General features: G+C 45.3%; 41 protein-coding genes (1 of these 41 cut by a window edge). 32 read left to right on the forward strand and 9 right to left on the reverse strand.

The window, feature by feature from the left end:
* The 10 genes from B4G81_RS01750 to B4G81_RS01795 all read left to right on the forward strand — a co-directional run.
* Window positions 1-808 carry the end of a carboxypeptidase-like regulatory domain-containing protein gene (locus tag B4G81_RS01750; protein WP_294079449.1) on the forward strand. The gene continues 2,009 nt to the left of window position 1, outside the view, so the window shows 808 of its 2,817 coding nt (coding positions 2,010-2,817); its start codon lies off the left edge, out of view; it ends in the stop codon at window positions 806-808.
* 114 nt (window positions 809-922) lie between these two features.
* A complete protein-coding gene (locus tag B4G81_RS01755; protein ID WP_294079451.1) occupies window positions 923-1,477 on the forward strand; it encodes a helix-turn-helix transcriptional regulator in 555 nt (184 codons plus the stop codon).
* A gap of 45 nt (window positions 1,478-1,522) precedes the next feature.
* Complete coding sequence (locus B4G81_RS01760) at window positions 1,523-2,125, forward strand: nucleotidyl transferase AbiEii/AbiGii toxin family protein (protein ID WP_294079454.1); 603 nt, start codon at window positions 1,523-1,525, stop codon at window positions 2,123-2,125.
* A gap of 200 nt (window positions 2,126-2,325) precedes the next feature.
* Window positions 2,326-5,796: a TonB-dependent receptor gene (locus tag B4G81_RS01765; protein ID WP_294079456.1), complete on the forward strand. Its 3,471-nt coding sequence runs from the start codon at window positions 2,326-2,328 to the stop codon at window positions 5,794-5,796.
* Window positions 5,797-5,817: 21 nt separating this feature from the next.
* Window positions 5,818-7,347, forward strand: coding sequence for a RagB/SusD family nutrient uptake outer membrane protein (locus B4G81_RS01770; protein ID WP_294079458.1), 1,530 nt, complete (start codon window positions 5,818-5,820; stop codon window positions 7,345-7,347).
* A 28-nt stretch (window positions 7,348-7,375) separates the two neighbouring features.
* A complete protein-coding gene (locus B4G81_RS01775) occupies window positions 7,376-8,755 on the forward strand; it encodes a hypothetical protein (protein WP_294079460.1) in 1,380 nt (459 codons plus the stop codon).
* Between the two features lie 66 nt (window positions 8,756-8,821).
* On the forward strand, window positions 8,822-9,946 hold the full coding sequence (locus B4G81_RS01780; RefSeq protein WP_294079462.1) for a family 16 glycosylhydrolase: 1,125 nt from the start codon (window positions 8,822-8,824) through the stop codon (window positions 9,944-9,946).
* Window positions 9,947-10,041: 95 nt separating this feature from the next.
* Entirely contained in the window at window positions 10,042-12,387 is a 2,346-nt protein-coding gene (locus B4G81_RS01785; RefSeq protein WP_294079464.1) for a glycoside hydrolase family 3 N-terminal domain-containing protein, read from the forward strand.
* Window positions 12,388-12,538: 151 nt separating this feature from the next.
* Complete coding sequence (locus tag B4G81_RS01790; RefSeq protein WP_294079562.1) at window positions 12,539-12,616, forward strand: hypothetical protein; 78 nt, start codon at window positions 12,539-12,541, stop codon at window positions 12,614-12,616.
* Between the two features lie 329 nt (window positions 12,617-12,945).
* Window positions 12,946-15,219, forward strand: a complete 2,274-nt coding sequence (locus B4G81_RS01795; RefSeq protein ID WP_294079466.1) for an alpha/beta hydrolase family protein — start codon at window positions 12,946-12,948, stop codon at window positions 15,217-15,219.
* Window positions 15,220-15,233: 14 nt separating this feature from the next.
* Here B4G81_RS01795 and B4G81_RS01800 read toward each other — a convergent pair whose 3' ends face one another.
* The 5 genes from B4G81_RS01800 to B4G81_RS01820 all read right to left on the reverse strand — a co-directional run bounded on the left by B4G81_RS01800 (window position 15,234) and on the right by B4G81_RS01820 (window position 23,433).
* A complete protein-coding gene (locus tag B4G81_RS01800; protein ID WP_294079468.1) occupies window positions 15,234-16,406 on the reverse strand; it encodes an acyloxyacyl hydrolase in 1,173 nt (390 codons plus the stop codon).
* A gap of 113 nt (window positions 16,407-16,519) precedes the next feature.
* On the reverse strand, window positions 16,520-18,313 hold the full coding sequence (gene argS / locus B4G81_RS01805; RefSeq protein WP_294079470.1) for an arginine--tRNA ligase: 1,794 nt from the start codon (window positions 18,311-18,313) through the stop codon (window positions 16,520-16,522).
* Between the two features lie 325 nt (window positions 18,314-18,638).
* Complete coding sequence (locus B4G81_RS01810) at window positions 18,639-19,382, reverse strand: tRNA threonylcarbamoyladenosine dehydratase (RefSeq protein WP_294079471.1); 744 nt, start codon at window positions 19,380-19,382, stop codon at window positions 18,639-18,641.
* 73 nt (window positions 19,383-19,455) lie between these two features.
* A complete protein-coding gene (locus tag B4G81_RS01815) occupies window positions 19,456-21,333 on the reverse strand; it encodes an ABC-F family ATP-binding cassette domain-containing protein (RefSeq protein ID WP_294079473.1) in 1,878 nt (625 codons plus the stop codon).
* A gap of 45 nt (window positions 21,334-21,378) precedes the next feature.
* Complete coding sequence (locus tag B4G81_RS01820) at window positions 21,379-23,433, reverse strand: ComEA family DNA-binding protein (RefSeq protein ID WP_294079475.1); 2,055 nt, start codon at window positions 23,431-23,433, stop codon at window positions 21,379-21,381.
* 434 nt (window positions 23,434-23,867) lie between these two features.
* On the opposite strand from B4G81_RS01820, the gene B4G81_RS01825 reads away from it, so the two are divergent.
* From B4G81_RS01825 to B4G81_RS01900, 16 genes are all read left to right on the forward strand, one after another.
* Window positions 23,868-24,539, forward strand: a complete 672-nt coding sequence (locus B4G81_RS01825; RefSeq protein WP_294079477.1) for a hypothetical protein — start codon at window positions 23,868-23,870, stop codon at window positions 24,537-24,539.
* Window positions 24,540-24,586: 47 nt separating this feature from the next.
* Window positions 24,587-24,937, forward strand: a complete 351-nt coding sequence (locus B4G81_RS01830; RefSeq protein WP_294079481.1) for a P-II family nitrogen regulator — start codon at window positions 24,587-24,589, stop codon at window positions 24,935-24,937.
* A gap of 112 nt (window positions 24,938-25,049) precedes the next feature.
* Complete coding sequence (locus B4G81_RS01835; protein WP_294079483.1) at window positions 25,050-26,378, forward strand: ammonium transporter; 1,329 nt, start codon at window positions 25,050-25,052, stop codon at window positions 26,376-26,378.
* 133 nt (window positions 26,379-26,511) lie between these two features.
* Window positions 26,512-27,921 (forward strand): transglycosylase SLT domain-containing protein, encoded by a 1,410-nt coding sequence (locus B4G81_RS01840; protein ID WP_294079485.1) that lies wholly within the window; start codon window positions 26,512-26,514, stop codon window positions 27,919-27,921.
* Between the two features lie 139 nt (window positions 27,922-28,060).
* Window positions 28,061-29,191, forward strand: coding sequence for a hypothetical protein (locus B4G81_RS01845; protein WP_294079487.1), 1,131 nt, complete (start codon window positions 28,061-28,063; stop codon window positions 29,189-29,191).
* Window positions 29,192-29,206: 15 nt separating this feature from the next.
* On the forward strand, window positions 29,207-31,075 hold the full coding sequence (locus tag B4G81_RS01850; protein ID WP_294079489.1) for a DNA topoisomerase IV subunit B: 1,869 nt from the start codon (window positions 29,207-29,209) through the stop codon (window positions 31,073-31,075).
* Between the two features lie 20 nt (window positions 31,076-31,095).
* On the forward strand, window positions 31,096-31,581 hold the full coding sequence (coaD, locus tag B4G81_RS01855) for a pantetheine-phosphate adenylyltransferase (protein WP_294079491.1): 486 nt from the start codon (window positions 31,096-31,098) through the stop codon (window positions 31,579-31,581).
* A 2-nt stretch (window positions 31,582-31,583) separates the two neighbouring features.
* Complete coding sequence (locus tag B4G81_RS01860; RefSeq protein ID WP_294079493.1) at window positions 31,584-33,212, forward strand: S41 family peptidase; 1,629 nt, start codon at window positions 31,584-31,586, stop codon at window positions 33,210-33,212.
* Between the two features lie 6 nt (window positions 33,213-33,218).
* Entirely contained in the window at window positions 33,219-34,091 is an 873-nt protein-coding gene (locus B4G81_RS01865) for a PPK2 family polyphosphate kinase (protein WP_414703147.1), read from the forward strand.
* Window positions 34,092-34,700: 609 nt separating this feature from the next.
* Window positions 34,701-35,963, forward strand: a complete 1,263-nt coding sequence (locus B4G81_RS01870) for a putative DNA modification/repair radical SAM protein (RefSeq protein ID WP_294079497.1) — start codon at window positions 34,701-34,703, stop codon at window positions 35,961-35,963.
* 59 nt (window positions 35,964-36,022) lie between these two features.
* Window positions 36,023-36,790, forward strand: a complete 768-nt coding sequence (locus B4G81_RS01875) for a TIGR03915 family putative DNA repair protein (RefSeq protein ID WP_294079499.1) — start codon at window positions 36,023-36,025, stop codon at window positions 36,788-36,790.
* Window positions 36,791-37,425: 635 nt separating this feature from the next.
* Complete coding sequence (locus tag B4G81_RS01880; RefSeq protein ID WP_294079501.1) at window positions 37,426-40,743, forward strand: SusC/RagA family TonB-linked outer membrane protein; 3,318 nt, start codon at window positions 37,426-37,428, stop codon at window positions 40,741-40,743.
* Window positions 40,744-40,785: 42 nt separating this feature from the next.
* Window positions 40,786-42,390: a RagB/SusD family nutrient uptake outer membrane protein gene (locus tag B4G81_RS01885; protein WP_294079502.1), complete on the forward strand. Its 1,605-nt coding sequence runs from the start codon at window positions 40,786-40,788 to the stop codon at window positions 42,388-42,390.
* 25 nt (window positions 42,391-42,415) lie between these two features.
* Window positions 42,416-43,312: a zinc-binding metallopeptidase gene (locus B4G81_RS01890; RefSeq protein WP_294079504.1), complete on the forward strand. Its 897-nt coding sequence runs from the start codon at window positions 42,416-42,418 to the stop codon at window positions 43,310-43,312.
* An 8-nt stretch (window positions 43,313-43,320) separates the two neighbouring features.
* Window positions 43,321-44,607: a DUF4302 domain-containing protein gene (locus B4G81_RS01895; protein WP_294079506.1), complete on the forward strand. Its 1,287-nt coding sequence runs from the start codon at window positions 43,321-43,323 to the stop codon at window positions 44,605-44,607.
* A gap of 12 nt (window positions 44,608-44,619) precedes the next feature.
* Window positions 44,620-45,963, forward strand: coding sequence for a BACON domain-containing protein (locus tag B4G81_RS01900; RefSeq protein WP_294079508.1), 1,344 nt, complete (start codon window positions 44,620-44,622; stop codon window positions 45,961-45,963).
* A gap of 150 nt (window positions 45,964-46,113) precedes the next feature.
* On the opposite strand, the gene mscL is transcribed toward B4G81_RS01900, so the two are convergent.
* From mscL to B4G81_RS01920, 4 genes are all read right to left on the reverse strand, one after another.
* A complete protein-coding gene (gene mscL / locus B4G81_RS01905; RefSeq protein WP_294079510.1) occupies window positions 46,114-46,530 on the reverse strand; it encodes a large-conductance mechanosensitive channel protein MscL in 417 nt (138 codons plus the stop codon).
* Window positions 46,531-46,614: 84 nt separating this feature from the next.
* On the reverse strand, window positions 46,615-47,517 hold the full coding sequence (gene ctlX / locus B4G81_RS01910; RefSeq protein ID WP_294079512.1) for a citrulline utilization hydrolase CtlX: 903 nt from the start codon (window positions 47,515-47,517) through the stop codon (window positions 46,615-46,617).
* Window positions 47,518-47,537: 20 nt separating this feature from the next.
* On the reverse strand, window positions 47,538-48,776 hold the full coding sequence (gene rocD, locus B4G81_RS01915) for an ornithine--oxo-acid transaminase (RefSeq protein WP_294079514.1): 1,239 nt from the start codon (window positions 48,774-48,776) through the stop codon (window positions 47,538-47,540).
* Window positions 48,777-48,854: 78 nt separating this feature from the next.
* Window positions 48,855-49,487 carry a 3-keto-disaccharide hydrolase gene (locus tag B4G81_RS01920; protein WP_294079516.1) on the reverse strand — a complete coding sequence of 211 codons (633 nt, stop codon included), beginning with the start codon at window positions 49,485-49,487 and terminating at the stop codon, window positions 48,855-48,857.
* A gap of 350 nt (window positions 49,488-49,837) precedes the next feature.
* Here B4G81_RS01920 and B4G81_RS01925 point away from each other — a divergent pair, with 350 nt between their 5' ends.
* The 6 genes from B4G81_RS01925 to B4G81_RS01950 all read left to right on the forward strand — a co-directional run bounded on the left by B4G81_RS01925 (window position 49,838) and on the right by B4G81_RS01950 (window position 57,634).
* Window positions 49,838-51,433: a bifunctional response regulator/alkaline phosphatase family protein gene (locus tag B4G81_RS01925; protein ID WP_294079518.1), complete on the forward strand. Its 1,596-nt coding sequence runs from the start codon at window positions 49,838-49,840 to the stop codon at window positions 51,431-51,433.
* Between the two features lie 113 nt (window positions 51,434-51,546).
* Window positions 51,547-51,963: a tRNA (adenosine(37)-N6)-threonylcarbamoyltransferase complex ATPase subunit type 1 TsaE gene (gene tsaE, locus B4G81_RS01930; RefSeq protein ID WP_294079563.1), complete on the forward strand. Its 417-nt coding sequence runs from the start codon at window positions 51,547-51,549 to the stop codon at window positions 51,961-51,963.
* A 76-nt stretch (window positions 51,964-52,039) separates the two neighbouring features.
* Window positions 52,040-54,088, forward strand: coding sequence for a tetratricopeptide repeat protein (locus B4G81_RS01935; RefSeq protein ID WP_294079520.1), 2,049 nt, complete (start codon window positions 52,040-52,042; stop codon window positions 54,086-54,088).
* Between the two features lie 93 nt (window positions 54,089-54,181).
* Window positions 54,182-56,125, forward strand: coding sequence for a threonine--tRNA ligase (thrS, locus tag B4G81_RS01940; RefSeq protein WP_294079564.1), 1,944 nt, complete (start codon window positions 54,182-54,184; stop codon window positions 56,123-56,125).
* A gap of 39 nt (window positions 56,126-56,164) precedes the next feature.
* On the forward strand, window positions 56,165-56,707 hold the full coding sequence (infC, locus tag B4G81_RS01945) for a translation initiation factor IF-3 (protein ID WP_294079522.1): 543 nt from the start codon (window positions 56,165-56,167) through the stop codon (window positions 56,705-56,707).
* 402 nt (window positions 56,708-57,109) lie between these two features.
* Window positions 57,110-57,634, forward strand: a complete 525-nt coding sequence (locus tag B4G81_RS01950) for a UpxY family transcription antiterminator (RefSeq protein WP_294079524.1) — start codon at window positions 57,110-57,112, stop codon at window positions 57,632-57,634.
* Window positions 57,635-57,671 lie beyond the last annotated feature (37 nt).

Raw genomic sequence — 57,671 nt, forward strand, 5'->3', positions numbered from 1 at the left:
TTTTTCCTCGGGCTTTAATTTCAGCCATGATGTATACCAGGGTAGCGTGCCGTCGGCAAACCTTACTGCGAATTTCATGGCGAAAGATAACATCTCTTTTTTCGCGAATGCTTACTGGTACCGCTATCATTTTGTCAATCCTACCAATATATTCAATGTGCAGGTGGGAATAACCTGGAATTTCAGTAAGGCGCAACCCATGAAAGGACGGAAGAGTAGGGTGACCGCGCAGGTCTATTACGACCACAATGCCAATAATCGCTATGATGAAGGAGATGAACCGGCCATCGGTTATCTGCTGAATATTGATAATAAAGCATTTATCTCGGATAAAAATGGTAAAGTACATTATTCACAGGTACCTTATGGAGAGTATAGTGTGAAGCCGATGCAGTCGGGCCGTTGGTTTTTCGGTCGGAAAGACATCACCGTCAGCAGTGGTAGGACATCTGTTTCTATTCCCCTTACACAGAGCGGTACATTACGGGGGAGGATAACCTACATCATCAATGAGAATAGCGTGGAAATCATGCCGAGATATGAAGGTGTCCGGTTTATGATAATGAATGCTGATGAGGTAATCATACAAACCACTGTTACAGGGGCGGACGGGAAATTCATCACTTTCCTGCCCATGGGAACGTATACCGTCACACTCGATAAAAAGACATTACCCGAACATGCCGATTGTGAAGATTTTAGCCGGGCTGTAAAAATAGAAGCCGGTAAAACGATGAAGCTCGATCCTTTCAAAATCGAAGTAAAGGAGAGAAAAGTGAATATGAAACGTTTTTTTACTGCAGAGTAATCCTTATATATTTTCCTTTATACCACCTCACTTCCATATAATCTCCGTTGAATTAGTGGCTGAAAATATTTATATTGTAAACAAATATGTTGACAAAAATGTTGTCTTTGTATTATGAACAGGATAGGACAATATATTGAATCTCTCATTAAAAAGAACGGATGTCGTCAATCCGATGTGGCAAGAGAAATAGGAGTATCGCGCCAGTCGCTTAACCACATTATCGTGGGAAAGCGGGAATTGTCCATGCCATTAGCGCTAAAGTTGGAATCCTTTTTTAATCTCCCGGAAGGAGAGCTCCTGAAAATGCAGGTGGAAGAGAGTGTGGATGATTACAAAAAGCAGCTTAAACGGAAATTGGTAGACGCGTTGTCTAAGGTCAATGCCTTCTGGTCTTATGCCGATGTAACTTCAGAAAATATTCCTGATGAAGAACTAATCGAGAAAACTTTTACTTTTCTCGACCTGAAGGATATCGCCTTGCTGTTTGAATTATATCATAGGGATTATATCCGTAAGGTATGGAGGAAAAATATGGCTGTGCAAGGTGATTCTCTTTTTAATTTGAATGTGATGATTGCCATGTATTATTTCAATATCAAGCAGCCTGAGGAATATTTGAAGAGAGCGGAACAGGCACATGTAAAACATTTATTGGATTATGCGTAAAGGATTGACAAAAAAATAGAGAGCATTATTGAGCCGATTGCGGGAATGGAGAACATCAAACCTTATATTCTTGCAGGAGGAACCGCGCTCTCTATCCAATTAGGGCATCGCAAGAGTGATGACTTGGATTTTATGATGTGGCGCATATCAAAAAAAGAGAAACCCGAAGTGCGTTGGACTTCAATAGAGAAAGAGTTGAAAGAAAAAGTCGGAGAAATTGAAAATTTCAATATGCTCGGCTTTGATCAGGTTGAATTCGTGGTAAAAGGGGTTAAATTCTCGTTTTATGTGAATGATAATTATAATCCTGTCTCAGAACCCGTTTCTTATTTAGGGAATATCCGGCTTGCCGATGTATATTCGATTCTGGCAATGAAATTGGAAGTAATGCTGAGACGGGCAAAAATGAGGGACTACTATGACATCTATGCTATTCTCAAAGAGGGTTGGGATATATCCATAGGAATTGAAAAGGCCCTGAAATATTCGAGGTATAAGCTGAGTACCAAGAATATTGTGATGATGTTGTTGTCTGACAGGCTTATGCCGGATGAGCATTTTCAACAGCTTGAACCTAAATACGATGTAACCAAAGAAGAAATGCGTATCTATATATTACAGAGATTGAAAAATGCAGATTTGATCTGATTTTGTTAAATTTTACCTTTTCACTCATCCTTTTTCTTTTTCCCCGTGTCTACTATGAAGAAGCGATAATAAGCTTTCAAAAGTGTTAAATCAGTATCTGTAAAAAGAAGAGATGAAGGCAGCTATTGTATTGTGAAAGAGGCTATTTTTAGAGAGATCAAATTCTTTTAATGTCTAATTTTTAATATGTAGAACAAACCATGGGAAAAATTCCAATGAAAAGGCGATGGATAATTCTGATGTCGCTCTTTGTGCTGGGGACTGTAATCAGCCCGGCTCAAAAAGTGAACTTGAATTTCAGCCAAACAAATCTGAGAACTGTACTGGAAAGTATAACCCGGCAGACAGATTACACCCTGGCATTTAGCAAGGAAGCAGTGGATCTGAATGATCTTGTAACTATCAGAGTGACTGATACCGATCTTATACAGGTATTAGACCAGCTGTTTACATCCCGTAATATCGGTTACGAGCTGAGGGATAATAAGATTTATATTTTTGACAAACCCACTGTTGCAATAACGCAAACGCAGCAGCCCCAGCCACAGGAAATACGCCTGAACGGGCGGGTGACCGATGAGAACGGCGATCCCGTCATCGGTGCCAATATTTCCATTCCGGGTACCGCTATTGGCACGATTACTGATGTGGATGGAAATTTCTCCTTGTCGGTGCCGAGAGGTGCTGTACTTCGCGTGTCGTATATCGGTTATCTGGAACAACAATTCACAATTACCAATCAGACCATGCTCGACGTGCAACTGCAGGAAGATGCTGAACAGCTCGATGAATTGGTGGTAATCGGTTATGGCGTGCAGCGCAAGAGCGTAGTGACGGCAGCCATCAGCCGTGTGACGGCCGAGGAGTTGAATATCAATCGGCCCTCACGCGTGGAAGATGCATTGAAAGGAAAAGTGTCGGGTGTGCAGATCACCCAAAGTTCGGGGCAACCCGGTTCCGACTCCAAAGTACGTATCCGCGGTATCGGTACGGTGAATAACAGCAACCCACTTTATATTGTGGACGGAATGCAGGTGGGAGGAGGTATCGACTACCTCAACCCGATTGATATACAATCGGTTGAAATCCTGAAGGACGCCGCTTCAGCAGCCATTTATGGAACCCGCGCTGCCAACGGTGTGATATTGGTTACCACAAAAAGTGGCAGTGGTGCCGGAAAGCCGGTAGTGAACTATGACATGACGTACGGATGGCAAAGACCATGGAAGTTGAAAGATGTGTTGAATGCTACTGATTATATGGTGCTGATGAACGAGAACAAGATAAATGACGGCAATGCCCCGATTTATTCCAATGAGGCCATCAGGAATGCAGGAAAGGGTACCAACTGGCAGAAAGAAACCTTCAATTATGACGCTCCGGTACAGAATCACCAGGTGAGCGTGAACGGAGGCAACCAGCATGGATCCTATTTCCTTTCGTTTGGTTATTTCAGCCAGGACGGTATTGTCGGCGGTAACTACGGCGTGTCGAATTTCGAACGGTACAGTGTCCGTACCAATTCCAACTATCAGATATTTGAAACCAAAGAGCGTTCTTTCCTCAATAAGGTGAGGGTGGGTGTAAATGTGGGGTACTCAAGGACCAAAAGTTCGGGTATCGAGCCCAACACCGAGTATGGTTCCGTGCTGGGTAGTGCGCTGGGATTTGATCCGACAGTGCCGGTGTTTGCCGACGACGCCACGGCTGAGAAGATACTGGCAGACTATCCTACTGCCATTGTCGATAAAAACGGAAGGGTATACTCAATTCCGCCCGCTAAATTCCAGGAACTGGCTAACCCTGTCGCTTTCTTAAACCGCCCCCGGTCGGAAAGGGGTAACGCAGATAAAATTGTAGGTACTTTCTTCGGGGAAATAGACATCCTTCCCTCACTGAAATTCAGGAGCAGCTATGGTGTCGATTTGGCTTTCTGGGGAAATGACGGCCATGAGTTCCCTTATTTTCTTGCCTCACAGGGTAAGCATATTACCCAAAGTTCCGTATGGAGCGAAATGAACCGCGGTTATCAATGGCAAGTGGAAAACTATTTCACCTGGACGCAAAAGTTGGGCGATCTGCACAACGTGACGGCTGTACTCGGACAGTCGGCCATGAAATATACCAAGCGGCATTTGCGCGGGAGTGATTATGACCTGCTCGAACTGGATCCCAACAAGGCGAATATAGATTCTGCCATTGGTGACAGGGATAAAGAACGTATTTACGGAAATACCGGCGGGATTGATTTCGAGTCGTTGGCGTCCTATTTCGGACGTGTCGATTATAACTATGCCGAACGTTATATGGTGCAATTCACGCTGCGCCGCGATGGCTCGTCCAGATTCGGACCGCAAAACAAATGGGCACTTTTCCCCGCTGTCTCCGTAGGGTACAATCTGATGAACGAACCATTTATGGAGGATGTACGGCCTGATTGGTTCGACATGTTCAAACTACGTTTCTCCTATGGGCGTAACGGAAACGAAAATATCGGAAACCTGCGCTATGCGGCTTTTATTGATAGCGGTCAGAACTACTATTTCGGTGGCGGATACAATGTGGCCACCGATTCGAAATCGGGCACCATGCAGGACGGTCAATCACCCGCAGCACTTCCCAATGCCTACCTGGGGTGGGAAAAATCGGAACAGACCGATATCGGCTTCGATGCTTACTTCCTGCGTAACAGGCTCAATGTCGGCTTCGATTATTTCAAGAAAAAAACGATCGGCATGTTGATGGATGTGCCCATCCCTGCATATGTGGGACAAGGCGCGCCGGTAGGTAATGTGGGAACCATGGAAAACAACGGGATTGAAATAGAACTCGGCTGGAAACATCGGGTCGGTGATTTCAACTATTTCATCGGTGCCAATGCATCCTATATGAAAAACAAACTGGTGAAGCTGGGGAATGAATCCGGTGAACAGGTCTATGAGAATGCCGCCGCTTCGGGCGTAGGTGATTTCATTAAAGGCCAGAATGGTGAAGTGTGGCCCTTCTTCTACGGATTTAAGACGGATGGGCTTTTCCAGAACCGACAGGAGATAGATGCCTACGTCAATGAGGAGGGAGAAAAAATGCAACCCAGTGCCCTTCCCGGCGATGTGCGTTTTGTGGATTACAACCAGGATGGCATCATCGATGACAATGACCGCACAAAAATTGGAAAGGGTGCACCCGATTGGACTTTTGGAATGACGTTGGGTGCCGAATACAAGAATTTCGATTTGAACCTCTTCTTCCAGGGAGTGACCGGAAACGACATCTTTGATTTTGCCGTGCGTGGTGACATCGCTCCAATGAACCGTCCCACATGGGCGCTCGAACGCTGGCATGGCGAGGGAACTTCCAATAAGATTCCGCGTATGACGGAAACGAATGCCAACGCCAATTGGCGCTCGTCGGACCTCTATATCAAAGACGGTTCTTATCTCCGCCTGAAAACAGCCCAATTGGGTTATACCCTGCCGGTGGAGTGGACAAAAAAAGTCTCTATCCAGAAGTTGAGGATGTTTGTGTCCGGTGATAACTTGCTCACCTTTACCAAATACCAGGGTTACGACCCGGAAATTGCTACCGGTGAAAATTATAACCGTATCGGTGTGGACCGTGGCGGTTATCCGCAGGCAAGAACCTTCTCTTTAGGGGTGAATGTTTCTTTTTAACGAATTATAAATCAGAGTAAAATGAAAAAATATATATTTTTAATGCCGTTTATAATCCTTATGGGGTTTATCTTGATGACCTCATGCGGCGATGATTTTTTGACGGCCGGTTCCACCGAAAAGAAATTGGCCGGTGATGAGGCTACCGAAGAGGTAATCCTTGCCAACCTGGCGTCGGCTTACCAGATCTTACTGTTCGACAGTTATGCCAACCAGAATTATAACAGCGTGTTGCTGATGTCCGACCTGCGTTCGGATGATATCTATAAAGGCGGGGAAAATCCCGGTGATCAGCGCCCATTGTATCTTCTGGCTACGTTCAATTCTAACAGCAGGGAAACATTGGGTGGGCTTTGGAGTATTTATTTCACCGGGTTGGCCCGTACCAACAATGTGTTGTTGGCCTGTGAAAACGTGACAGGTGTGGCTGAGAGCCAACTGAACCAATACAGGGCGGAGGCACATTTCCTGCGTGCCTATTATGTGCACCTGCTTTGGAAATTCTGGGGCAATATTCCCTATTTTGAAGAACCATTGAACAAATCTCCGTTTATGGCAGCACAGCTCGATGCCGACGAGATTTATCAGAAGATCATGGCGGATATCGATTTTGCTGCTACCGAAGGATATCTCCCGATGAAAAGCACGGTGATCGGCAGGGTAAACAGGGCAGCCGTACTGATGCTGAAAGCACGGGTGGTACTTTACCAGAAAGATACCGCCAGGTATCCGGAAATAACCAAGGATATGGCGGCGATCATAAAAAGTGGGCAGTACGACCTGTTTGAGGATTTCGACGCGATGTGGCTCGATGAAAATGAATTTTGTAAAGAATCCATTTTCGAAAGCAACCAGTTGCCCGAAGGCAAGAGATGGGACAGCGGATGGCAAGGGTATGGGACCAACCTCCCGGCCTTTATCTCGCCGAACGGATTAAAAGACCCCGACAAAATATTCAAGGAGGGATGGAGTTTTGGTCCGGTACGCCCGGAAGCCTATGCCATGTACGAACCGGGAGATACCCGGCGCGACGGTTCCATCAACGATTGGAGTGGTGTTGTGTATACTTCCCGCTTTCAGGATACCGGCCTGTTCATGCGCAAATATGCAGCGCGCGAAGGGTACAATCCTCCTCCGGGAGACCAGGACCTGAACTACGCCAACAACCTGCGTCTTTTCCGGTATGCCGAAACATTACTGAACTATGCCGAACTGGTTACCCTAAGCGGGCAGTCGCCGGTGGACGGCATAACAGCACAGGATTGCCTGGACAAAATCCGTTATCGGGCTTTCGGAAAAGCAGCTTCAATCCCCGCCACTGCCCAAAACATAAAGTTGGAGCGCAGGCGCGAATTTCTGGGTGAAGGCATGCGTTTCTGGGATCTGGTGCGCTGGGGTGATGCCACACAGGTGCTCACCGAAGTGAATGAGGAATATAACGCTACGCGTACTTTTTCCGAATGGATGAAGCATATTCCTATTCCCCAGTCGGAAATCGATAAAACCAAAAATACCGATTTTGAATTGAAACAAGTGGGTCAATGGAATTAAAAAAATTGAAAATAAATATTTTAATCGTATGAAAAAAATATATGTAATACTTCCCCTGTTGCTCCTGTTTGTGCTGGGAGCATGCTCACCTGAAGAGTACGACCGGTTGGATCCTGACGCGATTCCTCTTGTTTCGGGATTGGAAGATGCCATCGTGATCACGGTGGACGAGGAAACCAATACAGTTACATTCAAATTGGATAAGCCCGGGTACAGTCCGGTCTGGATTTTTGAAGATGATAAGTATGCTGCCGAAAATGACTTTCAAAGGATATTCCCCAAAGCGGGTGATTATACTGTCGAAATGAAAGTATCCAACCGTAACGGGATAAGCGACGGATCGGTTACCAAGACATTCCATATCGAGAAATCGTTGATAACCGGTTTCGGTGGATTTGTGTACGATTCGGAATACAACCTTTGGAAAAGCGCCACGGTAGATGATCCTACATTCTATTATGCGCCGGGTTGGGAACCAATTGATGATCCCGCCTACTCGTTGAGCGGTACCGCCTATACTGTCACTTTGCCGACTGCCACAAGCGATACCTGGCAAGCACAAATGATGATGAAGACAAACATAAGCGCCAATGCCGCCACGAACTATGACTTCTCGGTGATCCTGACCTCCACGAAGGATCATCCGGGTGTGACGGTTAAACTGACGGATGCCGCCAGTGACGATTCTTTCTTCTTTCAAGAGAAAATCGAACTGGAAGCAAACCAGCCCAAGTGTTTTTGGATGAGTGATATGCCGGGTATCGACATGGCGGCTATAAAACTGGTATTCGACTTTGGAAACAATGTGGCTGATACCGAGGTGAGAATAGAAGATATCGTATTGAAAGATCATGCCAACGACGACGGCACCGTAGTGCCCGATCGGGATGCTTTCGATGAAGGACGTACCCTGGATGCCGGTGAATACACTACAGGTATCGTGGGAAAATGGACATGGGAACCCACTACCCAGGGACACTTTGGTTGTGGTGAAACTTCGGACAATCCTACAGGCTGGTGGAGTGCCGCACCCAATGAGAAAAAAGACTGGGGCTTGTATGATGACATGATGACTTTTGGAGCAGATGGCTCGTATCTGTTTGATCCGGGTGAAGGTGGTGAAATATATGTGAATATGAATTGTTCGTTCCACCACGAGCTTTATCTGGATGATGAAGAGGACTATTTAGTCCCGGTAGAACCGCAGACGGCAACTTATGAACTTGTGGAAGAAGCAGGAGTTCATTACTTGAAACTCCCACCCAAAACCCTATTCTCTTATATGCCTTCGGATGATGTCTACGATAATCCGAAGTATAAGATCACAAAGATGACGACTACCATGATGGAACTCTCATCGACGGGTGAAGGGATTTCGTGGAAATACCGTCTGAAAAAAGTAGACTAATGGATAAACCAATACCCGGGTAGTTATTGATAAAACCCGCTATCCGGGTATTTTATTAAAAAAACAATGAATAGAATGACTGGTATACTATTGATTCCGCTATTGGTTTTGCTCGGTTGTGGAGACAGCGGCAACGAGCCGGAGCCAACACCATCCAATGTAACCATTACGGTTTCACCCGAGATGTTAGATTTGTCCGCTTCGGCAGGTACTGAAAATATTACTGTAAATGCAAACGCCGAATGGGGTATTTCATCGGGTCAGGGTTGGTGCAAAGTTTCTCCCTCAGGGGGAGTTGCCGGAAATACCGTGGTGAAGGTTTCGGTCGAAAAGAATTCATCGGGACAGCCGCGAATTGCCACGCTGACTTTTACATCGGGCAAATTTTCACAACCATACATAGTTACCCAAGAAGGGCTTGTGCAGCCGGTTGATATACCTACACCTCCCGGTTATAGCTTGGTCTGGCAGGAAGAATTTAACGAATCCCGGTTGTCGGACGGAAGAGCACCGTTGTTGAATACCGAGGAATGGTGGTATGAAAACTTGGCGCAGGGTGCAGTGAACAATGAATTGCAGACTTACGTCGGTGGATTTTCGGGTACCGATACGGTGGCCTCTGTCTACGATGGTACGCTTAAGATTGTGGCACGGAAGCAGGGGGACAAGGTTATTTCAGCACGCGTCAATACCAATGAAAGTTGGACCTATGGCTATTTCGAAGCCCGCCTGAAAGTACCGGGTGGTAAAGGTACCTGGCCTGCCTTTTGGATGATGCCCAAAAATTTCAATAATTGGCCCGATGATGGCGAGATCGATATCATGGAATATGTAGGGTTTGACCCTAACGTAGTGCACTCTTCCATCCATTGCAAGGCATATTATCACTCTATCGGCACACAAAAGACCGGTACAAAAAAAATAACCAATGCCGAAACCGAATTCCATGTCTATGCGGTGGAATGGACATCTGACTATATAAAGGGATTTGTGGACGGTGAGGAATATTTTCGTTTCGATAATGATAAAAAAGGAAATAAAGATACCTGGCCTTTCAATGCGCCGTTCTACCTGAAACTCAACCTCGCCTGGGGAGGCGACTGGGGTGGAAATGGAACACAGGATGTGGATGAAACCAAATTGCCGGCAACGTATGAGATTGATTACGTGAGGGTGTTTCAGAAGAATTAAATGAATGTGCCAATGGTTCAATATGCCAATTAAATTAATTATTAAATCATTGTGCCATTCAATCTCAGTAGTCTCACATTAATCATAATAATCGAATGAAAAGAATCAGTTTTGTACTCGTGTCAGTACTCCTGTTGGTTGCCTGTAACGGGGGAAATAAGAAAGGATCCGGCTTGGGGCTGGATGCCGGTATCGAGAAAAAGATCGACAGTATCATGGCGAAAATGACGCTGGAGGAGAAGGTGGGGCAGATGGCGCAATTCACTCTCGATGTGATCGGGAAAGGAGGGAATCTTTATTTCAGCGATGAGCCTTTTGAAATCGATCCTGCTATGCTCGATACGGTAATTGGCAAATATAAGGTGGGATCGATCCTGAATACTGCCAATAATAGAGCCCGTACTACCGAAGTATGGGAAAACATAATTCGTGCCATACAGGGAAGGGCATTGGCGGAGACCGGTATTCCGGTGTTGTATGGTATAGATGCGATTCATGGGACTACCTATACCGCAGGTTCCACTCTCTTTCCCCAGGGTGTTGGGATGGCCGCTTCATTTAATACTGACTTGATGAAGGAGGGCTCACGTATTACAGCGTATGAAGCCCGGGCCAGCAATATCCCCTGGACTTTTGCACCTACGATGGACCTGGGAAGGGATGCCCGCTGGTCGCGCCAGTGGGAGAGTTACGGAGAGGATGCCTATCTCAATGCCCGGATGGGTCTAGCCTCTACACTGGGATTTCAGGGTGAGGATCGTAATAATGTAGGAAGTCATCATATTGCCGCCTGTACTAAGCATTATATGGGTTATGGTGTTCCTGTATCCGGCAAGGACCGTACTCCGGCGCTTATCTCCGAAAGTGAGTTACGCGAGAAATATTTTGAACCTTTCCGTACTTCTATCGTAGAAGGGGGAGCACTGTCGCTGATGGTCAACTCGGGTATTATCAACGGTGTATCTACCCATGCTGATTATAGGTTGTTGACCGAATGGGTGAAAGAGGATCTCGCTTTTGACGGTGTGATTGTGACCGACTGGGCCGATGTGCAGAATCTGCTCTCCCGCGACCGGATCGCCGTCGACTATAAAGGGGCGGTGAAAGCGGCGATCAATGCCGGCATCGACTTGGTAATGGAACCCTATAACCTTACATTTTGTCCTGTTTTAGTGGAATTGGTGAATGAAGGTGAAGTCCCGATGGCGCGGATCGATGATGCAGTACGGAGGGTATTGCGGTTAAAATTCCGTTTGGGGCTTTTTGAACGTCCCTACTGGTCGCGTTCCGAATATCCTGACTTTGGTAGCAATGAGAGTGAAGCTATGGCGAAAGCAGCTGCGGATGAGGCGATCACCTTGTTGAAAAATGAGAATAATATCCTTCCGCTGCCGGTCAACGCCCGTATCCTGGTGACAGGGCCGAATGCGCACTCAATGCGTACCCTCAACGGTGGATGGAGTTACTCGTGGCAGGGGGAAAAGACCGAAGAGTTCGCACAGGACTACAACACCATCTACGAAGCGTTGCAGAATAAATTCGGTGCAACGAATGTGAGATATGAACCGGGTATTACTTATAAGATGGATGGGCAGTACTATGAGGAAAATACCCCTGAGATCGGGAAAGCTGTAACTGCCGCTGCCGGTGTCGATTATATTGTGTTGTGCGTGGGCGAGAACTCCTATTGCGAAACGCCGGGTAACCTAGATGAACTCTCCCTGTCGGAAAACCAGACCGCCCTTGCGTTGGCATTGCAGAAAATAGGGAAACCGGTGATACTGGTCCTGAATGAAGGACGACCGCGCCTGATCCGCAAAATAGAACCGGGATCTAAAGCTGTGCTCCAACTCTACCTGCCGGGCAATTTCGGGGGAGATGCGCTGGCCGATATCCTCGCCGGAGATGTCAACCCGAGTGGGAAATTGCCGTATACCTACCCGAAATTCGAGCAGGGGTTAATCACCTACGACCATAAACCGGGACAGAATATCGATGGTAAAATGGAAGGTGCTTATGATTATGGGGCACAGACATCGGTACAGTATCCCTTCGGATTTGGATTGAGTTACACCACCTTTGAGTACGGCAATTTGACGGTTGATAAGCCCGATTTTGTGTCGGGCGATCTGCTAACCGTTACCGTGGATGTGAAAAATGGTGGAGCCGTAGCCGGTAAGGAATCAGTATTACTTTTCAGCAGTGATATGGTGGCTTCACTTTCACCTGATGTACGCCGTCTGTGCGCATTTGAAAAGATATCGCTCGAGCCGGGTGAAACTAAGACAGTGACATTACAGCTGGCAGCCGACGATCTTGCCTTTGTCAATGAGAATGGCATATGGACACTTGAGGCGGGCGAGTTTAAACTGCAGGCGGGCGATCAGATTGCGATGGTTAATTGTATGAAGACCCGTATTTGGGATACTCCCAATAAATGAAATAATTGATGTTCTAAACCAGAAATCATAGACATACAATAAAAATTTTCCTGCGGCGGTTGAATAAAGATCCGGATACCTGTCCATATAAAATGGCAGAGAGTGCGTTTTTGCACAGCGCTATATCGCTTCGCCTGAAACCTGTGAAGATATTGTGCAGGATACTTTTTTCAATGTGTGGAAAAATCGAAAAAAATCAAGGTCACCCCTTCTTTTAGGAATTTGCTGATTATCAGTGTAAAAAGCACTTGTATATATTATCTCCGGAAGCAATGCTCAATACTGTGTTGAAGCAGATATCCGAAAATGTCAGGAAAGCGTTCGAATTAAGCCGGTTTGAAAATAAAATTTTAAATACATTTTGTTATATTTGTTTCGGATTATTGATCCACAGAATAAAAATTGATTCTAAACAGTTTTGGGTCTCTGAAGAAACAAAATTAAGTCCAACTGTTTCATCCCATTTTTTGAACGGAGGAAACGTTCCGGGATACTCAATTTTAAAAACCCTGATTTCTGGCTTTTTGCTCTGATTTTTATATCTAAATATATAATCGCATGAACATAATAAAAAAAACGGGTGTTTTGATTGCCGCAATTGTAACAATTATGAATTTGAATGCACAAACTATTGCAGGGGATTGGAAAGGCACTTTATCGGTGCAAGGAATAAATCTGGAGTTGATCTTCCATTTTGCTGGAGAAGACGGGAATTTATCAGGGACGTTGGATGTGCCAACGCAGGGGGCTGGCGGCATACCGGTGGATGTGATTAAACTATCGGGTAATGAGGTGAAGCTGGGGGTGACAGCACTACAAATCGTTTATAATGGGGAGCTGGGGGATGACACTATTACGGGAAATTACGAACAGGCGGGGACGTCTCTTCCATTGATCCTGCAGCGTTTTGAAAGCAAATTGCCGGGTAATCCTGATCTGGTGACGAGCGAAGAGGAGTTGGGTAGACTAGCCGGCCTTGACAAGGGAAATTATAAATATAGTGTAGCCGATTATTTTGTACGTCCGAATGCGTCCGCTTTCCAGCTCTCACCCAATGGCAAATATCTGTCATACAAGGAAAAAGATGGTCTTAAGAATCATGTCTATATCAAAAATATTGCCTCCGGGGAGGTGATCCGTGCCATTGAGGAAAAAGAAGAACCCATCAAAGGGTACGGATGGATCAACGACGAGCGGTTGTTTTATGTGATGGATAACGGTGGAAATGAGAATTATCATATTTATGCAGCAAATATCGATGGCGCAAATCCACGTGACCTCACTCCCTTTGAAAATGTGAGGGCAGGTATTATTTCTATCCTGAAAGATCAGAAAGATTATATCATCATATCGATGAACAAAGATAATCCACAGATATTCGAACCGTATAAACTGAACGTGGTAACGGGAGAACTGGAGAAACTCTATGAAAACACTGACGTGGCCAACCCTATCCAGGGGTATGATTTTGATAAAGAAGGGAATTTGCGCGGATACACCAGGATGGTAAACGGAGTGGAGATGGAGTTCTATTATAAAAATAGGGAAACGGGGGAATTCGAATTGAAGAAAAAGACCAACTGGGACGACAGTTTCGGAATCGTGGCTTTTAATTACAATACACCCGATCCCGACGATGCCTATGTAGTGACTAATCTCGATGGAGATAAAGTCCGCATCGTTCTCTATGATTTGAAGAATAACCGTGAAATCAAAGAGATTTTTTCGAATCCCCAGTATGATGTGTCCGGTATGAGCCTTTCCCGTAAACGGAATTGGGAGATCGATTATTTCAGTTATGAAGGTGAAAAATCGGAGATTATCCCGGTGAGCGACCTCTACAAGGAGATCGATACCGGAGTGAAAAAGAACTTCCCCGGAAAGATTTATGGTATTGCCGATTATGATGATGACGAAAATACCTTCCTGATCATCCTCCAGAGCGATAAGCTTTATGGGACTTATTACGAGTATGATGTAAAAACAAAACAGTTTAGCCTGCTGTACGACCTGATGCCGCAACTGAAGGAAGAGGATATGGCGGAAATGCGTCCTATCACCTTTACGAGCCGTGACGGGTTGACGATCCATGGCTATATCACCCTCCCGAAAGAAGCGCTACAAGGCAAAAAAGTGCCTATGGTGGTGAATCCTCATGGCGGTCCTCAGGGAATCCGTGATTCATGGGGTTTTAATCCTGAAACACAGTTGTTCGCCAGTCGTGGCTATGCCACCCTGCAGGTGAACTTCCGTATCTCCGGCGGATATGGCAAGGAATTCCTGCGTGCCGGATTCAAACAGATCGGCCGGAAAGTGATGGACGACGTGGAAGACGGTGTGCGCTACGCTATCGCCCAGGGGTGGGCAGACGAAGGCAAAATTGCGATTTATGGCGGTAGCCATGGCGGTTATGCTACCCTGATGGGGCTTGTGAAAACCCCCGACCTGTATACCTGCGGAGTAGATTATGTGGGTGTATCCAATATCGAGACTTTCTTTTCATCATTTCCCGAGTACTGGAAACCACTCACTGAGATGGTGAAACAGATATGGTACGACCTGGATAATCCCGAAGAGAAGGTTATAGCCCGTGAGGCTTCACCGGTCTACCAGATCGATAAGATCACCAAACCGGTCTATGTGGTGCAGGGAGCCAACGATCCGCGTGTGAATATCAACGAGTCGGACCAGATTGTGACGGCACTGCGTGCGAAAGGACTCGAAATTCCCTATATGGTGAAATATAACGAAGGGCATGGCTTCTATCGGGAAGAGAACCGTATGGACTTTTATAGTACTATGCTGGGATTTCTGGCGAAATATTTGAAATAGAAAAAGCAGCTAATTCAATGCTGTGGAGATTTGTTATTCAACCGTATGCCGAAACCTAACATCAGGTAATTCGGCGTATCGAAATTCTGCAGGTTGTATCCTATATGTATAAATGAGTGGCGTGAAACTTTTATTTTTAGCGCCAGTATTTGGTATAACCCTTTCAGGTCGCCCCCACGATGAATGACATTGGCGCCGATACCCACCCCTAAGTCAAAAAAGGGCATTACGTATTCGGCCCGTGCAGAGAGTCCCAATGCCAACTGTTTATTCAGTGCGGGTTTATAGAATGTATAGCCGGGGTTATCTTCTCCCATCCCGATGATATAATCTTCGGTATATACATTGGCACTGCTGTCATACACACCGTCGAGCGATGCTCCCACCCGCAGCCTGTACCCCAGGTTGTACATAGGGTTGAAGTTAAATCCCAGTACGGTGTACTTATCGGGTGAAGCCATTTGCTCATTGTTGAAGAAAACTCCTTTGCGCCGCCAGGAACCGAACAAAACTATATCATAATTGACGTGGTGGGGAAAATCACGTGTATAAGTGACATTGCGCAGGCCGTTTGTAAGGGAGTTCTGTTGCCGGTTGATATTATAGCTGATCCCCACTTTCGCATCTGCAGTATTCAACCCTGCATTCGGGAATTTGGTGTTTCCGTTGGAGAAATGGGTAAGGGTAATCCCATAAATCAGGTCGAAATGACGGGAAAGGTACTGTCTGAAATAAAAATTCATATTCATATAGGCATTGACTTTCGATCCGACCATCCCGTTATAGGAATTATTATAATAATCGTAGGGATGCCAGCCCGTAGAAATACCGAAGTTCCATTCGTAGTCGAACGACAATTGACGGCCTATATTGAAAAGGGTGGAGCCTTGAAACAGATAAATCGCTTTGGGATCGCCTATCTCGCGGGAATTACCGAAACTATAATAGGCAAGGCCGATCCCCTGGTACGCCCCCCGGTATATTTGGCCGGTACGGCTATCGGGATGAAACTGGAAGGAGTATTTGAGATGGGTGGAACGGGTATATTTGATTGGTCGGGATTGTTCGTTTACCCCCCTCAGAAAGTCATTGGTACGAATAATATAGCCCGGTCGTTCCTCTATCTCCAGCCTATGGATAAGTGTTCTCCGGTTTTTGGTGACCGAATCGATACGAATCTGTGACATCACATTGTGTATCGTCGCAAAGAACAAAAAGAAGAATAACAACGTACCTCTGCTAATTACTATTTTGTACATGCCCCCTAATATGGTAAATTTTATATCCTGCATCCTGCATCTCACATCCTTTCGGGTACCTCTATACCGAATAGTCCCATTCCTTTTTTTATGGTAAGAGCGATATTTTTTGATAATAACAAACGGAAATCACGTAAGGAGGTGTTCTCCTCACGAAGGATAGGAAAATCATGGTAGAACTGGTTGAACTCTTTTGCAAGGTCATAGACATAGTTCCCGATAAGGGAGACATTGTATTCGGCACCTGCCTGTTTTACAACAGCATCGAATTCGGCAAGGAGTTGTACCAATCCCTCTTCTTTTTCAGCAAGGAGAAGGGTATAATCCGGTTTTTCCGGAATGGCAATGCCCTGCTCGGCGGCCTTACGCAGGACTGATTGGATACGGGCGTGTGTATATTGTATAAATGGTCCCGTATTCCCGTTGAAATCGATAGATTCCTTTGGGTTGAAAGTCATATTCTTCTTCGGATCCACCTTCAGGATAAAGTATTTGAGGGCACCCATGCCAACCATTTCCGCAATCTTATCGGCTTCGTCAGTAGGGATACCCTCCAGCTTACCGAGTTCCCTTGATGTTTCACGGGCGGTTTCCACCATCTCCGTCATCAGGTCATCGGCATCCACTACAGTTCCTTCGCGTGATTTCATTTTCCCTTCAGGAAGTTCTACCATGCCATAGGAAAAGTGTACCAGCCCTTTTCCGAACCCAAAACCCAGCATATCAAGCAGGATTGAAAGCACTTGGAAATGATAATTCTGTTCATTTCCTACCACGTAGATCATGGTGTTGATCGGATAATCGTCGAAACGTAGCTTAGCAGTGCCGATGTCCTGGGTCATATAGACCGAGGTGCCGTCGGCACGTAATAGTAACTTATGATCCAGCCCGTAGGGAGTGAGGTCGGCCCATACCGATCCATCTTCTTTCCGGTAGAAAAGTCCTTCGTCGAGGCCACGCAGCACCTCCTCTTTCCCTGCTAGGTAGGTTTGCGATTCGTAATATATCTTATCGAAAGAAACCCCCATACGGTGATATGTCTCGTCGAACCCGGCATATACCCATTCGTTCATCCGCTTCCATAAGGCGACGGTCTCTTTGTCGCCGGCCTCCCATTTCCGTAGCATCTCACGCGCTTCAGCCATCAATCGGGACTGCTCTTCCGCTTCCTCTTTCGACAGACCTTTGCCCTGTAAAGCCGCCAATTCTTCTTTGTATTTTTTGTCGAATAGCACATAATAATCGCCGATCAGGTGATCCCCTTTTTTCTCCGAGGACTCGGGTGTTTCACCGTTCCCCCACTTCTGCCATGCCAGCATCGACTTACATATATGGATACCCCGGTCGTTGACGATATTAGTTTTTACTACCCGGTTACCATTGGCTACAAGTACTTCACACAATGAATGTCCCAACAGGTTATTCCGCACATGTCCCAGATGAAGAGGCTTATTGGTATTGGGAGAGGAGTATTCTACCATATAAAGGGGGGCATCATCAGTAGCAGGAGTAAAACCATAGTCGGGCTGTGTATCTATCTCTTCGAGTAACCCGATCCATGCTCCCGATGTGATCTCCAGGTTCAGAAAACCTTTGATTACATTGTATCCGGAGACAATGCCGGCGTTTTCCGCAAGCCAGGCACCTATCTCTTCTGCCGTTTCTTCCGGCTTTTTCCGGGAGATTTTTAATAGGGGGAAGGTCACCAGTGTATAGTGTCCCTTAAATTCCTTTTTTGTTTTTTGAAGCGTGATCTGCGACGTGTCCATGTCGCTATGGTAAAGCTCTCTTATTGCACGGATAATGATTTCCTGAAGATGATTCTCGATCTGCATATCTTAATTGCTGTTTTAGAGACACAAAAGTATGAAAATTTTTGCAAATTGTGGAAAATGGAGTGTAAACTTAAACAGGGATAGCATCAAAAGTGTCTCTATAATTGCATTTATTGCAAAATTCAGATGTTTTATCTCTGATTCTATTACAAATAATATTGTGGATTCCTTTTTGAATCACTTGTATACCACGATTGAAAGATGTATGCAAGAGCCAATGATGCTGAAGTGTCCCATTATCGGGATTCTACAAGGTTGGAAATAAACGCTATACTATGACAACATAGTGGCGCTTGGACCGCCTTTAAAGGAAGATAGTGCGCGCTTATGCGTTTTTTACAATATCCTGAATAACCAGCCCCGACAGGGTGAAGCCGAATACAGCAGTTACCTGTACCATGGTGCCGTTGGTTTGTGCCTTGTGGAAACTGCCATTCTCGTTGGCATCGGGTAGAGCTTCCTCTCCTTTGTTGGAGAGCCGTTCCTCGCTATAGACGCACAGGATAGGCTTATGCAACCCGCTTCCTTTACGTATGCGTTCACGCAAAGCAGATGCCAGTTTGCAACCACGTACTTTCCAGAATTCAGCGACTTTTATCTGTTGCGGGTTTATTTTGAGGGCTGCTCCCATGGAGGAAAAGACAATGGCATTGCTTTGTGCGGCGGTAGTTAGCAGATGTGCTTTATGTCCGAGTGAGTCGATGGCATCAATCACATAATCGTATTGTTCCAAATGAAACGAAGCGGACGATTCTTCACTGTAAATCTCCGGGATGGCGTGGATGGTGGCATGGGGATTGATTTCCTGTACCCGTTTTTTCAACACTTCCACTTTCAATTCGCCGATGGTTTGGGTAGTGGCGGGTAGTTGCCGGTTGATGTTGGCAACGGCCACCCTGTCGGAATCGACCATTGTCAGGTGCATGATCCCACTGCGGATTAACCCCTCGGCGCACCAACTGCCGACGCCGCCGACACCGAAAAGAATCACCTTTTTCCCGGCGAGCGACTGCATTGCTTCCTTGCCGAGCAACAGTTCCGTACGGGCAAATAACTCGTTGTACTCCATTCTTTTTTCAAATAGCGCACAAAAGTAATATAATTACTCAAACAAAGAATGCATCTATATTGTAATATTGCAGTTATTCGCGTTCGCTCAATTCCAGCCAACGCATTGTTTTTTCGTCTATTTGTTCCATGAGTGTGGGCAGCCGGTTAGATTTGGTCATCAGCTCCTCTGTGGAGAGGTTGCCGGAGGAGAGTTCATTGATAATTCGTTCTTTTTCCGTTTCCATCTGCTCAATTTCCTGCTCCAGCGAGGCAAACTCCTGCTTTTCCTTGAAGGTGAGTTTTTTATTCTCTTCCGATTTTTTTCGGTAGGAGGTTGATTCTTGTGGCGGTACGTATGCCTTTGCCTCTTCAGTCTCCTTTTTCTCCTTCACCGATTTCCAATCGCGGTATTGGGTATAATTACCCGGAAAATCCTGGATTTGGGCGTTGCCGTGGAAGACCAGCAGGTGGTCCACCACCTTGTCCATAAAATAGCGGTCGTGCGACACCACGATCAGGCATCCCTTGAAGCCTGCAAGATACTCTTCCAATATATTCAACGTGAGGATGTCAAGGTCGTTGGTCGGCTCATCCAGCACCAGAAAATTGGGATTTTTGATCAGCACGGTGCAGAGATAGAGTCTTCGTTTTTCACCTCCACTCAGCTTGTATACATAATTATGCTGCTTCTCCGGCGGGAAGAGAAAGTGCTGCAGGAACTGGGATGCGGTCAGGTGGTGCCCGTCTCCCAGGTCGATTACCTCGGCAATCGCCTGTACCACATCAATTACTTTTGTTTGTTCGTTGAATTGCAATCCATCCTGGCTGTAATAGCCGAAATTGACCGTCTCTCCAATATCGAAATACCCACTGTCGGGGGCCTCCATTCCCAGTAGCATCTTCACGAAGGTGGATTTTCCGGTACCGTTATTTCCCACGATACCCATCTTTTCATACCGGCTGAAAGTGTAATTGAATTTCTCGGTGATCCTGATGTCGCTGAACCGCTTGCTCACTTCTTTTGCTTCGAATATCTTTTTCCCGATGTAACTCCCCTTGGCAGATAAACGGATACTCTGCTCCTGCTGCTTTTGTTGTGCCTTCTCTTCGAGCGAATAAAACGCATCGATGCGTGACTTGGCTTTCGTACCCCTTGCCTGTGGTTGCCGACGCATCCAGTCCAGTTCCTTCCTCAGCAGGTTCCTGGCTTTGTCGGTCTCGGCATTTTGTGCCATCACCCGTTCATCCCTTTTTTCCAGGTAGTAGGAGTAATTGCCCTTATAAGAAAAAAGTTGTTTTTCATCGATTTCCAGAATCTGGTTACAGACCCGGTCGAGGAAATAACGGTCGTGTGTGACCATCAACAGGCTGATGTTGTTGCGGGTGAGATGACCTTCGAGCCACTCCACCATTTCCATGTCGAGATGGTTGGTAGGCTCGTCCATGATCAGCAGCTCCGGCTCACTGATCAATACATTGGCCAGCGCCACCCGCTTTGCCTGCCCACCCGAGAGTTCCCCCATCTTCTGTTGAAAATCGGTAATCTTTAGCTGGGTCAATATCTGCTTGATCCGCTGTTCATAGTCCCATGCATTGTGGAGGTCCATCTGTCCAAGCAATTCGTCTAGCCGGGCGTGGTTGCCTGAAGCAATCACCTCTTCGTAACGGGCAATCAGCTTCACCGTTTCGCTGTCGGTACTGAAACAGGCGTCCAATACTGTCACCTGGGGAGTGAAAGCTGGCGACTGTTCCAGATAGGCCAGCCGGATATCGTTGCGGAACACTACCCTTCCGCTGTCATACGGTTCCTTACCGGTCAGGATATTCAACAGGGTAGTTTTGCCCGAGCCGTTCGCGGCGATCAATCCTATTTTCTCACCTTCGGCGATGCCGAAAGAAAGTTCACTGAAAAGCAGGAGGTCTCCGAAACTTTTGGTCAGCTTATCGATCTGAAGTAGTGGGCTGGGCATGTCTTATTTGATTTTGCGATCAAAAGTACAAAAAAAATCGCAGCCTTAAAATACCCACCTGAGATAACTGAAAAGATCGGTCCTGTGGTTTCCCTCTATTAGTTCAGTGCCGCTGCCGATAATGTCCCGGTTGAAATAGCGCGTATGTCCCAATTTGACGGAGAAAGAGAGGTGAGCCGTGATCGCGTATTTTACGGAAAGTGCCAGCCGGTAACCCTTACCGTAAAACGAAGGCATATAGAAAGTATTGAGCAGGTTGCGTTCGTAAGAATAAAGCCGTGCAGCGTAAGTATCGGCATGAAACCATGCCAGATAGGCATCTCCCGTGAATGTTCCTTTACCGCGGTAGCCGATATTTTGCGAGAACATCCACCCGTTTTCGGCAGAGAAGTGCGTCTCTTTGTAGTGCGCTACATCTGCAGTGGTACGGAAATTCCATCCAGTACGCAGATCCCGCGAGTACCGTAGACGGAACTTGTGGGTGGCATAGGGGAGCACTGACCGGCTGTTCTTGTCGGGCCATGCGGCATTTTTTTCTTTTTGATTGTATTTATAACGCCCCTCCAGCGACGACTGGCGCGAGAAAGCATAGGTTCCCAGAAAATAGAGATCCACCGCATTCGACGGAGTGCTCACATTCGATTTAGGCCATGGAAACCGGACAAAATCGACATAGGCCGTCACCGAGAATTTTGCTAAAGGACGGAAGGTAGAACCCAAATACAGCCCATTTTCGTTCTGCACTCTGCTCCCCTCGGAGAAAACCCTGGCATACAGTGCGTTATAGGATATGGGATAGTATCGGTGTAACAGGGAAAACGACAAATTACCGGAATAACGGTATTGTAAGGTGTTCAATGTAGCGACCGCTCCGTTTCCGGCGATAGCCGTTTCTCCTGCAAAGACCAATCCGGGAAACTGGTACGAGTAATCTACGCCCACATTGAAATGGGAAGAGCCTCTTAGCGAATAAAGGTTATAATCCTGTAGGGTAGGGTTATACATTCTGTTATAAGCATAATATACCCCGCTGATACCCACTTGCAGGCGATCTTTTCGGAAGTTGACATTGGCACCCGTAACCTGTTCACGGGTATTTTTTTTCTTTTCAATTTCCAACGGGGTACGATGCAGCCCGTCTTCCTTGAAAGAGGTGATATGCCCTTCGTTGGAAAGGTTGGCATCGATCTTTTTATTAGAATAAAAGGCGGTGATGGAGAAAAAATCCCCCAGTTCAGCTACTGTTGCGATTCCCCTGAAAAAGCCATTTTCAGCGGTAGAAAAATGTCGCTTTGGCTGCTGGGTCCGACGGGCAAGGTTGTCCGTACTCCACGATTTACTGATCATGAAATCGTTATTCAATACCAGTCCCTGTCCAAAAGAGAGACGGTAATCTCCTATGGATACCGTTTTTAGTTTCCATATATCATTGATAATGAGGTGTATGCCATAATGGTCAAACCCCTTTAGCGAATCCGGCCTGAACAGTGGTTCCCCTGCATCTTTTTCTGCTGTGAACCCCATTTGTATCTTGTTTCGGTAACGGAGTGAATAACGGAGTGAAGTATAAAAATCTTCTCCGGCATATTTCTTGTTGGGTTTCTGTGCGAGGACGCTATCGGGAAACTTTCCATATCCGGCGCGGGGTGTCATTGTTTTGTCGAGGCGGAATTGCAGTTCATGACGCCCCTTTTTCAGGATATCGGCCGCCTGTGGATGAAGCTTCTTTCCTTCTACTTCGCCCACGTAAAAAAAGGGCAGGATCGTTTCCACCGTTTTGATGTTGATAAAAGGAACATTCCTTAATTCAAACAAAGTATACAGGGGTCGGTTTTTTTCTAGGAAACGGTAGATGGCATCTGCTTCCTTAAGGGAAAGCAATGGGAAGTTTTCCAGCTGTTCTCGTGTGACCATATTCAGGTTCAGTGGGTTATCCTCCAATTGTAATAACTCTTCATATATGTTTTCAATGGTTGCTTCATTCATCCCCTCCTCTGCCAATTGCTCCACCAGTTTCCGCCAGTCTTCATGCTGTGCCCGAAGGGTGGCGGTATAGATGAAAAAGAAAATAAAGAGAAGGAGGCAGAGATAGTTTTTCATTTGTCCCGATTTTTAGTTGCAACATTCTCATTTGATTTAATTTTAACGTTTCCGATAATTTTTACTTCCCGATCCCGGTGGTGTCTTTATCATCTGTTTTGTAACCACCTACACTCCTCAATGCACATTTTCATCATTCCTACAAAAATAACCAATTTGTTTTCAAATTCCTAAATATTTGATTATTAATTGGTAATATGACAATTTGTTGTAGAAAAGCATAAATCGGTATCTTAATGGCGGGTCTTTTCTTAATTTTAGATCAAAATGTTTTAAATTTGTTTGTTTTATAATCTTTTTGATTATCTTTGTGCCGTCAACGTATCAAAAAGATTTTATTTATCCATTTTTCATTTCAAAAAGATTGATTGTTTTCAGGTTTGGATATCAAATAGATTAAAGATTGTGGGTTATTCATTTAGAATTTAAAAAGTATGAAAAAAATTGGATTATTGATTGTGTTGTATGTAGTGGCGGATGGCATAAGTGTGTCCAGAGCACAAGAAGTAAGTGTATCGGCAGGGGCCGACATTGTGAGTTCATATATCTGGCGTGGGCAGTATTGCGGTCCGGCTGCCGTTCAGCCCGGAATCTCACTTTCAGCAGGTAATTTCTCCGTCGGTGCATGGGGATCTACAAGCTTCGAGAGTAGCTGGCGGGAGTTTGATCTGTATGCCCGCTATTCGATTGGTAATTTCTCAATGCTGGCGACGGATTATTTCTTTCCCCGCAATCTTCCGGACGGCGAAGACCGTGGTTATTTCCAATATGCCGACCATGTTTTCGAGGGGACACTGGGTTATTCATTGGGAGAATCATTCCCCCTGTCGTTGGTATGGAACACCAATTTTGCCGGAGACGATGATTATTCCACTTATATTGAGGCTAGTTATTCCGTGCCCGTGAAAGGTGTGAATATTGACCTGATAGTGGGAGCGACTCCCTGGGAGGGTGCTTATTCTGACGGGTTCGCATTGATCAACGCATCCATAAAAGCCAGTAAAGAAATAGCTGTTACCGGTTCGTTCTCACTTCCCGTCTTTACTCAGGCGATAGTGAATCCCGATACAAGGGATGTTTTTCTGGTTTTCGGTATGAGTTTTTAAATAGCAGGCTCAAGGTATCTTGGTTCTTGTATCTAAATTTTAATTATATGAAAAAAATTGAAGCTATTATTCGCAAATCGAAGTTCGACGAAGTTCGGATTGCATTGCATGAGGCTGACATCGATTTCCTCTCATGGTGGGGGGTGAAAGGTCAGGGAACGGCAAAACAGGGTCTTATTTTTAGGGGAATCGCCTACGATGTCAATGCCATTGAACGTATTTACCTCTCTTTTGTGGTCAGGGAAGTAAACGTGCAGAAATCAATAGATGCCATTCTGAAGTCCGCCTATACGGGTGAAAGTGGTGATGGCCGGATTTTCGTGTCGGCCATCGAACAATCCATCCGGATACGTACAGGTGATCGTGGCGATGAGTCGTTGTACGACAAGGAACAATAGGATGTGGGAATTTTCCCAAAAAATAAAATATTATATTGACTAATGAATAAGATGACTGATAATCAAGTATCTAAATCTTATTCGAAATAAACTCTAATAATTTTTACAGATTATGAAACATACAGTAAAATATATCCTGATATTTTTAGCAATCTTTGTCACGCCTGCCATTGCTTTTGCACAGGACAATGCGGTTCCTGTCCTGAACGGTGGAGATACCGCATGGATCATAGTAGCCACTATACTTGTAATGATGATGACTATCCCGGGACTGGCTTTATTTTATGGGGGATTAGTCCGTCGCAAGAACGTGTTGAGTGTGTTGATGCAGTGTCTGATACTGACGGCCGCGATTATTGTCGAATGGGTTGCGGTCGGCTACAGCCTGGCCTTTACTTCGGTAGAAGGAGGGTTGAATCCTTTTATCGGTGGTTTTGATAAAATATTCCTGCAAGGGATAGGAATCAATGGCCTGCTTGACGGTTATGGGATACCCGAACTCTTATTTGTCTCTTTTCAAGGGATGTTTGCGGTGATTACGCCTGCGTTGATCGTCGGTGCTTTTGCCGAGCGCATCAAATTTAGCGGATTTCTGCTCTTTTCACTCTTATGGGCACTTGTGGTTTATAACCCTCTGGCCCACTGGGTATGGGGAGGCGGTTGGATAGGCGAAATGGGGGCCATCGATTTTGCCGGTGGTACCGTGGTGCATATCAATGCCGGTATATCGGCGTTGGTGATGGCCATCCTCATAGGAAAAAGAAAGGGTTGGAATGTGAAAGGAGCAGCCCCGATCACTCCGCATAACGTGCCGTTCGTGATGATTGGCACGGCATTACTGTGGCTGGGATGGTTAGGTTTTAATGGCGGGAGCGGTCTGGCGGCGGACGGCTTGTCCGCAAGCGCTTTGCTGGTTACCAACATAGCCGCGGCCGCGGCGGCATTGACATGGGCCATGCTCGATTGGATTATCAATAAAAAACCGACGGTAGTAGGCTTTTGTACGGGTGTAATAGCCGGTCTGGTCGCCATCACACCTGCTGCCGGCTCTTCCGGTGTGCTAGGGGCTTTTGTGATCGGGATAGCAGCCGGTTTGGTGTGCTACTTCATGGTAGCTTATCTGAAACCTAAATTCGGTTATGATGATTCATTGGATGCTTTCGGTGTGCATGGTATGGGGGGTATTGTAGGTTCTGTCCTGATAGGGATCTTTGCCACCCGGGCGATCACCGGCGATGGAGGGGCGCAGGGAGCTCTGTATGGTGATTGGCACCAGTTATGGATCCAGGTGGTGGCAACTGCTGCTACCATTGCATTCAGTACGGTGATGACGTGGATACTATTCAAGATTGTAGACGCTATCGTCGGTATCAGGGCGAGTGCGGAAAACGAGTCTATAGGACTTGATATCTCCGAGCATGGAGAAATTGCATATGAGTAGACAGGCTGTGTCCCGACATCTTTTTACTGCAAGCTGCCTCCATCGGGGTGGCTTGTTTTTACTCAAGCAAGCTTGTTTTTTCTTCCGGCTTTCACTATATTTGCCCCCGATTTTAACTTAATGAAAAGAAGCGATGATCATGAGAATTGTCCACTCGGGTTGCATGATATTGTTTTCGCTGTTTCTCGCTATCCTGTGTCTGTCATGTGGAAAATGGAGTAACCGGGAGAATGTATACGATTTCCCACAGATGCTCGAGTCGGATACATTACGTGTCCTTACCCTGAACACGTCTACTTCCTATTTCATTTATCGCGATCAACCCATGGGTTATCATTATGATGTGATACGCGATTTCTGCAAGCATCACGGATTGGTGCCCGAGATCATCGTGGCAGGGAATATGGGCGCTATGCTGCAGATGCTGGAGGATGGGGAAGCCGACCTGATCGCCTATAATATGCCGGTCACCAACGCATTGAAGGATTCGGTCCTTTACTGTGGACTCCAGCAGATATCACACCAAATACTCGTCCAGAGGGCAGAGAGGAATGACACGGTGCTGACCGATGTAACCGGCCTGATCGGTAAGCAGGTGACAGTACTTGATAAGTCGAAATACCTCGACAGGATGAACAACCTGAATAATGAGATGGGAGGAGGTGTCCGGATAGATACGATCGACAGCGATACGATCGTGGTAGAAGATCTTATCAGGATGGTCTCCCGGGGAGAAATAAGCTATACCGTAGCTGATGACGACCTGGCGATGCTCAATCATACTTATTTCAGGAACCTGAATGTGGACCTACCCGTGAGTTTCGACCAGCGCTCGTCGTGGGTGGTAAGAAAAGATACCCCTCTCTTGGCTGATTCGTTGAACAGCTGGATCAGGAACAGCGCGTCCGAACCGTCTTTCTTACGTATTATCAAACGCTATTTTGAAGAGACAAAAGGGTACTCCGACTCCGGCAGGCCTTCCTTCAGGGAGATTTCAGGACATGGTGTGATTTCACCATACGACTCTTATTTTAAACGGTATGGTAAGGAATCGGGTATCGACTGGCGTTTACTTGCCTCAGTTTCTTACCAGGAGTCCAGTTTCAATATCGACGGACAGTCGTGGGCGGGAGCTATCGGACTGATGGGGTTGATGCCGGCTACTGCCGCTTCGCTGGGATTGGCGGAGAGTCAACTTCTGGATCCTGAAAAAAATATACGCACAGGGGCGGAATATCTGAGGTCTCTTTTTCGTTCATTCCGGTCCGTAGGTGATTTTTCAGAAAGGATAAAAATGACCCTGGCAGCCTATAACGGAGGTATCGGTCATGTGTTTGACGCCCAGGCCCTCGCTGAGAAGTATGGCGCTGATAGCAAGATATGGGAAGGAAATGTGGAGCGGTTCCTCCAGTTGAAACGCCTGGAACAATATTATAGTGACCCGGTCTGTAAAAATGGCTATTTCAGGGCCGATGAAACAGTCAACTATGTACATGAGGTAGTGGATCGCTGGGAGATATACAAGGCGAAAGTGAAAGAATAAAAATCAGTGGAACTTTCAATAAAAAAATCACTATCTTTGCCAGCAAAGTCAGACCCCTATTTGTTGGAAAGAAGCGATAGAAGGTAAATATTTCCGGGAAAATATCTAACTTGAATGAATTAAAAAGATTATTAGTGTCATGTCTGTTATAATCAATAAAGTCAGAACAAAGGATGATTTGAGGAAGTTCATCCAGTTTGGTATCGATCTCTATGAAGGGAACGAGTATTATGTTCCGCCATTGATCTACGATGAGAGAGCCACGCTTAGTGCAAATAAAAATCCGGCATTCGATCATTGTGATGCCAACTATTTCCTGGCTTATCGTGACGACTGTATTGTAGGGCGCATCGGTGTAATCATTAACCACAAGTCAAATGAGAGATGGAATGAACGAAATGCCCGTTTTGGTTTTGTCGATTTTATTGATGACAATGAAGTGGTCGATGCCCTTTTCGGCGCGGCAGAAAGTTGGGCGCGCTCCCGTGGAATGGAAAAGATACACGGTCCGCTCGGCTTTACCGATCTCGACCATGAGGGGATGCTGATAGAGGGATTCGACCAACTCAGTACCTTATCCACCATTTATAACTATCCCTACTATGTAGATCACATGGAAAGGATGGGATATGCAAAAGATCAGGACTGGCTGGAATTCCTTATTACCATTCCCAAGGAGATACCGGAACGGTTCCAACGTGCTTCGGAGATCGTGAAGAAACGTTCCGGACTAGAGGTGATACATCTTGAAACTAAAAAAGATGTGATGCCTTACGCGAAAGACATTTTCAGGCTGATCAACCGTGCCTATAAGGATTTGTATGGATATGTGGACTTGACCGATCGGCAAATTGACTATTATGTGGATATGTATATCCCGATGCTGCGTTTGGAATTCCTCACGTTGGTAATCCGCAGGGAAGACAATAAGCTGGTGGGGGTGGGTATAGGGCTTCCCAGCATCGCCAAGGCGTTACAGAAAGCAAAAGGTAAATTCATGCCTGCCGGCTGGTATTATCTTTATCAGGCGTTAAAAGGAAAAGGGACCAATGTGCTCGACCTGCTGATGGTCGCCGTAGATCCCGAATACCAGGGGAAAGGTTTGAATGCGTTGATGTTCAATGAGTTCATGTCGGCTTGTATCCGGTTGGGTTTTGAGTATGCCGAGAGCAATCCCGAACTGGAAATGAACAATAAAGTGCATTCCATGTGGAACGGATGGGAAACCAAACAACATAAAAGACGTAGGGCGTTTATTAAAAATTTATAGGGAGAACGAAATAAAGTGTACGAAACAGAAAAAGAGATACAAGTAATTGAAAACAATTATCAGGAAGAGAATATTGTTACCTTGGAGTGGCAGGAACATATCCGCCGGCGCCCCGGGATGTATATCGGGAAACTGGGCGACGGCTCTTCTTATGATGATGGTATTTATGTGTTGCTGAAAGAGGTGCTCGACAACGCGATTGATGAGTTCATGATGGGCTACGGAAAAACCATCGAGGTGACCATCGAAAATGGGAACGTGACCGTCCGCGATTATGGGCGTGGCGTACCCCTGGGAAAGGTGAAGGATGTCTGCTCCAAAATGAATACGGGTGCCAAGTACGATTCCAAGGCATTTAAAAAATCGGTAGGACTGAACGGTGTGGGTATCAAGGCGGTGAATGCGCTTTCTTCTTCTTTTGCAATGGAATGTTTCCGCGAGGGGCAGATGAAGGTGGTGGAATTTGTGCAGGGTGTGATCTCGAAGGATCACGCGATTGTGCCCACTACGAGTGCTAATGGTACCTACGTGACTTTTACACCCGATAAAGAGATATTTGGCGATTACTATTACCGCGACGAACATATCGAACCATTGCTGAAAAATTATGTCTTCCTGAATATCGGCTTGACTATCGTCTTTAATGGTAAAAAATTCACTTCGAAAAATGGGTTGGAAGACCTGTTAAATGAAAACCTCACCTCAGAAGAACTTTATCCCATTATCCACCTGTTCGGAGAGGATATTGAGGTAGCCATTACCCATACCAACCAGTATGGGGAAGAGTACTACTCGTTTGTCAACGGGCAACACACCACCCAGGGAGGGACACACCTTGCCGCTTTCCGTGAGGCGACGGCACGGGTGATCAAAGAGTTCTATAATAAGAACTTTGAATATTCCGATATCCGTAACGGGATGGTGGCGGCCATCAGCATCAAGGTGGAAGAGCCGGTGTTTGAGTCGCAGACAAAAACCAAATTGGGATCGAAAGAAATGACGCCCAACGGAGTCTCGGTGAGCAAACATATCAACGACTTCCTCAAGAAAGAACTCGATAATTACCTCCATAAAAATGCAGATACGGCGGAGGTCTTACAGAAGAAGATACTCGACTCGGAGAAGGAGCGAAAAGCAATCGCCGGTGTCACCAAACTGGCACGTGAACGCGCCAAGAAGGCAAACCTCCATAATAAGAAATTGAGGGATTGCCGCATCCACTATAATGACAACAAAGGGGACGACAGGGATAAAACTTCTATCTTCATTACCGAGGGGGATTCCGCCAGCGGATCAATCACCAAAAGCCGCGATCCGAACCTCCAGGCGGTCTTCAGCTTGCGGGGGAAACCGCTGAACTGCTTTGGATTGACCAAGAAGATAGTATACGAGAATGAAGAGTTCAATCTCCTGCAGGCTGCCCTCAATATCGAAGAGAATATGGATGGATTGCGGTATAACAGGGTAATCATCGCTACCGATGCCGACACCGACGGGATGCATATCCGACTGTTGTTACTGACTTTCTTCCTGCAATTTTTTCCCGACTTGATCAAGAAGGGACATGTATATATTCTTCAAACACCCCTTTTCAGGGTGCGTAACAAGAAAAAAACACTCTATTGCTATTCCGAAGAGGAGCGGCTGTCCGCTATTGAAGAGTTGAGCCCCAATCCCGAAATAACCCGCTTTAAAGGATTGGGAGAGATATCACCCGATGAGTTTCGTAACTTTATCGGCGAAGATATCCGGCTCGACAGGGTGACCATGCGGAAAGAGGATCTCCTGAAGGAACTGCTTGAATTCTATATGGGTAAGAATACGCCTGAACGCCAGTCGTTCATCATTGAAAACCTCGTCGTTGAAGAGGATGAGGTGGCGTAACTAATGTAATGTGACAATATATGGATAAAAAGAGAATCGCCTTGTTTCCCGGCACGTTCGACCCCTTCACTGTCGGTCACGAGTCGCTGGTGCGTAGAGGTTTGTTCCTGATGGACGAGATTGTGATAGCCATAGGGGTTAATGAGGCGAAGCGGTCTTTTTTTCCGTTGGATCAACGGCTTGGCATGATCCGCAAATTATATGAAGATGAACCCCGGGTAAGCGTGGAGAGTTACGACTCATTGACCATAGAATTCGCGCAGAAGCTCGGGGCACAATATATCCTCAGGGGTATCCGGTCGGTAACCGATTTCGAATATGAAAAAACGATCGCCGATATGAACCGAACTATTTCAGGAATTGAAACGTTTGTATTATTCACGGAGCCGTCTCTGACCCATATCAGTTCTTCCCATGTGAGGGAATTATTGCATTACGGGCATGATGTAAGCGACTTTGTCCCGAAAGGAATGTTCATCCAGAATGATAACCACTCAAAAAAATAGAAATGTTGAAAAAAATAATACCGATTATTTTAGCTACACTGTTTTTAAACGGATGTGTGTATGGCCAGTTCAGACCTTCGCCTGAGGGCGTTAAGTTAGAGCGTACCCTCCAACTGATCCAAGGACTTTATGTAGATGATGTGGAGGCCGGAAATCTGACCGAAGCGGCCATACGTGGCATGTTGAAAGAACTCGATCCTCATTCTACCTATCTGAACAAAGAAGAGGTAAAGGCCATGAATGAACCGTTACAGGGGAATTTTGACGGCATCGGTATCTCATTCAATATGCTGACAGATACGCTCTATGTAATGGAGGTTATTGCCGGTGGCCCGTCACAGAAAGTAGGAATCATGCCGGGAGATAAGATTATTTTTGTGAATGATACACTTATTGCCGGGGTGAAGAAAAATAATCAGGATGTGGTCTCCATGCTTCGGGGGCCTAAAGGAACACAGGTGAACGTGAAGATACTTCGCCGTGGTGTGCCGGAATTGATGCCGTTCAGGATTGTCCGAGACAAGATTCCTATCACCAGTATTGATGCATCCTATATGGTGGCCGATGATACCGGATATATTCGACTGAGCCGGTTTGGAGTTACTTCGGCCGATGAGTTCCGGCAGGCAGAAAAGGAGCTGAGGTCGCAGGGGATGAAACATCTTCTTTTGGACCTGACCGATAACGGGGGAGGTATCCTTCAGGTTGCCAACGATATCGTGAATGAGTTTCTGGGTGACGGTAACCTGATCGTTTATACCGAAGGAAAGAATCAACCACGCTATACGATGAACTCCACAGGTGGCGATGAACTGAAAGGCGGTAAGTTAGTGGTGTTGGTCAACGAATCGTCGGCATCTGCAAGTGAGATCCTTGCCGGCGCCGTCCAGGACTGGGACAGGGGGGTAATCGTAGGAAGAAGGACGTTCGGGAAAGGATTGGTGCAACGCCAGTTGCCCCTCCCTGACGGTACCATGATCCGACTGACCGTTGCGAGGTATTATACACCTACCGGAAGGAGTATTCAGAAGCCCTATGAAAATGGGAATCAGGATGCATATAACATGGATTTTATCAATCGTTACAATCATGGTGAACTGTTTGCCGCCGATAGTATCCATTTCCCCGATTCACTGAAATATACCACCCTGGTAAATAAACGTACGGTATATGGTGGCGGGGGAATCATGCCGGATTATTTCGTGCCGATCGATACTACCGGAGGAACCATGTTGCACGCCCGACTCAATGCGATGGGTGTGATCAACAGGGTATCCATCACCGAAGTGGATAACAACCGGAAGACATTACTGCAGAAATATCCCGATGCTACCGCGTTCAATAAAAATTACCAGGTGACCGATGCAATGGTGTCTAAGCTGAAAAAATTGGCGACCGACGAAAAAATAGAATGGAACGACGAGCAATTCGCTACTTCCCGCCCACTGATATTTGTACAGTTAAAAGCGCTGATCGCCCGTGACCTGTACGATTCTTCGGCATTCTTCCGGATTATCAATGAAGAGAATGATATCTTCATGGAAGGATTGAAAATTATTTCAGATGATAACCGCTACCAGGGATTGTTAGAAGGTGTTGGCAGTAATGTAGGACAAAACAAAGCCATATAAATGCCTATGAAATTCGACTACGACAAGTTGCGGGTAAAAGAAGGGGTAAAGGTTAACCTGAAGGACTTTTCTACCTGCGACGATGGTGGGTATACCAGGAAAACAGCGAAGGAAGAAATCAGGCGGAACATCAAAAAGTTGAAAAAATTTCAGGAGATGTTCTATGCTGATGACCGGTATTCGTTGTTGATCATCCTGCAGGCACGCGATGCGGCCGGAAAAGATGGTGTGATCCGTCACGTGATGTCGGGCATCAACCCCCAGGGATGCAGGGTGCACAGTTTTAAAACCCCTGGCAGGAATGAACTGGAACATGATTATTTCTGGCGTCATTATATTGCTTTGCCGGAGCGGGGAATGATAGAAATTTTCAACCGTTCGCATTATGAAAATGTGCTGGCGACGAAAGTTAATCCCCAATGGATTCTTAATGAACGTATTCCGGGTTACGATTCGGTGGAGAAGATTGACGGGCAGTTCTGGGATAAACGTTACGAAGATATTAATGCCGTCGAACAACATCTTTACCGCAACGGGATGCGTATCCTTAAGTTTTTCCTGAATGTCTCGAAAGAAGAGCAGAGAGAACGTTTCCTCTCCCGTATCGATGAGCCCGATAAGAACTGGAAATTCAGTTCGGCCGATTTGCAGGCGCGGAAGCAATGGGATGATTATGACCGTGCATTTGAGGAGATGCTGGAAAAAACTTCAAAGCCTTACGCACCATGGTATGTGATTCCGGCCGATAAGAAATTCTTTGCCCGTGTGGCTGTAGGTGATATTATTATTGAGCTGTTTAAATCGCTCGAATTACATTTCCCCCCGGCCGAATCACCCGAATTACTGGAGAAAGCACGTGAAATACTGACAAAAGAATAGCCGTAAATACCCGCTTATCTTGTTTTTTCTTCCTTCGCAAATAGGCATTCAATCGTGTCAGCGCCCAGAAAGAGGTCGATGTTATCACAATAAGGAGGGCGGTAAGTATATATTGGAGCGATAGGATAGCTTCTTTTCCACCGAAAAAGACCGTCAGCAGTGATAACACGAAAAGCAACATGTACATGGCTCCAAAAATACTCCTGAAATCTGTCAATTCATCTCCTTTGTTTGTTGATCGTTTTTCTTTTTGTTCAATATCCTCTATGTTACTATCTGTGGGATTGCTGGATAAATGGGATGCATTTTCTATATCTGTTTCGTTATATCCGGCCTATCTCTTCGGATTGGTTATAAAAATAATCAACTATTTGAGATCTCAAATGTGACCGGTATTGTCAGTAGGCTATTTTTTCCTCATGGAGTTATATGGTTGAAAGATAGTATTGCTGAAAATCAGGTTGTTATTAACTTATCGACAAAGCTGTATTTTTTAAGATTTTTAATTCGTCAATCTGGGTTCTATTGCTTTCCTTTGTAATTGGGGTGGTTGGTTGCTCAACCCCTGCAAGCCGTATAGTTGCTGACATTTCTCTTAACTGTTCGATAATGAACGAAAAGACACTTGAAAAATTGAAAATTCTTGCCGATGCCGCCAAGTACGACGTATCCTGTGCATCAAGCGGTACTTCGCGTAACAACGTGAAGGGAGGAATCGGTACGGCGTCAGGGTGGGGTATTTGCCATAGCTTCACTCCCGACGGGCGTTGTATTTCTTTATTTAAGATACTGCTTACCAACCATTGTATCTATGATTGTGCCTATTGCAGTAACCGGCGGAGTAACGATGTGAGGCGTACGGCCTTTATAGCGGAAGAACTGGCGGAACTGACCATTGAATTTTACCGGAGAAATTATATCGAAGGGCTTTTCCTGAGTTCGGGTGTGATGCGTAATCCCGATTATACGATGGAGCAGATGCTGCGTGTGGTGAAACTGTTGCGGGAGGTGCATCGCTTCAATGGATATATCCATATGAAAGCAATTCCCGGAGCCAGTAATGAGCTGGTGGCGCAGGCAGGCAGGTTGGTCGACCGTATGAGTGTGAACCTTGAAATCCCATCGGAGACGAACCTGAAATTACTGGCTCCTGAAAAGGACTACTCAAGCGTTTTCACTCCCATGCGCTTTATACAGCAGGGGATGTTGGAGAGTGCGGAAGACCGTAAAAAATTCCGCTCAGCTCCCCGGTTTGTCCCTGCGGGACAAAGTACACAAGTGATTATCGGCGCCACACCCGATAATGATAAACAGATCCTCACCCTCGCTTCGGCTTTATATAAACGTCCATCCTTCAAACGGGTTTATTATTCGGGTTATATTCCTGTCAATACCGGTGATAGCCGCCTGCCTATACTGCCTACACCACCATTGGTACGTGAAAACCGGTTGTATCAGGCCGATTGGCTGATGCGGTTTTACGAGTTCAGAGCCAATGAATTGGTGGATGACGCTCATCCCGACCTGGACCTGGATGTCGATCCTAAAATGGGATGGGCATTGCGGCATCCTGAATTCTTCCCGATCGACGTAAATACAGCGCCTTATGAGATGATCCTGAGGATACCCGGCATTGGTGTGAAGTCTGCCAAACTGATCATCACTTCACGAAGGTACGGACGGTTGACCTCGGAACAACTCAAAAAGATAGGAGTGGTGATGAAGCGGGCACGCTATTTCATTGTCTGCCGCGAATTGCCAATGCAGACTGTCAACGAACTTACACCGCAATATGTCCGTCGTCAGGTATCCCGGAAACAGAAGAAGATTGCTGCTGAACTGTTGCAGTATTCCATTGATTGGGGGGAGTAGGTGGATGTGATGATTTCCTGATTAATGTGCTAATGTGAATAAAAAGTCTTTCTTCTAAAATGATTGTTTTTGAATACGACCATACTTTCGACGGATTACTTTCATGCGTTTTTTTCGCGTATGAGCAGAAGAAGTTTCCTGATCTGATCTTTTCTGAATCCGACCAGAAGCCTCTGTTTATAGAAGAGCAGTATTATGTGGACACCGAAATCGAAAAATCGAAGCGGGTATGGAAAGCACTGGAGAAAAAACTGTCGAAATTTGCACGGAACATGATGTTGAGCGTCTGGCTGTCGGAATTACCGGAAACGGCGATGTTGCTGTTCCGGTATATCCGTAAGAGTATCGATCATCCACAGGGAATAGAGATGAATTTCGGTGATGATGATGTACTCCGCATCAGGGATATTGCGCAGAAAGTAGCTACGGATGCCCACAAACTGGTTCAATTTGTCCGTTTTCAGGAGACCGTAGACGGTATATGGTTCGCTCCCGTATCGCCGCGTTATAATGTTCTTTCATTGATTGTCCCGCATTTTAAATCTCGTTACGCAGGACAGCCGTGGATTATTTACGATACAGTACGAAATGTCGGTCTTTATTACGATACCCGTACGGTACAGGAAATCTCTTTCTCTCAGAAAGATCTTGCCGAATTGAAATCAGGAAAACCGGGTAATGAAAAGCTTTCGGACGAGGAGGCTTTTTTTCAACAATTATGGAAAGAATACTTTCAGAGTATTACCATCAAAGAACGTATCAACCTTAAACTACAACGCCAGCATATGCCAAAGCGCTACTGGAAGTACCTTCCTGAGATTTCTTGATAAAATTATTATTCGGTAGTCGATTTTTTCATGTTATTTATTCATAATCTTTTAAAATGAGTAGAGAGGTGTTTAAATTCACAAATGGAACGTATAGCTACTTTCTTTTTCAGCTACTTTCTTTTTCGTTGTTGTTATGGCGTGTTAATTGTTAAGTATTGATTTACAGTCATATATGAAGGGAAGAAGTCTTGTATAATTCATTCCTGTTTTTTTAATTTATTAGGTCCTGCATTTTTTTTTCGTGGAAAAGTGAAAATTTAACAATAAAAAGAGTGAGGTTCGAAAATAATTATATATTTTTGAATTATATTATATAAAAGTTAATCAGAATGAAGATGTGATAAAGCCCAGCTACTAACTATTAAATTTCTTCATTTTACATATTTATAAAATCATATTGTTGATAAAAATACTAGTTTTAATAGTAAAATAACCAAAATAAAGTGTTTTTGTAGATTTAAATTTAATTTATTAGAGCAGTATATTTAAGGTGTTCCATTAGTGTAATAAAAATTATTGATGTCAAACACTTTTTCTCGTAATATGAGAGACTCAATGAGCCCCGTCATGAGGCACCTTTTATCTTTATTGCAAAATTAAATCCATATGAATGTTAATAAATCAAACCGAGTATGAACAGAAAACTAATGATGCTTTTGACCTTCTTCTTTTTGGGAGTAGGAATTGTGACAGCTCAGACACAGGTGCGAGGTACGGTTGTGGATGAGTCGGGTGAACCGGTTATTGGTGCTTCTATCAGGTTAAAAGGTACTTCTCAGGGGACCGTAACCGATATAGATGGAAATTTTATCTTTTCTGCACCTTCTAACGGGATCCTTCAGTTTTCATATGTGGGAATGAAAACACAGGAGCTGGCAGTGAAAACCACCATGCAAGTTACCATGATTGCCGATTCAGAGGTATTGCAGGAAGTGGTTGTTACCGGCATGACGATGACCGATAAACGTATGTTTACCGGTGCTGCTGACCGTCTGAGTGCCGAAGAAGTGAAAATAGATGGTATGGCGGAGATCAGTCGCGCTCTTGAGGGACGCTCCGCAGGGGTTTCTGTACAGAATGTGTCGGGAACGTTTGGAACTGCTCCCAAAATAAAAATACGGGGAGCTACTTCCATTTACGGTAATTCAAAACCCTTATGGGTGGTTGATGGGATAGTTATGGATGATGTGATCGATGTGAGTACGGACGATCTCTCGTCGGGAGATGCTACAACACTTATCAGTTCAGCTATTGCCGGATTGAATCCCGACGATATTGAGAGTTTTCAAATTCTCAAGGATGGCTCAGCTACCTCTATTTATGGAGCGCGTGCGATGGCGGGCGTTATTGTGGTAACTACCAAAAAAGGAAAAGCCGGGATCAGCAAGATCAATTATACCGGCGAATTTACGGTAAGGATGGTACCTTCTTATGCGAACTTCAATATTATGAACTCTCAGGATCAGATGAGTGTATATCAGGAGATGGAGCAGAAGGGATATCTGACAATTGCTTCAGTATATAATGCCCGGCAGAGTGGAGTTTACGGGAAAATGGTAGAGTTGTTGACAACAGTTGATCCTGCAACCGGACAATTTATTGTCCCCAACACCCAGAACGACAAGAATGCTTATCTGAGGGCGGCAGAAATGAGGAATACGGATTGGTTCGACTTGCTTTTCGATACAAATCTCACACAGAATCACTCCATCAGTATTACTTCGGGAAACGATAAATCGTCATATTATGCTTCTTTCAGCGCGATGATTGACCCAGGCTGGTCACTGCGCAGTAAAGTAAACCGGTATACTGCCAATTTAAATGCGAACTATGAAATTATCAAAGGGTTGAACCTTAATTTTATAACCAGCGCTTCTTACCGTCAACAAAATGCACCCGGAACGCTCTCTTCCGAGACGAATGCAGTTTTCGGACAGGTAACACGTAATTTTGATATCAATCCTTATTCTTTTGCCTTGAACACCTCTCGCACACTTGATGGTAATGAATTTTACAAAAGAAATTATGCTCCTTTCAACATCGTCCATGAGTTGAATAATAATTATATGGAACTTAATATCCCTGATATTAAGATTCAGGGAGAGTTGAAATACAATCCCATATATAATCTTACCCTTACCGCATTGGGGGCGATGAAGTTCCAGTCAACTTCGCAAGAACACCATGTCATGGATCAATCGAACCAGGCACAAGCATATAGGGCTATGGAAACGCAAACTAAACTTGATAATAACTCTTATTTATATAAGGATCCCGATAAAGTCTGGCAGGGCCCCATCACGGTACTGCCTCAGGGAGGTATTTATCGACGTGATGACTATCGGGTATTGGGTTATGACTTCCGTCTTTCAGCTGCTTATAATAATGTTTTCAATGAAGATCATGCTGTGAATCTTTACGGTGCAATGGAACTCAATAAGGTTGACAGGCGCCAGACCTGGTTCCGGGGCTGGGGGCTCCAATATACTATGGGTGAGATACCCTTTTATGTGTATGAATTGTTCAAGCAGGGAATTGAGGATGGCAACAAATACTATGAATATATAAATACCCGCACCCGTGATGCTGCCTACGTGTTAAACGGCGTATATTCATGGAAGATGAAATATGTATTCAACGGTACGTTGCGTTACGAAGGATCCAATAAGCTTGGAAAATCGAAATCGGCTCGGTGGCTTCCCACTTGGAACGTATCCGGAGCCTGGAACATGCATGAGGAACCTTTTTTCGAATCATTAAAACCCTCTCTTTCGCACTTGACGCTGAAAAGCTCATACAGTTTAACGGCTACCCGTGGCCCTTCATGGGTAACCAACTCTAATATAGTGATAGGGAGTAAAACACCATGGAGACCTTCCGCAGATGTGCAGGAATCGGCTTTATACATCTCGGATATTGAAAACAGTGAACTTTCCTACGAAAAGAAACATGAGTTGAATATAGGTTTGGAAGCCGGTTTTTTGAATAACAAGATCAATATGGCTATGGATTATTATAAACGGAATAATTTTGATCTTATTGGTCGTATTGTTACTCAGGGACTTGGCGGTTCTACCATGAAATATGGAAATGTGTCGGACATGAAATCTAACGGGCTGGAGTTTAGCCTCTCTGTCAAGGCAATAAAGACAAAGGATTTCTCATGGACTACCGACTTTATCTATTCCCACACCAAGACAAAGATCACTAAGACTCATAACTATGGTAGGGTCATTGATATGGCACAGGGAGTAGCGTCGGGAGCAACGGAGGGTTACCCCGTCAACAGTGTCTGGTCGGTCCCATTTGCCGGTCTTGATGACGAAGGTATTCCCAGGTTCTATGATGTGGACGGAAATATTATCAAAGGGACGATCAATTTTCAGAATCGTACGGATAACGAAAAATGGCTTGTATACGAGGGGACACGTGATCCTACCGATTTGGGCAGCTTTGGTAATATCTTGACGTGGAAAGGATTTCGTCTCAACGTGTTTATCACCTATTCCTTTGGGAATGTGGTAAGGCTCGATCCCGTGTTTGCCAATACATATTCCGACCTTACTGCAACCCCCAAAGAGTTTAAGAACAGATGGGTACTCGCGGGAGACGAAAAATATACAACCATTCCGGTTATAGTTTCCAAACGTCAGAATAACCGAGATACAAATATTCGATATTATTATAATGCCTATAATTATTCATCGGAACGTGTGGCAAAAGGAGATTTCATCAGATTGAAAGAAATTTCGTTAACATACGATTTTCCAAAATCTCTTATTTCCGGATTAAAAATGAGTGCATTATCGTTGAAAGGACAGGTTACAAATCCTTTCCTGCTCTATGCCGATAAGAAACTTAACGGGCAAGACCCCGAATTTGCCAATGCCGGAGGAGTAGCAGCACCTGTACCCAAGCAATTTACTTTGACATTGAGGGTCGGAATGTAGAGCAATTTACGTGACATGAATGAAAAATTAAAAAATACGAATATGCAGAATATAATATATAAAATAATGATCGGGGTATTTTTAACGAGCATGATCTTGTCGTGTGATGATTTCCTGGATGATATGCCCGACAATAGAGCTGAATTGGACACACGTGAAAAAATAGCCAAATTGCTGGTTTCCGCGTATGCCGAAACAACCTACTACCGTCTTGCAGAATTCAGCAGTGACAATGTAGACGATCATGGTAATACATTCCCTTTAAAGAGCGACTTGAATGAGGAGTTGCTTTATTGGAAGGATGCCGTAGCGACCGACGGAAATGATAATCCGGTCAGAGTATGGGCTCAGAACTATACCGCCATATCGGTAGCGAATACGGCTCTCCAGGCAATTGAAGAAATAGGAAATGCCGATGGCAGTATGAATCCCCTGAAAGGAGAAGCGCTTTTGTGTCGGGCATACTGTCATTTTGTGCTGGTAAACCTTTTCTCATTGCATTATAATCCCTCCACCGCTTCCGTTGACCCGGGCATCACCTATATGGAGGCCCCTGAGACTACGCTTAACCCACAATACAAGCGTAATAGCGTTGCCGAGGTCTATGAAAAAATTGAACGTGATATATTGGAGGGGCTACCTCTTATCAGTGATGCCGAGTATGCCGTGCCCAAGTATCATTTCAATCGTAATGCAGCATTGGCGTTCGCGGCCCGTTTTTTCCTCTACAAGGGTGAATGGGAAAAAGTGATAAAATATGCCGATGAACTTTTTGTAGGGAATCCAGCTCCGTTCCTGAGAGACTGGATGGCAATCGTAAATTATACTTCTGCCCCTAATGACAGGGCCAGAAAGTATATAGGTGCTGATGAAAATGCCAATTTTCTTATAAAAACGGCCTATTCTAATATGGGACAATATGCTACGGGATACACATGGAGTGGACGCTACAGGCATGGCGCAAGACTGGCTGAGATGGAAACCTATTATGCCAACGCACCATGGGGATACCTCTCTTCTACCTCCCAGTATAAATGGCCCATTGCCACCTATAATTCGGCCAATCAGGTCTCGAGACTCGTGCCAAGGATGCCTTATATATTTGAGTACACCGATCCTGTGGCGGGTACAGGCTTCTACAGGACGGTAACAGTGGAATTCTGGGCGGAAGAGACACTGCTTTCCCGTGCCGAAGCCTACATTATGCTGGGAAGGTATAACGAAGCACTTGCCGATGTGAACCTGTGGAGACAAAATGTAACTGTATCCTCTTTGGAATTTACCGTTGAATCGGCTAATTTATTTTTCAACGGAATAAATTATTACGATGGAGAGGGGTATAAACCCACTCTGAAACATAAACTGAACCCTGCATCACAGTTATATGATGTAAGTAGCGACAAGACAAAAGAAAATATGATTCATCTCCTGCTCTACTGCCGTCGCCTTGAAACCTTGTCGCAGGGTCTCAGGTGGTTTGACGTAAAACGTTGGGGAATCGATATTTTCCGGTATACCCTCGATGCCAATTCCACGGTATCGGACTTTGCCAATAGTGTGGTGAAATTGCCGTATGATGACCCGAGACGTGCGTTGCAGATACCTGATGATGTCCTTGTAGCGGGTTATGAGCCAAATCCAAGATAGTAATAAACTTGAAAACAGATAAATCATGAGAAAGATTATATATTACCTGATGTTTTTTGCTCTCCTGTCTATTGTCTCCTGCTCGGAAGATGGGCCCGACTCCGAAAGTATTTTCGTGGACGATACGATGGAGAGAACCCAGTTTGATAAATGGCTGGATCACTACTTTATTGCACCTTATAATATTAAATGGGAATACAGGATGTTGGATGCAGAATCTGACCTTGGTTATTTTCTGGTACCCGCAGACTATCTGCCTTCGGTCAAATTTGCCATTGCTTTCAAGCATGTGATTCTCGAAGGGTACGATGAAGTCTGGGGCAATACATACAATACCAAGGCATATTTTCCCAAGTATTTTTATATAGTGGGCAATTACGCTTATAACAATAATGGTACGACAGTGCTGGGAACAGCCGAAGCAGGGATAAAAATATCCTTTTACGGAGTCAATAATTATGTCTTCGATAACATAAAAATAGATGACGATTATGAGGATGCGATTGTACGGCGTTTTAAAACAGCACACCACGAGTTCACTCACTCCATGCATCAGCAGATTCCGTTCTCGGATGACTTCAGGATTATTTCACTGACCGATTATATTGAGGATGACTGGAATAATAAGACCTTGGAGGACGCTCTCGATAATGGATTTATCACTACCTATGCCAGAAAAAATGCCAATGAAGATTTTGCGGAGTTGTACTCCTGGTATGTGACCTATTCGGCAGCATGGTGGGAAGCCCGTGTGGCTCAGGCTTCCGATGAGGGCAAAGCAAAGATAAATCAGAAACTATCTATTCTCAGGACATATATGAAGAATAACTGGGATCTCGATCTGGATGAGGTACGCAACATCACTCTGAGCCGTATTAGCGAACTAAATAGTATTGATTTAACGGATATTGAAATAAAATAGGTGGAATTATGAAAGGAAAACTTAGTTTTTTAGTACTCATATCAATCCTCTTCTCATCCTGCCTGTTTGAGGAAAAGGATATTTTTGACGAGTCGGCAGCCGTGAGAAAACAGGTTGCTGTGGAGGAATATGACAAGATATTGCAATCGGCGCCCAATGGGTGGGTATTCGACTATTATCCCCATGAAACCCGGCCCTATGGGGGATTCAATTACCTGGTGAAGTTTGGACAAGGTGATACGGTGAGGGCCGCTTTTGAATATATAAGAAACCCTGAAATGAAACAATCACTGTATGAAATCTTGTACGACTTTGGTGCCATGCTCTCCTTTAATTCTTATAACCAGTACCTGCATTATTATGCTGAAGGAAAGAATAGTGGAGCTCTTTATCAGGGACGCAAGGGAGATTATGAATTTATGCTGATGGATTATAATACATCTGAAGGAGAATTGAAGCTGAAAGGGAAGCGTACGACCAACTACATGACAATGACCAAACTTGCCGACAATGTAGTATGGGATGAGTATCTCGATGCTGTCAATGCAACTGAGATAGAATGGATGTTTGCAGATTATAGTCTTTATGTGGATGGAGTAGAAGTGGGTACAGCTTCCAAATCCGATAGAAATATTACCTTCTTCTGGACAGAGGGAGAGGAGGAAAAGAAACTTACCCAGGCCCTCATATATAAACCCGATGGGGTAATACGTCTGTATGATGTGGTTACGATTGCCGGTGCGGCGGTGAGAAATTTTAAATATGACCCATCCGATGATACCGCTACTTCCACCGATCGAGGATCAAATGTCGTACTGAAGGCGGTTGTTCCTGATGATTTCGTGCTTTACAAGGATTATTTGGGTGACTGGACTATAAAGGATACTTCAGGTACCTCTTATACGGTCACTTTTACCGAGAAAGAAAAAAATAAGAGTTTTTATATGACTTCTGAAGCTCTGCCGGAATTAACTATTGAATGGGGTTGGAGTTCTTCTTTCTCGGGTAAGAGATTGACCCTTTATACCCAACATCTGGCAACAACTCCCGAGGGTAATCTGGTGCTCCTGATGCCTGCCTACCTTAATGATACCGGAGGTACGTCATTCTTTCCGTCAATAGGTTCTTCAGCCGCTTATTATACCTATGATGGTGAAAACACCATTACCTGTACCGGTGGAACAACTACATTGATAACCGGCTTTATTTTATATGTCCGTAATCCGGCCAATAGCGCCAATGTGGGCTGGTATCAGAACCCGAATAGTTTCCTCAAGACTTCATTAACCCGATAAATAATTAAAATTATGAATAGTACGATAAAATATCGACACGATAATTTTTTGCTGAATGCATGCAGCATATTGATGCTAATCGTAGGTATGTCTCTTTTTTCGGGTTGCGGTGAAGGAGATTGGGACTATACGGTTCCTTCGATTCCTTTGGTTTCAGCTGATTATGATTTCGACCAGTTTGGAGGAAACGGTACAATTGTGATAGGGGAAATCGTCGGCACCCTATCGGCTTCGTGCGAGCAAGAATGGTTGACATCCCTTCTCGTGAATGGTTCTACAGTCTCCTTTACGGTAACTCCTAACACCTCAATAAGAAGCCGTGTGGCAGAAATCTTCCTCAAATCAGGGAATATTACTTCTACGGTAATCATTGCCCAAGAAAGCGCCATGTTCACCAATAAGGAGGAATATATTATCAGCAGCGATGGAGGAGTGAATCTGCTTGAAATGCCTTCCGGACTTGAATATTCATTCACGATTGATCCGGAAGCTACCTGGATAACCTCCTCTCAGATAGTAAGCCAGGGGCTTAGTATAGATGTGGAACCGGCGTCCTCAATCTTGTCACGATCGGCAAAGGTAATCCTTGAATCCCCCACCGGAAGGAAATCGAAAACATTTACTGTTATTCAAGAGGGATATGATTTCGGGTTTTTCCCCGAAGCACTCAATTTTGCTTTTGAGGGTGGGTCGCAAAATATTATCGTATCCGGTAAAAGGAGTTATAGCGTCTCCTTTGATGCTCCCTGGCTTACCTTTGAAAAAAATGCCGAAGGAGGTGTATTTACGGTCGCATCTAATGTGAATGGGGACGGAAGGACAGCTTCCGTCACTTTTACGGATGAGAGTTATGGAGCTGTCACAACTTTTGTAGTCACCCAGGATCCTGATCCGGCTGAATATGAAGATTATCTTGGAGATTGGGAAATAATGGCATATGGTGGTAACAAATATATCGTTACCTTGTCCGTGAAAGAGGAGAAAAAATCTTTTTACATGACCTCGGAATCCTGGCCCGGATTGAAGATCGAAGTCCAATGGAGTACTGCCAATAATGGTAGAAGGCTTGCCATTTTTGCACAACAATTGGCTACAAATTCGGATGGGAGCATATTATTATATTTGCCTGCTTATACAAGTGCAAGTGGAGGCGCCAGTTTTTATACCGGTATAGGTTCGTCTGCATCGTATTTTAAATTTGACGGAGTTTCCACTATTATCTGTGATGGTGGTACCAGCGCTGTGATCGATGGGTTTATTTTATTCAACCGTAATGCGGCTAATACTGCCAATGTGGGCTGGTATTCAGGAGGTCCCAACCGGTTTACGGGTACTGTGCTGAATAAAATACAATAATTTGTTTAAGATTTTCATGAATGGGGCCAACCTAAAATTATTTTAAGTTGGCCTCTTTATTTAATGCAGTTTTGCTGAAATATCCCCTTGGTGTAATAAAAAACGATACCTCGTTTTGAGGCACCGTTCAGAAATTTCATTTTATTACTGCTATTTGTCCTTCAGCAGATCGCGGATTTCAGTCAATAAAGTCTCTTCTTTGGTCGGTTCGGGTGGTGCTGCGGGCGCCTCCTCGTTCTTCCGTTTGAATGAGTTCATAGCTTTGATTACCATGAAGATGGCAGTGCCGATGATCAGGAAATCGACGATCGTCTGGATGAAAGCCCCGTAATTCCATGTAACAGCCGGTGTAACCACTTCTGCCCCTTCCATTACCGCTTGTCTTAAAACAAGCTTCAGGTCCCCAAACTGCCCCTGGTCGGAGATCAATGCGATGGGTGGCATCAGGATGTCGTTCACAAAAGATGTGACGATCTTCCCGAAAGCGCCGCCAATTACGATACCCACGGCCATGTCTACCACACTGCCGCGCATTAAAAATTCTTTTAGTTCTGATCTGAATGACATATTGAATTGATTAATTGAATGAAAAAATTACATAGAAAGTATTCTTGCTGCAAAGTAAATGAAAAAAATGTAAAAAGCGCTGTTTTAATAAAAAATTTCAGCCAACATGCATCGCGCCGACCCTCCGCCGTTTGTCTCGATGGTGGATAATGTGGCGGACAAGATGGTGCTATAGGTAGATATGACAGTTTCCTGTGCAGCCGTCAGCGCATTTCGTGCCGAAGCCGACATCACCATAATGGGATGGCCATTCCGGCTCTTTATCTCGAGCATGTTCCCGGCGAACCGGGCTACTTGGTCCAGGGATATATCTACAATAATCTTACCTGTGGCGGTCAGTCTGTGGACCACCTTCCGCCGCTCATCCTCATTCTTGATCGATTCGAGACATACAATCGCCACTTGACTACCCACAGCCATCATCACATTGGTATGATAGATAAGATTTTCGTTTTTGTCGGTCGCATCAAACACTACCGCATCATAACTCATACGGGCACAGAAATCAGCCAACACTTTTTCCGATGTCCGAGGGGAACGGCAACAATAGGCGATTTGCTTATCCCGGTCAAGTACCATGCTGCCGGTCCCTTCCAGAAATTCACCTTCTTTTTCCCAATGAGTCAGGTCAATCACTTTACGATGGTCGATTTTTCGGGTCAGTAATTCCAGCACTTCCGGCTTTCTCTCCTGACGCCGATTTTCAGCAAACATGGGATAGAGTACCAATTCACCTGAAATATGGGAGGAGAACCAGTTGTTAGGAAAGATAGAATCAGGTGTCCATGGTTCCGGTGAATCCTGTACGACCAACACATCTACATCTTTGCCCCTCAGTTGGTGGACAAAAGCGTCGAATTCTTCCAGTGCCCTGCTTGCCTCCGAACCTTGCCCGGTCGCCTGCTGAAAAAAATTGTTGCGGGCCGTCTCTTCGTTGAAGGCAAACCGGAAAGGGCGCACCATTAATATTTTGGATGTTGTCTGCATACTTTTAGAAAATCATCACATCAAACTGTTTCCAGTGACTTGAGTGATTCTTTGATAATGGCCACTGCTTCCCGTAACTCCTCTTCTGTAATCACCAATGGGGGTGCAAAACGGATAATATGATGATGGGTGGGTTTTGCCAGCAGGCCGTTTTCAGCCATCTTCAGGCACACATCCCATGCTTCTTTCCCGTTATGCGGTTCGATCACCACTGCGTTAAGCAATCCTTTACCTCTCACTTGCCGGATAAAAGGGCTTTCAATCTTTTTTACTTCTCCCCGGAAGATTTGTCCAAGACGTTCGGCTTTCTCGGTTAGTTTTTCTTCTTCTACTACTTTCAGTGCGGCGGTTGCAACCTTGCAGGCCAAGGGAAATCCCCCGAATGTAGAGCCATGCTGCCCGGGTTGGATGGTAAGCATGATCTCATCATCAGCCAGTACCGCCGAGACAGGAAGTACACCTCCGGAGATAGCTTTCCCCAAGATCACGATATCGGGACGGATCCCTTCATGGTCACAACAGAGTTTCCTGCCGGTGCGGGCAATGCCGGTCTGTACTTCATCGGCAATAAAGAGTACATTATGCCTTTTACAGAGGTCGTAGCATTTTTTCAGATAACCGTCGTCCGGCACATTGACGCCCGCCTCTCCCTGGATCGGCTCCACCAAAAATCCTGCTATGGAATTCGCTTTCTTTTCCAAGACGGAAGCCAGAGCATCCGGATCATTGTAAGGGATGACCTCGAAGCCGGGAGTATAGGGCCCGTAGTCGGCACGTGCTTCGGGGTCGGTAGAGACCGAGACGATAGAGATGGTCCTTCCGTGGAAATTACCTTCACAAGCCACAATCAGTGCTTCCGCTTCGGGGATTCCCTTTTTCAGGTAACCCCATTTCCGTGTCAGCTTTAAGGCTGTCTCCACCGCTTCGGCACCGCTATTCATAGGCAACACTTTGTCATATCCAAAATAGTCGTGGATAAATTTTTCGTATGGACCTAAGGTATCGTTATAAAAAGCGCGTGAGGTAAGGCAAAGCCTTTCCGCCTGTTCTTTCAGTGCACTTACGATCTTGGGATGACAGTGTCCCTGGTTCACGGCGGAATAAGCCGAAAGGAAGTCGAAATACCTCTTCCCGTTCACATCCCATACATAACATCCTTTTCCCCGGGACAATACTACCGGCAGAGGGTGGTAATTATGTGCCCCGTACTTCTCTTCCAGATCAATAAATTGTCTTGTCGCAGCTGATAAATCTTTCATTGGCATAGTATTCACATTATTCACATTAATCATCACTACTCCCCGAAAGTCGGGGCAACTTGTCCCGTTTTATCGGGATCAGTAGATTACCAGATTCCGGAACTCAACTTCATTTCCTTCACTCTGCAGACCGATATATCCCTCCTTCACCGTGCTGGTCGCCTGGTTTTGTAAGATATCGTTGACATATACTGAAATAGCGCCGTTAACTACAGTAATCTTCATCTTATTCCATTCGCCGGTAGGTTTTTCGCTCGATAGCTGTTGTTTGGGAATTATCGGAAATTTCGGGCGTTTCGTCACACCTTCGGGGAGGGAATACTCATTCAGGTCGGCGCCGTTCAGTAGTACGAAATCTCCGGCATTGTCGGCCATTAACTGGCATTCTATCCCTTTAGGGAAGGGATTGTCCGGCTCTTCAATCAGGATGAAAACACCGCTGTTGCTTGCTTCTTCCGGCCACCGGTATTCCAGTGTGAGCGTGAAATTGCTGAACTTCTCATTTGTGTACATATAGCCGAACGGGTTACCTTTTATTGAGATCACCCCTTCTTTGACGGAAAACACCTCCTCGCCCGGTACCGCGTTATTCTCCACTACCAAGTTCCAGTTATTCAAGTCTTTCCCGTTAAAAATTTTCTCTCCTTGTTGCCCGCAACCTGTCAACAACAGGGCGAATAAAATAACGATAGATAGTTTTGTTGTTTGCATTTTATTTAGTTTACCAATGTCTTCTCCCTTAAATATTAATAATGTACCAAGTTGCTGTCAAAGTTAAATAAAATGGTTGAATAAGAGAAATAATCCGCCCTGTTTCATATTTTCTTCAGATTTTTGCATGTAAATTGAGACGGATGTTTGAATATGGTATTCTTTTCAACAGAGATAAGTCCCCAAAAAAAGTCAAAAAATTGTAAGATACGGCAGAAATAGATACATTTGTTCACGAAGTAGATATTCGCCCGCAACGGCATGCTCCAAACGGGTGTAGTTTCTTCTTATTTAGCATGATTCAGATAATTAACTATCTGAAAAAGTGAATTTAAAAAGAATTCAAGCTGATGGTAAAAGCGCGACTGCTCTGGGTGGATGACGAGATAGATCTCCTGAAGCCGTACCTCCTTTTTCTGGAAGAGAAAGGATATGGGACGCAGTGCGTCAATAACGGCCGTGACGCCATTGAACTATGTCGCTCGCAACGGTTTGATATTATTTTCCTGGATGAGCAGATGCCGGGTTTGTCGGGTCTGGAGACCCTCGCCGAACTCCATTCATCCTACCCTTCGATGCCGGTGGTGATGGTCACCAAAAGTGAAGATGAAGGTATCATGAACCGGGCGATCGGAAAGAAGATTACCGATTACCTTATCAAACCGGTCAATCCCAATCAGGTGCTGATGAGCATTAAAAAGATCCTTGAAAAGGATGAACGTATGACTGAAGTCATTACTGAGGAATACAGGGATTTGTTCAATCCTCTGATTGCCGAGATAGGGGATTGTCGTACGGCAGGGGATTGGATGTCGATATATAAGAAGTTGGTATCCTGGGAATTGAAATTGGATCAGGCGCAGAGTCCGATGCGCGGAATGCTGGCGATGCAGAAAACAGAGGCAAACCATCTCTTTGCGAAGTTTATCCGCGATAATTACGAAAAATGGATTATCGAGGGACGTGAACGAATGGGGCATATAGATGAGGGTGCCGGCGGTGGCATTCCCGTATTAAGTCCCGCCCTGTTTGAGCGGTTTGTATTCCCTTCTGTCGATAAAGGCGAGAAACTCTTTTTTATCCTGATTGACAATTTCCGGTTCGACCAGTGGCTGGTAGTGAAAGATATTGCCGGTGAGTTCTTCGATTATCGCGAAGATATTTATTTCTCCATCCTGCCCACGGCGACGCCCTATGCGAGGAACGCCATCTTTTCGGGCTTGATGCCAAAGCAGTTGTCCGAAATATTTCCCGACTGTTGGGTGGATGAGTCGGAAGAGGAAGGGAAGAACCGGTATGAAGAGTTGTTTATCAAATCCCACCTGGAGCGGAAGAAAAGAAACCGCAGCTTCTCTTATCATAAGATCAATCGCAATCAGGAAGGAGAGAAGGTGTTGACCCGGTTCACGGAGTTGGAGAAATACGACCTGAACATATTGGTATTCAATTTTATCGATATGCTTTCCCATGCACGTACTGAGTCGAGGATGATCAGGGAGTTGGCTGCGGACGAATCGGCTTATCGGTCACTGACCCGGTCATGGTTCCTCCATTCTCCCTTACCTGACCTCATGGAGAAGATCGCCGAAAAAGGATATAAGGCAATACTTACTACCGATCATGGATCCATACGGGTGAAGAACAGCGTGAACGTGGCAGGCGACCGGGAAACGTCAGTAAGTATGCGCTATAAACTGGGAAAGAACCTGGGGTATAATCCCAAAGACGTGTTCGGTATTATCCGGCCGGAAAATGCCGGACTTCCCGCTCCCAACATGAGTACGCGCTATATCTTTGCAATGAAGGATGATTTTTTTGTGTATCCCAATAATAGTCATCATTATCAATCCTATTACAAAGATACATTCCAGCATGGAGGCGTTTCCATGGAGGAGATGATGATTCCGGTAATCACTTTGAGTTCGAAATTGACAATTGACAATTGATAATTGCATTATTATATTGGCACATTATTCACATTCATCATCACTACTTCCCGAAGGTCGGGACAACTTGTCCCGTTTTTATCGGGATCAGTAAATCATCACATCAATTTATGTTGCAAATTGAAATAAGAAAATTAGCGGCGTTACAGTCGGCAGCACGGCAGTTCATCAATCAGATGGGCGATCGGAAGGTTTTTGCTTTTTACGGGAGTATGGGAGCCGGGAAGACTACTTTCATCAAGGCGATATGTAAAGAACTTGGAGTAAATGAGACCGTGGGTAGTCCCACATTTGCCATTATCAATGAATACAAGTCCGGCGAGGGTAACCCCATCTTCCATTTTGATTTTTACCGTATTCACAAACTCGAGGAGGTGTTCGATTTTGGCTATGAGGATTATCTCTACAGTGGCCATATCTGCTTTATCGAATGGCCGGAGCTAGTGGAGCAGATATTGCCGGAAGATACAGTGAAATTATTGATCCGTGAAACCGGTAACGGAAGCAGGATATTGGAAATTATGGAATAAATCGGCAAAACCCATTAAACGAATTGAAAATAAATCACTCAAAACCCTTATATTCGCACATTGAAAATGAGTTAAGATGAAGAAAACAATCATTGCAGCCTTTCTTTTGATCGCCTCCCTTCAGGCATCAGCACAAGTCAATACCGACCGGGTGATGATGATCGGGAAGAATGCGTTATATTTTGAAGATTATGTGCTGGCGATACAATATTTCAACCAGGTGATTTCAGCGAAACCCTATCTGGCGGAGCCTTACTATTTCAGGGCGGTCGCTAAATTCATGCTCGACGATTATCAGGGGGCAGAAGAAGATGCGTCCGACTGCCTGGTGCGTAATCCCTACTATACGGCGGCATACCAGCTTCGGGGTGCTGCGCGCCAGAATCAGGATAAATTCCCGGAAGCCGCTACCGATTACCAGCGGAGCCTGGAATTCTTTCCCGAGGACAGGCTCACCCTGGTCAACATGGGTATTGTCAACATCGAGATGAAGCAATATGATATCGCGGAGAAATTCTTCGACGTGTTGTTGCGGCGTTTTCCCGATTATACTCCCGGTTATCTGGCCCGTTCTCAGATGTATATTGAGATGGAAGATACCATTAAGGCGATGGGCGACCTGAATCTGGCGATAGAAAAAGATCCTTATACCTCCCAGACCTTTGCGGCACGGGGATTACTCTATTTTCAGCAGAAGGATTATAACAGCGCATTGGCCGACCTGGATGAGGCGATCCGCTTAGATCCTTACTTCGAGGGGAATTATATCAACCGAGGACTGGTGAAATACCACCTGAATGACCTGCGCGGCGCGATGGCTGACTACGACAGGGTGATCGAGATGGATGAAAACAACCTTATCGCACGTTTCAACCGGGGCTTATTGCGGGCACAGGTGGCTGATAACAACAGGGCGGTACGGGATTTCGACAAGGTGATCGAACTGGATCCCGGTAATACGATTGCCTACCTGAACAGGGCGATGCTGTATAATGAAATAGGGGAGAAGGGAGAGGCAATGAACGACCTGGATATTGTACTCAATGAACATCCCGACTTCTTTACCGGCTATTATATGCGCTCGCAATTGAAACGGGAACTGAACGACCTGCGGGGAGCCGAACAGGATTATACGCTGGCCCGTGCCGAAGAGTCGAAAGCCCGCAAGGTGGCTACCGCGAATCCCGAACCTTTCAGGCAGGCAAAGAAAGAAGCATCGGAAAGTAAAAATACCCGTGAACAGGCTGACAAAGATATTGAAAAGTTCAATCTGCTGGTAGTGGCCGACAAGGGAGAATCCGAAAAAACAAAATACCAGCGCCAGAGCAGGGGAAGGGTACAGAATATTAGCGCACCGGTGGAGCCGGAATCGCGGTTTGTACTCTCTTATTATGAACGGGATATGGAAGTGCGCCGACCGGTATATTACTCAGAGACGATGGATAAGGCGAACAGGGATCTGGGCCTCGCATGGGTATTGAAGGTGACGAATAAAGAGGCGCCACTGAATGAACTTCAGGTGCAGACTCATTTTCGATCTATCGATCTCTATTCGGCGAGAATCGACAATGATCCGGGCAATGCCTTGCTCTATTTCGGAAGAGGAATGGATTTTATGCTGATACAGGATTATGAAAATGCATTGAAAGATATGCGCAGCGCACTCAAATCAGATCCCAACCTGCTGGTGGCGCACTTTGCTCTTGCAGTAATCCGCTCCAAACAGATTGAATACGACCGTCTGGTTGCAGAGCCGGCATTGAAGGATAAAAGTACCGGCATCGATCTTCCCGGAGCTGCCGTCAAACTCCCCGAGATATCCACAAAGTCAATTGAATATGAGGATATAATCAGGGAGTATGAGAAAATTATAGCCTTGGACCCCCAATTTATATATGCCTATTACAATCGGGCAGAGATATATAATCTTGAGAAGGATTACCGCGCAGCCATTGCCGATTATACCAAGGCCATCCAGCTTGAACCACAATTTGCTGAGGCTTATTTCAATCGTGGAATAGCGCGACTCTCCATCGGTGAGACCCGCGAAGGACTCGATGATCTCCGTAAAGCCGGAGAGTTGGGCATTGTGCAATCGTACAGTATCATTAAAAGGATGCAGTAGGGAGTAATAGATATTTTGCACCGAGGAAAATGAGTCTTTTTTTCTTTACATTGCCCAAAATCACTATTTTTGTACTCTTGAATAATTATGGATATGATAAAAATTACTTTTCCCGACGGATCGGTCAGGGAATATGAAAAAGGAATAACGGGAATGGAGATAGCCAACAGCATCAGTCCGCGGCTGGCACAGGACGTAATTGCAGCAAGCGTGGATGGTGTGACATGGGACCTGACAAGGCCCATCGAACAGGATGCCTCTGTCCGTCTGCTCAAATGGGAAGATGATGAGGGCAAACATGCCTATTGGCACTCGTCCGCACACCTGATGGCTGAAGCGCTGCAGGAACTTTATCCGGGCATTAAGTTTGGCATTGGACCGGCTATCGAGAACGGTTTCTATTACGATGTGGATCCGGGTGAAGGGGTCACCATCAAGGAGTCTGACTTCCCCGCCATCGAAAAGAAAATGATGGAATTGATCGCCGCCCGGGAGGATATCGTACGCAAAAGTATTTCCAAGGCAGATGCTGTCGAAATGTTCTCCAAACGGAATGAAAACTATAAAGTGGAGCTGATCAACGAATTGGAAGACGGCACCATCACTACCTATACCCAGGGGAGCTTTACTGACCTGTGCCGAGGGCCGCACCTGCCCAACACCTCCTATATCAAGGCAGTAAAAATATTGTCGGCGGCCGGTGCTTACTGGCGCGGCGATATAGAACGTCCGCAGCTGACAAGGCTTTATGGCATCACATTCCCCAAGAAGAAAATGCTCGATGAATACCTGTTTATGCTCGAAGAGGCCAAGAAGCGCGATCACCGCCGGATCGGCAAGGAATTGCAGCTCTTCTGCTTCTCCCAGACCGTGGGAGCGGGACTTCCCTTGTGGTTACCCAAAGGTACACAACTGCGCCTGCGCCTCGAAGATTTCCTGAAAAAAATACAGCGGGAGTTCGATTACGAACAGGTAATCACTCCCCATATCGGACATAAACAGTTGTATGTGACGTCGGGACACTATGCCAAATATGGCAAGGATTCATTCCAACCGATCAAAACTCCCGAAGAGGGTGAAGAGTTCCTCCTCAAACCGATGAACTGCCCGCACCACTGTGAGATCTTTAAAGCTTTTCCCCGTTCTTATAAAGACCTGCCGTTACGATTGGCGGAATTCGGGACGGTCTACCGTTATGAGCAGAGTGGAGAGTTGCACGGACTGACACGCGTACGCGGCTTCACACAGGATGATGCCCATATATTCTGTACACCCGACCAGGTGAAAAATGAATTCCTGAAGGTGATGGATATCATCTTTATCATTTTTAAAGCGTTGAATTTCGAGAATTTCGAGGCACAGATATCCCTCCGTGATCCCAACGACAAGGAAAAATATATCGGCTCCGATGAGAATTGGGAGAAAGCCGAGCGTTCCATCGTGGAGGCTTGTGAGGAGAAAGGGTTGCCTGCGAAAGTGGTATTGGGTGAGGCAGCTTTCTATGGGCCCAAACTCGACTTTATGGTGAAAGACGCGCTGGGACGCCGATGGCAGTTGGGAACCATCCAAGTGGATTATAACCTGCCCGAACGGTTTGAGCTGGAATATACCGGTGCCGATAACCAGAAACACCGACCGGTGATGATCCACCGTGCACCCTTCGGATCAATGGAGCGCTTTGTGGCGGTATTGATCGAACATACTGCCGGCAAATTCCCCTTGTGGCTCACCCCTACCCAGGTGGTAGTGCTTCCCGTCAGCGAGAAATTCAACGATTATGCTTTCAACGTGGTGAAAACATTGAAGAAATTCGATATCCGTGCCGAAGTGGACGACCGCAACGAAAAAGTAGGCCGTAAGATCCGCGACAATGAACTGAAGCGTATCCCTTACCTCTTGATTGTAGGTGAAAAAGAAGTGGAAAATGAAGAGGTTTCGGTAAGAAAACAGGGGGGAGAAGATAAAGGTTCGGTAAATTTGTTTACATTTGCCGAGGATATTTCCCGTGAAGTGGAAGAGATGATGAATAATGAATAATGAATTTTTCACTTTTAATTTTAATTTAATCGTTTTTGAATGAGAAAAGACTCAAAAGAGCAACATCGGATCAATGAACGTATCCGGGTACCGGAAGTCCGGTTAGTAGGTGACAATGTGCAGGAAGGCATTTATCCCACGCGGGAAGCTTTGAAAATTGCGGAACAGCAGGAGTTAGACCTTGTGGAAATAGCCCCCACGGCAAAACCGCCTGTGTGTAGGGTAATCGACTACCAGAAATTTGTTTACCAACAAAAGAAAAAACTAAAAGAGCAAAAGGCTAAATCGGTAAAAGTGACGGTAAAGGAAATCCGTTTTGGCCCCCAGACCGATGATCATGATTATAATTTTAAACTGAAACATGCCATGAACTTCCTGAGCGAAGGCTCAAAAGTGAAGGCATTCGTATTCTTCAAGGGACGCTCCATCCTGTTCAAAGAGCAGGGAGAGGTGTTGTTGCTGCGTTTTGCCAACGACTTGGAAGAATATGCCAAAGTAGAATATATGCCTATTATGGAAGGCAAGCGCATGTCGATCATGCTCTCTCCCAAAAAAGTCACACCCCCTGCAAAGAAAGAGTAGTTCTTGAACAGGCAAAGCCCAAACGCAACGGTTTGGCTTTGCCTGTTCAACGTAACAAAAATATCCTTCCCCTCTTTGTTCCCTCCGGTAATTATAGAACCCGCCTGCTATCCTTCCAGCCGATGCCGTGTAATGAATAGAAATACGCCGATTATTTATTTAGCTTTGTTTAAAGTTGTTGTCCTTTTTGAGATGTTTTTTTTGCTCTTTCTTGATAATAAGGAATTTTTGCATAAAAGTTTTGTTAAATGTAATTTTTTGCAAGACAATATCAAGCGACTTTAATTATCTTTGTAAAGTTGTAAGTCCTATTTCTGGGACAGGGCGAGGACTTACATTTTAGAGATTTAAGTAAAAATTTTTTAAAATCGGTGTTATTCGTAATTCTGGTGTCCCCAAGGAATGTCTTTAATCGAACTTGAGTCATATTGGTATGCATTACGGGTTACCTATAACAGGGAAATGATCGTTAAACGATACTGTGATGCCAATCAGATTATTTGTTTTGTACCCATGGGGTATAAGATAAGTGAAAGGAATGGCGTTAAAGTCAGGAAGTTGGAGCCGGTAGTTCATAATCTCATCTTTATAAATGCTTCCCGGCAACTCATCAATGAACTGAAGCTTAAATTCCCTATCCGCTATATGATGGATCGTGGCACCGGCAAACCTATTGTGGTTCCTGAGAAGGAAATGAGGCACTTTATGGCTGTTGCCACTAATTATGACCAGGGTATTGTTTATCTGGATTCGGATGAGATGAAACTCAAGGTAGGTACCAAGGTTCGTATTACGGGCGGTCCATTCGAAGGAGTGGAGGGAACATTGGTCAGGATAAGGAACAACAAGCGTGTTGTTGTGGAAATCAAAGGGGTGATGATCGTGGCCACACACTACATACACCCCTCTTTGTTGGAGAATATGTAGTCATAAAATTTAAAGTATCGACCATCCTGTTTTATTG

The organism is Proteiniphilum sp. UBA5384 (genome assembly GCF_002410825.1).
Lineage (GTDB): Bacteria > Bacteroidota > Bacteroidia > Bacteroidales > Dysgonomonadaceae > Proteiniphilum.

Excerpts from the sequence above, each read along its gene's own strand:
- B4G81_RS01755 (WP_294079451.1), top strand. The coding sequence starts at position 923 with ATGAACAGGATAGGACAATATATTGAATCTCTCATTAAAAAGAACGGA.
- B4G81_RS01760 (WP_294079454.1), top strand. The coding sequence starts at position 1,523 with ATGGAGAACATCAAACCTTATATTCTTGCAGGAGGAACCGCGCTCTCT.
- B4G81_RS01765 (WP_294079456.1), top strand. The coding sequence starts at position 2,326 with ATGGGAAAAATTCCAATGAAAAGGCGATGGATAATTCTGATGTCGCTC.
- B4G81_RS01770 (WP_294079458.1), top strand. The coding sequence starts at position 5,818 with ATGAAAAAATATATATTTTTAATGCCGTTTATAATCCTTATGGGGTTT.
- B4G81_RS01775 (WP_294079460.1), top strand. The coding sequence starts at position 7,376 with ATGAAAAAAATATATGTAATACTTCCCCTGTTGCTCCTGTTTGTGCTG.
- B4G81_RS01780 (WP_294079462.1), top strand. The coding sequence starts at position 8,822 with ATGAATAGAATGACTGGTATACTATTGATTCCGCTATTGGTTTTGCTC.
- B4G81_RS01785 (WP_294079464.1), top strand. The coding sequence starts at position 10,042 with ATGAAAAGAATCAGTTTTGTACTCGTGTCAGTACTCCTGTTGGTTGCC.
- B4G81_RS01795 (WP_294079466.1), top strand. The coding sequence starts at position 12,946 with ATGAACATAATAAAAAAAACGGGTGTTTTGATTGCCGCAATTGTAACA.
- B4G81_RS01800 (WP_294079468.1), bottom strand. The coding sequence starts at position 16,406 with ATGTCACAGATTCGTATCGATTCGGTCACCAAAAACCGGAGAACACTT.
- argS (WP_294079470.1), bottom strand. The coding sequence starts at position 18,313 with ATGCAGATCGAGAATCATCTTCAGGAAATCATTATCCGTGCAATAAGA.
- B4G81_RS01810 (WP_294079471.1), bottom strand. The coding sequence starts at position 19,382 with ATGGAGTACAACGAGTTATTTGCCCGTACGGAACTGTTGCTCGGCAAG.
- B4G81_RS01815 (WP_294079473.1), bottom strand. The coding sequence starts at position 21,333 with ATGCCCAGCCCACTACTTCAGATCGATAAGCTGACCAAAAGTTTCGGA.
- B4G81_RS01820 (WP_294079475.1), bottom strand. The coding sequence starts at position 23,433 with ATGAAAAACTATCTCTGCCTCCTTCTCTTTATTTTCTTTTTCATCTAT.
- B4G81_RS01825 (WP_294079477.1), top strand. The coding sequence starts at position 23,868 with ATGAAAAAAATTGGATTATTGATTGTGTTGTATGTAGTGGCGGATGGC.
- B4G81_RS01830 (WP_294079481.1), top strand. The coding sequence starts at position 24,587 with ATGAAAAAAATTGAAGCTATTATTCGCAAATCGAAGTTCGACGAAGTT.
- B4G81_RS01835 (WP_294079483.1), top strand. The coding sequence starts at position 25,050 with ATGAAACATACAGTAAAATATATCCTGATATTTTTAGCAATCTTTGTC.
- B4G81_RS01840 (WP_294079485.1), top strand. The coding sequence starts at position 26,512 with ATGATCATGAGAATTGTCCACTCGGGTTGCATGATATTGTTTTCGCTG.
- B4G81_RS01845 (WP_294079487.1), top strand. The coding sequence starts at position 28,061 with ATGTCTGTTATAATCAATAAAGTCAGAACAAAGGATGATTTGAGGAAG.
- coaD (WP_294079491.1), top strand. The coding sequence starts at position 31,096 with ATGGATAAAAAGAGAATCGCCTTGTTTCCCGGCACGTTCGACCCCTTC.
- B4G81_RS01860 (WP_294079493.1), top strand. The coding sequence starts at position 31,584 with ATGTTGAAAAAAATAATACCGATTATTTTAGCTACACTGTTTTTAAAC.
- B4G81_RS01865 (WP_414703147.1), top strand. The coding sequence starts at position 33,219 with ATGAAATTCGACTACGACAAGTTGCGGGTAAAAGAAGGGGTAAAGGTT.
- B4G81_RS01870 (WP_294079497.1), top strand. The coding sequence starts at position 34,701 with ATGAACGAAAAGACACTTGAAAAATTGAAAATTCTTGCCGATGCCGCC.
- B4G81_RS01875 (WP_294079499.1), top strand. The coding sequence starts at position 36,023 with ATGATTGTTTTTGAATACGACCATACTTTCGACGGATTACTTTCATGC.
- B4G81_RS01880 (WP_294079501.1), top strand. The coding sequence starts at position 37,426 with ATGAACAGAAAACTAATGATGCTTTTGACCTTCTTCTTTTTGGGAGTA.
- B4G81_RS01885 (WP_294079502.1), top strand. The coding sequence starts at position 40,786 with ATGCAGAATATAATATATAAAATAATGATCGGGGTATTTTTAACGAGC.
- B4G81_RS01890 (WP_294079504.1), top strand. The coding sequence starts at position 42,416 with ATGAGAAAGATTATATATTACCTGATGTTTTTTGCTCTCCTGTCTATT.
- B4G81_RS01895 (WP_294079506.1), top strand. The coding sequence starts at position 43,321 with ATGAAAGGAAAACTTAGTTTTTTAGTACTCATATCAATCCTCTTCTCA.
- B4G81_RS01900 (WP_294079508.1), top strand. The coding sequence starts at position 44,620 with ATGAATAGTACGATAAAATATCGACACGATAATTTTTTGCTGAATGCA.
- mscL (WP_294079510.1), bottom strand. The coding sequence starts at position 46,530 with ATGTCATTCAGATCAGAACTAAAAGAATTTTTAATGCGCGGCAGTGTG.
- ctlX (WP_294079512.1), bottom strand. The coding sequence starts at position 47,517 with ATGCAGACAACATCCAAAATATTAATGGTGCGCCCTTTCCGGTTTGCC.
- rocD (WP_294079514.1), bottom strand. The coding sequence starts at position 48,776 with ATGAAAGATTTATCAGCTGCGACAAGACAATTTATTGATCTGGAAGAG.
- B4G81_RS01920 (WP_294079516.1), bottom strand. The coding sequence starts at position 49,487 with ATGCAAACAACAAAACTATCTATCGTTATTTTATTCGCCCTGTTGTTG.
- B4G81_RS01925 (WP_294079518.1), top strand. The coding sequence starts at position 49,838 with ATGGTAAAAGCGCGACTGCTCTGGGTGGATGACGAGATAGATCTCCTG.
- B4G81_RS01935 (WP_294079520.1), top strand. The coding sequence starts at position 52,040 with ATGAAGAAAACAATCATTGCAGCCTTTCTTTTGATCGCCTCCCTTCAG.
- thrS (WP_294079564.1), top strand. The coding sequence starts at position 54,182 with ATGATAAAAATTACTTTTCCCGACGGATCGGTCAGGGAATATGAAAAA.
- infC (WP_294079522.1), top strand. The coding sequence starts at position 56,165 with ATGAGAAAAGACTCAAAAGAGCAACATCGGATCAATGAACGTATCCGG.
- B4G81_RS01950 (WP_294079524.1), top strand. The coding sequence starts at position 57,110 with ATGTCTTTAATCGAACTTGAGTCATATTGGTATGCATTACGGGTTACC.